The 57,671-nt window shown below is 50.7% G+C and carries 54 protein-coding genes, 2 tRNA genes and 1 pseudogene (1 of these 57 running past the window's edge); 33 read left to right on the forward strand and 24 right to left on the reverse strand.

The genetic code is table 11. From position 1 onward, the window contains the following. Positions 1–101: 101 nt before the first annotated feature. The 4 genes from ACFVYJ_RS07820 (at position 102) to ACFVYJ_RS07835 (ending at position 7,928) form a co-directional block, all read left to right on the forward strand. On the forward strand, positions 102–674 hold the full coding sequence (locus ACFVYJ_RS07820) for a YdeI/OmpD-associated family protein (RefSeq protein WP_419415880.1): 573 nt from the start codon (positions 102–104) through the stop codon (positions 672–674). 124 nt (positions 675–798) lie between these two features. Beyond that, positions 799–3,468 carry a type I restriction-modification system subunit M gene (locus ACFVYJ_RS07825; protein WP_419415879.1) on the forward strand — a complete coding sequence of 890 codons (2,670 nt, stop codon included), beginning with the start codon at positions 799–801 and terminating at the stop codon, positions 3,466–3,468. A gap of 5 nt (positions 3,469–3,473) precedes the next feature. Beyond that, a complete protein-coding gene (locus tag ACFVYJ_RS07830) occupies positions 3,474–4,766 on the forward strand; it encodes a restriction endonuclease subunit S (protein WP_419415884.1) in 1,293 nt (430 codons plus the stop codon). 27 nt (positions 4,767–4,793) lie between these two features. After that, on the forward strand, positions 4,794–7,928 hold the full coding sequence (locus tag ACFVYJ_RS07835; RefSeq protein WP_419415878.1) for a type I restriction endonuclease subunit R: 3,135 nt from the start codon (positions 4,794–4,796) through the stop codon (positions 7,926–7,928). A gap of 43 nt (positions 7,929–7,971) precedes the next feature. Here ACFVYJ_RS07835 and ACFVYJ_RS07840 read toward each other — a convergent pair. Beyond that, positions 7,972–8,556: pseudogene (locus tag ACFVYJ_RS07840) on the reverse strand (IS30 family transposase); the annotation flags it as partial. Between the two features lie 68 nt (positions 8,557–8,624). Here ACFVYJ_RS07840 and ACFVYJ_RS07845 point away from each other — a divergent pair. Next, positions 8,625–9,590, forward strand: coding sequence for an IS5 family transposase (locus tag ACFVYJ_RS07845; RefSeq protein WP_419415877.1), 966 nt, complete (start codon positions 8,625–8,627; stop codon positions 9,588–9,590). Positions 9,591–9,996: 406 nt separating this feature from the next. On the opposite strand, the gene ACFVYJ_RS07850 is transcribed toward ACFVYJ_RS07845, so the two are convergent. Beyond that, the gene (locus tag ACFVYJ_RS07850; protein WP_419415876.1) at positions 9,997–11,196 is read right to left on the reverse strand and encodes a YbfB/YjiJ family MFS transporter; all 1,200 of its coding nucleotides are present in this window, start codon (positions 11,194–11,196) and stop codon (positions 9,997–9,999) included. A gap of 134 nt (positions 11,197–11,330) precedes the next feature. Here ACFVYJ_RS07850 and ACFVYJ_RS07855 point away from each other — a divergent pair, with 134 nt between their 5' ends. Beyond that, positions 11,331–12,188 carry a LysR family transcriptional regulator gene (locus ACFVYJ_RS07855; RefSeq protein ID WP_419415883.1) on the forward strand — a complete coding sequence of 286 codons (858 nt, stop codon included), beginning with the start codon at positions 11,331–11,333 and terminating at the stop codon, positions 12,186–12,188. Positions 12,189–12,288: 100 nt separating this feature from the next. Further along, the gene (gene rimK, locus ACFVYJ_RS07860; RefSeq protein WP_463255121.1) at positions 12,289–13,671 is read left to right on the forward strand and encodes a 30S ribosomal protein S6--L-glutamate ligase; all 1,383 of its coding nucleotides are present in this window, start codon (positions 12,289–12,291) and stop codon (positions 13,669–13,671) included. A 268-nt stretch (positions 13,672–13,939) separates the two neighbouring features. Here the strand turns inward: rimK and ACFVYJ_RS07865 are convergent, their stop codons facing one another. Continuing rightward, entirely contained in the window at positions 13,940–15,238 is a 1,299-nt protein-coding gene (locus ACFVYJ_RS07865; protein WP_419415875.1) for a DUF6498-containing protein, read from the reverse strand. A gap of 807 nt (positions 15,239–16,045) precedes the next feature. On the opposite strand from ACFVYJ_RS07865, the gene ACFVYJ_RS07870 reads away from it, so the two are divergent. Then, positions 16,046–16,858 carry a hypothetical protein gene (locus tag ACFVYJ_RS07870; protein WP_419415874.1) on the forward strand — a complete coding sequence of 271 codons (813 nt, stop codon included), beginning with the start codon at positions 16,046–16,048 and terminating at the stop codon, positions 16,856–16,858. On the opposite strand, the gene ACFVYJ_RS07875 is transcribed toward ACFVYJ_RS07870, so the two are convergent. The 7 genes from ACFVYJ_RS07875 to arsC form a co-directional block, all read right to left on the reverse strand. After that, complete coding sequence (locus ACFVYJ_RS07875) at positions 16,818–17,714, reverse strand: LysR family transcriptional regulator (protein ID WP_419415873.1); 897 nt, start codon at positions 17,712–17,714, stop codon at positions 16,818–16,820. The genes ACFVYJ_RS07870 and ACFVYJ_RS07875 overlap by 41 nt on opposite strands. A 64-nt stretch (positions 17,715–17,778) precedes the next feature. Beyond that, positions 17,779–18,165, reverse strand: a complete 387-nt coding sequence (locus tag ACFVYJ_RS07880) for a hypothetical protein (RefSeq protein WP_419415872.1) — start codon at positions 18,163–18,165, stop codon at positions 17,779–17,781. Between the two features lie 119 nt (positions 18,166–18,284). Beyond that, complete coding sequence (locus tag ACFVYJ_RS07885) at positions 18,285–18,755, reverse strand: nucleoside triphosphate pyrophosphohydrolase family protein (RefSeq protein WP_419415871.1); 471 nt, start codon at positions 18,753–18,755, stop codon at positions 18,285–18,287. A 17-nt stretch (positions 18,756–18,772) separates the two neighbouring features. Further along, positions 18,773–20,440 (reverse strand): SufS family cysteine desulfurase, encoded by a 1,668-nt coding sequence (locus ACFVYJ_RS07890; protein ID WP_419415870.1) that lies wholly within the window; start codon positions 20,438–20,440, stop codon positions 18,773–18,775. Then, positions 20,424–20,870: a DUF2069 domain-containing protein gene (locus tag ACFVYJ_RS07895; protein ID WP_419415869.1), complete on the reverse strand. Its 447-nt coding sequence runs from the start codon at positions 20,868–20,870 to the stop codon at positions 20,424–20,426. Before ACFVYJ_RS07895 ends, ACFVYJ_RS07890 begins: the two co-directional genes overlap by 17 nt. Before the next feature lie 6 nt (positions 20,871–20,876). Then, complete coding sequence (wrbA, locus tag ACFVYJ_RS07900; RefSeq protein WP_419415868.1) at positions 20,877–21,479, reverse strand: NAD(P)H:quinone oxidoreductase; 603 nt, start codon at positions 21,477–21,479, stop codon at positions 20,877–20,879. 1 nt (position 21,480) lies between these two features. Then, positions 21,481–21,831, reverse strand: a complete 351-nt coding sequence (arsC, locus tag ACFVYJ_RS07905) for an arsenate reductase (glutaredoxin) (protein ID WP_419415867.1) — start codon at positions 21,829–21,831, stop codon at positions 21,481–21,483. A gap of 147 nt (positions 21,832–21,978) precedes the next feature. On the opposite strand from arsC, the gene ACFVYJ_RS07910 reads away from it, so the two are divergent. Then, positions 21,979–23,241: a YihY family inner membrane protein gene (locus ACFVYJ_RS07910; protein WP_419415866.1), complete on the forward strand. Its 1,263-nt coding sequence runs from the start codon at positions 21,979–21,981 to the stop codon at positions 23,239–23,241. Positions 23,242–23,243: 2 nt separating this feature from the next. After that, positions 23,244–23,525: an acylphosphatase gene (locus tag ACFVYJ_RS07915; protein WP_419415865.1), complete on the forward strand. Its 282-nt coding sequence runs from the start codon at positions 23,244–23,246 to the stop codon at positions 23,523–23,525. Here the strand turns inward: ACFVYJ_RS07915 and ACFVYJ_RS07920 are convergent. The 4 genes from ACFVYJ_RS07920 to ACFVYJ_RS07935 form a co-directional block, all read right to left on the reverse strand. Beyond that, entirely contained in the window at positions 23,522–24,064 is a 543-nt protein-coding gene (locus ACFVYJ_RS07920) for a lytic transglycosylase domain-containing protein (protein ID WP_419415864.1), read from the reverse strand. The two genes, ACFVYJ_RS07915 and ACFVYJ_RS07920, sit on opposite strands and share 4 nt — an antisense overlap. Before the next feature lie 171 nt (positions 24,065–24,235). Then, positions 24,236–25,960, reverse strand: a complete 1,725-nt coding sequence (locus ACFVYJ_RS07925) for a proline--tRNA ligase (protein WP_419415863.1) — start codon at positions 25,958–25,960, stop codon at positions 24,236–24,238. Positions 25,961–26,070: 110 nt separating this feature from the next. Continuing rightward, a complete protein-coding gene (locus tag ACFVYJ_RS07930; protein ID WP_419415862.1) occupies positions 26,071–26,541 on the reverse strand; it encodes a 2-thiouracil desulfurase family protein in 471 nt (156 codons plus the stop codon). Between the two features lie 147 nt (positions 26,542–26,688). Then, positions 26,689–27,120: a MaoC family dehydratase gene (locus ACFVYJ_RS07935; RefSeq protein WP_419415861.1), complete on the reverse strand. Its 432-nt coding sequence runs from the start codon at positions 27,118–27,120 to the stop codon at positions 26,689–26,691. 173 nt (positions 27,121–27,293) lie between these two features. On the opposite strand from ACFVYJ_RS07935, the gene fabV reads away from it, so the two are divergent. Both fabV and ACFVYJ_RS07945 read left to right on the forward strand, forming a co-directional pair. Further along, entirely contained in the window at positions 27,294–28,487 is a 1,194-nt protein-coding gene (fabV, locus tag ACFVYJ_RS07940; RefSeq protein WP_419415881.1) for an enoyl-ACP reductase FabV, read from the forward strand. Between the two features lie 175 nt (positions 28,488–28,662). Continuing rightward, positions 28,663–29,217 (forward strand): gamma-glutamylcyclotransferase family protein, encoded by a 555-nt coding sequence (locus ACFVYJ_RS07945; protein WP_419415860.1) that lies wholly within the window; start codon positions 28,663–28,665, stop codon positions 29,215–29,217. Here ACFVYJ_RS07945 and ACFVYJ_RS07950 read toward each other — a convergent pair. From ACFVYJ_RS07950 to ACFVYJ_RS07970, 5 genes are read right to left on the reverse strand one after another with little or no spacing between them, the layout of a single operon-like run. After that, positions 29,205–30,146, reverse strand: coding sequence for a hydroxymethylglutaryl-CoA lyase (locus tag ACFVYJ_RS07950; RefSeq protein WP_419415859.1), 942 nt, complete (start codon positions 30,144–30,146; stop codon positions 29,205–29,207). The genes ACFVYJ_RS07945 and ACFVYJ_RS07950 overlap by 13 nt on opposite strands. A gap of 16 nt (positions 30,147–30,162) precedes the next feature. Continuing rightward, on the reverse strand, positions 30,163–30,951 hold the full coding sequence (locus ACFVYJ_RS07955) for an enoyl-CoA hydratase-related protein (RefSeq protein WP_419415858.1): 789 nt from the start codon (positions 30,949–30,951) through the stop codon (positions 30,163–30,165). 9 nt (positions 30,952–30,960) lie between these two features. After that, a complete protein-coding gene (locus ACFVYJ_RS07960; RefSeq protein WP_419415857.1) occupies positions 30,961–32,559 on the reverse strand; it encodes a carboxyl transferase domain-containing protein in 1,599 nt (532 codons plus the stop codon). Positions 32,560–32,571: 12 nt separating this feature from the next. Continuing rightward, positions 32,572–33,732 carry an isovaleryl-CoA dehydrogenase gene (locus ACFVYJ_RS07965; protein ID WP_419415856.1) on the reverse strand — a complete coding sequence of 387 codons (1,161 nt, stop codon included), beginning with the start codon at positions 33,730–33,732 and terminating at the stop codon, positions 32,572–32,574. Between the two features lie 41 nt (positions 33,733–33,773). After that, complete coding sequence (locus tag ACFVYJ_RS07970; protein WP_419415855.1) at positions 33,774–34,157, reverse strand: MerR family transcriptional regulator; 384 nt, start codon at positions 34,155–34,157, stop codon at positions 33,774–33,776. Between the two features lie 312 nt (positions 34,158–34,469). On the opposite strand from ACFVYJ_RS07970, the gene ACFVYJ_RS07975 reads away from it, so the two are divergent. Next, a complete protein-coding gene (locus tag ACFVYJ_RS07975; RefSeq protein ID WP_419415854.1) occupies positions 34,470–34,655 on the forward strand; it encodes a hypothetical protein in 186 nt (61 codons plus the stop codon). Between the two features lie 72 nt (positions 34,656–34,727). Here the strand turns inward: ACFVYJ_RS07975 and ACFVYJ_RS07980 are convergent, their stop codons facing one another. Further along, complete coding sequence (locus ACFVYJ_RS07980; RefSeq protein ID WP_419415853.1) at positions 34,728–35,375, reverse strand: DUF5610 domain-containing protein; 648 nt, start codon at positions 35,373–35,375, stop codon at positions 34,728–34,730. Between the two features lie 186 nt (positions 35,376–35,561). Between ACFVYJ_RS07980 and ACFVYJ_RS07985 the strand changes: the two genes are divergently transcribed. The 11 genes from ACFVYJ_RS07985 (at position 35,562) to ACFVYJ_RS08035 (ending at position 45,020) form a co-directional block, all read left to right on the forward strand. After that, complete coding sequence (locus tag ACFVYJ_RS07985; protein WP_419415852.1) at positions 35,562–36,470, forward strand: hypothetical protein; 909 nt, start codon at positions 35,562–35,564, stop codon at positions 36,468–36,470. 74 nt (positions 36,471–36,544) lie between these two features. Next, entirely contained in the window at positions 36,545–37,930 is a 1,386-nt protein-coding gene (gene cysS, locus ACFVYJ_RS07990; RefSeq protein WP_419415851.1) for a cysteine--tRNA ligase, read from the forward strand. A 215-nt stretch (positions 37,931–38,145) separates the two neighbouring features. Further along, positions 38,146–38,721: an antibiotic biosynthesis monooxygenase gene (locus ACFVYJ_RS07995; protein WP_419415850.1), complete on the forward strand. Its 576-nt coding sequence runs from the start codon at positions 38,146–38,148 to the stop codon at positions 38,719–38,721. A 19-nt stretch (positions 38,722–38,740) separates the two neighbouring features. Next, positions 38,741–38,941: a CPXCG motif-containing cysteine-rich protein gene (locus ACFVYJ_RS08000; RefSeq protein WP_419415849.1), complete on the forward strand. Its 201-nt coding sequence runs from the start codon at positions 38,741–38,743 to the stop codon at positions 38,939–38,941. A gap of 133 nt (positions 38,942–39,074) precedes the next feature. Next, the gene (locus ACFVYJ_RS08005) at positions 39,075–39,653 is read left to right on the forward strand and encodes a cytochrome b (protein WP_419415848.1); all 579 of its coding nucleotides are present in this window, start codon (positions 39,075–39,077) and stop codon (positions 39,651–39,653) included. A gap of 212 nt (positions 39,654–39,865) precedes the next feature. After that, a complete protein-coding gene (locus tag ACFVYJ_RS08010; RefSeq protein ID WP_419415847.1) occupies positions 39,866–40,726 on the forward strand; it encodes an SDR family oxidoreductase in 861 nt (286 codons plus the stop codon). Between the two features lie 263 nt (positions 40,727–40,989). Beyond that, complete coding sequence (locus ACFVYJ_RS08015) at positions 40,990–41,877, forward strand: patatin-like phospholipase family protein (RefSeq protein ID WP_419415846.1); 888 nt, start codon at positions 40,990–40,992, stop codon at positions 41,875–41,877. Between the two features lie 131 nt (positions 41,878–42,008). Then, positions 42,009–42,548 carry a DUF2937 family protein gene (locus tag ACFVYJ_RS08020; RefSeq protein ID WP_419415845.1) on the forward strand — a complete coding sequence of 180 codons (540 nt, stop codon included), beginning with the start codon at positions 42,009–42,011 and terminating at the stop codon, positions 42,546–42,548. Between the two features lie 134 nt (positions 42,549–42,682). Then, positions 42,683–43,402, forward strand: a complete 720-nt coding sequence (locus ACFVYJ_RS08025; RefSeq protein WP_419415844.1) for a YebC/PmpR family DNA-binding transcriptional regulator — start codon at positions 42,683–42,685, stop codon at positions 43,400–43,402. 203 nt (positions 43,403–43,605) lie between these two features. After that, positions 43,606–44,496, forward strand: a complete 891-nt coding sequence (locus ACFVYJ_RS08030) for an alpha/beta fold hydrolase (RefSeq protein ID WP_463255135.1) — start codon at positions 43,606–43,608, stop codon at positions 44,494–44,496. 83 nt (positions 44,497–44,579) lie between these two features. Further along, a complete protein-coding gene (locus ACFVYJ_RS08035) occupies positions 44,580–45,020 on the forward strand; it encodes a YtoQ family protein (protein ID WP_419415194.1) in 441 nt (146 codons plus the stop codon). A gap of 82 nt (positions 45,021–45,102) precedes the next feature. Here ACFVYJ_RS08035 and folD read toward each other — a convergent pair whose 3' ends face one another. Then, on the reverse strand, positions 45,103–45,957 hold the full coding sequence (folD, locus tag ACFVYJ_RS08040; RefSeq protein ID WP_419415193.1) for a bifunctional methylenetetrahydrofolate dehydrogenase/methenyltetrahydrofolate cyclohydrolase FolD: 855 nt from the start codon (positions 45,955–45,957) through the stop codon (positions 45,103–45,105). A gap of 260 nt (positions 45,958–46,217) precedes the next feature. Between folD and ACFVYJ_RS08045 the strand changes: the two genes are divergently transcribed. The 5 genes from ACFVYJ_RS08045 to clpX all read left to right on the forward strand — a co-directional run bounded on the left by ACFVYJ_RS08045 (position 46,218) and on the right by clpX (position 50,152). After that, positions 46,218–46,294 (forward strand) — tRNA-Arg (locus ACFVYJ_RS08045). Between the two features lie 21 nt (positions 46,295–46,315). Further along, a tRNA-His gene (locus ACFVYJ_RS08050) sits at positions 46,316–46,391 on the forward strand. Positions 46,392–46,601: 210 nt separating this feature from the next. Further along, positions 46,602–47,945 carry a trigger factor gene (tig, locus tag ACFVYJ_RS08055; RefSeq protein ID WP_419415192.1) on the forward strand — a complete coding sequence of 448 codons (1,344 nt, stop codon included), beginning with the start codon at positions 46,602–46,604 and terminating at the stop codon, positions 47,943–47,945. A gap of 176 nt (positions 47,946–48,121) precedes the next feature. Then, entirely contained in the window at positions 48,122–48,733 is a 612-nt protein-coding gene (gene clpP / locus ACFVYJ_RS08060) for an ATP-dependent Clp endopeptidase proteolytic subunit ClpP (protein ID WP_419415191.1), read from the forward strand. 135 nt (positions 48,734–48,868) lie between these two features. Beyond that, positions 48,869–50,152, forward strand: coding sequence for an ATP-dependent Clp protease ATP-binding subunit ClpX (gene clpX, locus ACFVYJ_RS08065; RefSeq protein ID WP_419415190.1), 1,284 nt, complete (start codon positions 48,869–48,871; stop codon positions 50,150–50,152). Positions 50,153–50,265: 113 nt separating this feature from the next. Here the strand turns inward: clpX and ACFVYJ_RS08070 are convergent, their stop codons facing one another. Beyond that, on the reverse strand, positions 50,266–51,333 hold the full coding sequence (locus ACFVYJ_RS08070; protein WP_419415189.1) for a 3-deoxy-7-phosphoheptulonate synthase: 1,068 nt from the start codon (positions 51,331–51,333) through the stop codon (positions 50,266–50,268). 309 nt (positions 51,334–51,642) lie between these two features. Here ACFVYJ_RS08070 and dsbD point away from each other — a divergent pair, with 309 nt between their 5' ends. From dsbD to ACFVYJ_RS08090, 4 genes are all read left to right on the forward strand, one after another. After that, entirely contained in the window at positions 51,643–53,487 is a 1,845-nt protein-coding gene (dsbD, locus tag ACFVYJ_RS08075; RefSeq protein WP_419415188.1) for a protein-disulfide reductase DsbD, read from the forward strand. 23 nt (positions 53,488–53,510) lie between these two features. Continuing rightward, the gene (locus ACFVYJ_RS08080) at positions 53,511–53,843 is read left to right on the forward strand and encodes a cytochrome c family protein (RefSeq protein ID WP_419415187.1); all 333 of its coding nucleotides are present in this window, start codon (positions 53,511–53,513) and stop codon (positions 53,841–53,843) included. A gap of 23 nt (positions 53,844–53,866) precedes the next feature. Beyond that, entirely contained in the window at positions 53,867–54,376 is a 510-nt protein-coding gene (locus ACFVYJ_RS08085) for a paraquat-inducible protein A (protein WP_419415186.1), read from the forward strand. A gap of 74 nt (positions 54,377–54,450) precedes the next feature. Then, positions 54,451–54,816 (forward strand): hemerythrin family protein, encoded by a 366-nt coding sequence (locus tag ACFVYJ_RS08090; protein WP_419415185.1) that lies wholly within the window; start codon positions 54,451–54,453, stop codon positions 54,814–54,816. A 37-nt stretch (positions 54,817–54,853) separates the two neighbouring features. Here ACFVYJ_RS08090 and ACFVYJ_RS08095 read toward each other — a convergent pair whose 3' ends face one another. Together ACFVYJ_RS08095 and ACFVYJ_RS08100 are read right to left on the reverse strand one after the other, a co-directional pair. Beyond that, on the reverse strand, positions 54,854–56,152 hold the full coding sequence (locus tag ACFVYJ_RS08095; protein WP_419415184.1) for an NAD(P)/FAD-dependent oxidoreductase: 1,299 nt from the start codon (positions 56,150–56,152) through the stop codon (positions 54,854–54,856). Positions 56,153–56,356: 204 nt separating this feature from the next. Further along, positions 56,357–57,671, reverse strand: partial view of an ABC transporter ATP-binding protein gene (locus ACFVYJ_RS08100; RefSeq protein WP_419415183.1) — the 3' portion only. 284 nt of this gene lie beyond the right edge of the window; only the last 1,315 of its 1,599 coding nucleotides appear in the window; its start codon lies off the right edge, out of view — the gene reads right to left on this strand; the stop codon is at positions 56,357–56,359.

A 57,671-nucleotide genomic window follows, 5' to 3' on the forward strand; every position in this document is an offset into this window, starting at 1 on the left:
AGAATTAACTGGGTATTTATCAATCATATAACAAGAAAAGCCATCCGACGCATACTGCGCGGCTGCTTTGAGCGTTATGCCCTCTAAGAGAATTTAGCTTCATGCCTGAACCCGATCCAGCAAGAATAATGACTTTTGCAACACCGAAAGATCTTGGTCAGTGGCTCAAGGTGAATCACAAAACCGAAAGTGAGTTGTGGGTGAAGATCTTCAAGAAAAATGCAGACATTCCTAGCGTGACTTGGGATGACGTTGTGATTGAGGCACTGTGTTGGGGCTGGATAGACGGCGTTAAGAAATCATTCGATGATCAAGCTTATTTCCAGAGAATTACTCCCAGGAAAGCTAAAAGTAACTGGTCCAAAAGGAACAGAGAGCATGCGGAGCGGTTGATATACGAGGGTCGGATGACAGAGGCTGGGCTCGTTCATATTAGTGCTGCCAAAGCTGACGGCCGGTGGGAGAATGCCTATACGGCAAGTGAAATGGAAGTGCCTCCGGACTTCATGGCAGCGCTCGAGAGCAAACCGAAGGCGAAAGGATTTTTTGAAAAACTCAATAAATCGAGTCGTTATGCGATCGCGTACGGATTGATAGGTGCTAAGAAGCCCGAAACCAGACAGAGAAGATTTGAGAAGTTCATGGATATGCTTACTCGTGAAGAGAAGCCGTAGTTTGTCTGCAAAAAACGAGAAAGGCATAACAAAACCATCCAACAGACGCGCCAAAGGCGCGCGCCGCTGATGGCAAGCGTTATACACAAAATAAGTCCCTCGCTACAACGTATAGGATATAAATTTGAACAAGCAACAACTCGCCGCCAAAATTTGGGAATCCGCCAACCAGATGCGGTCAAAAATCGAAGCCAATGAATACAAAGACTATATTCTGGGGTTTATTTTCTACAAATACCTGTCCGATCAACTTGTGCAATATGCCAAAGCGCAAGGCATGTCCGATGCTGATATTGCCAACCTAAGCGAAGACGATACAGAAACCGCTGACTACATCCGCAAAGAGTTAGGTTACTTTATCGCTTACGATAACCTGTTTTCTACGTGGTTAGAGCAAGGCCGTGATTTTGACGTGGCCAACGTGCGTGATGCCTTATCCGCCTTTGAGCGCCTCATCCACAACAATCACAAAAAACTGTTTGATGGCATTTTTACCACCCTACAAACCGGCCTAAGCAAACTGGGTGAAAGCGCGGCCAAGCAAACCAAAGCCATTAGCGATTTACTGCAACTGATTAAAGCCATCCCGATGGATGGCAAGCAAGACTACGACGTATTGGGTTATATCTACGAATACCTGATCGAAAAATTTGCCGCCAATGCCGGTAAAAAAGCGGGGGAATTCTACACCCCACACGAGGTCTCGCTGCTGATGTCTGAAATCATCGCGCATCACGTAAAAGACCGAAAAAAAATCGAAATATACGACCCCACATCCGGCTCAGGCTCGTTACTAATCAACATCGGCAACAGCGTGGCCAAACATACCGACAGCCAAGATAACATTAGATACTTCGCCCAAGAACTAAAGGCCAACACCTACAACCTCACCCGTATGAATCTCATCATGCGCGGTATTAACCCCAACAATATCGTCACCCGTAACGGCGACACCCTGGAAGACGATTGGCCGTATTTTGATGAGAACGACCCCATGGGTTCCTACAATCCGCTGTATGTGGATGCCGTGGTCTCCAACCCTCCGTACTCGCAGCAGTGGGACCCAGACCACAAAGAAAACGACCCGCGCTATTCCCGCTTTGGCTTAGCGCCCAAAACCAAAGCCGACTACGCCTTTTTGCTGCACGATCTTTATCACTTAAAACCCGACGGCATGATGACCATCGTATTGCCCCACGGCGTGCTGTTCAGGGGCGGTGAAGAAGGCACCATTCGCAAGCAACTGATTGAACAAAACCACATCGACGCCGTTATCGGCCTGCCTGCCAACATCTTTTTTGGCACCGGCATACCCACGGTGATTCTGGTATTACGCCAAAAGCGCGGCAGTATTGAACACCCACAAACCGACGTTTTAGTGGTTGATGCCTCCAAGCACTTTTTAAAAGTCGGCAAAAACAACAAACTGCAAGCCTCCGACATTAAGCGCATCGCCGATGCGGTCATCAACAGAGACAACATTCCCAAGTTCTCCGCACGGGTGAGTAAACAAACCCTGCGCGACAACGACTACAACCTCAATATTCCGCGCTATGTTGATTCTGCCCCCGCTGCCGAAAGCTGGGATTTACACGCCACCATGCTGGGCGGCATACCAGAGAGCGAAATCAGCCAGCTAGACGCCTACTGGCAAGCCTTTCCCAACCTGCGCAATACCTTATTCACTAACAAAAATAGTCACTACGCCGATTTAGCCATTGCCACCGATGACGTCAAAAACAGCATTACCGAGCACTCAGAGGTCAAGCAATTCGCGCAGCGTTACACCAATGCCTTTGCCGATTTTAACGACTATTTAAATGAGCAATTAATCGCACCCCTTCAAACAGCTGCGCACAGCATTAATATCGCCCAACACGAAGGCGTATTAAGCCATGCGCTGTTTGCGCGGCTAGAAAATACAGTCATCAACGGCATTGCCTTAATCGACAAATACCACGCCTACCAACTGCTCAACAACCAATGGCAAACCATCGCCGCCGATGTGGAAATGCTGCAAACCGAAGGCTTTGCCACCAGCAAACGGGTAGACCCCAACATGGTCAACAAAAAGGTCAAAGGCAAAGACACCGAAGTGCAAGACGGCTGGAAAGGCCACATCATGCCCTTTGACTTGGTACAACAGACCTATCTGCATAACGAACTCAACGCCTTAACACAGCAAGAAAACCGCATTACTGAAATAGCCAGCGAGCTAGAAGCCTTGTTAGAGAGCTTTAGCGAAGAAGACAAAGCGCAAGACACAGTAAACGAGGCCGGCGACAAGTTTATCAATGCGGCGCTCAGCAAAGCCGCGAAAGCACTCAAGGCAGAATCCAAACAAGGCACTCGGTCCAGTTCCAGCCCGTTTGATGCCGCCAATTTGGATAACATGAGCTATGAAGCAAAAATCATGGCAGCCGACGCGCTAATCGATGAAGACAAAGCCCTGAAAAAAACCGTAAAGGCCGACGCAGAAGCGCTGCACCTGCTCACCAAAACCACCATCGAAGGCTTAAGCGACGAACAAGTGAATCACCTGCTGGAATGCAAATGGATAACGCCATTATTAGATGAACTCAGCCAATTACCCACCAACCTCATTCACGGCTTAACCAGCCAAGTGCAAAAGCTGGCAGTTAAATACGCCACTACCTATGCCGATGTCGACAAAGACATTCACAACACCGAGCAAGAATTGGCAGGCTTAATTGACGAACTCACCGGTAATGAATTTGATATGCAAGGCTTGGCGGAGTTGAAAAGCTTTCTCGGCAATGGAGAGCGCGAGTGAAAGCGATGAGGGAGCAAAACAATAATGTGCCTGCGATTCGGTTTGAGGGGTTTAGTGGGCAGTGGTTTACGCATGCTTTGCAATCTGTTGCCGATGTTTTAGATGGTGATCGTGGGGCTAACTATCCGAATGGTGATGACCTTCAAGTTAGTGGCCATACATTATTCTTAAGCGCTTCTAATATAACCTCGAAAGGATTTATGTTAGGTGTAAGTCAGTATATTAGTGAAGAAAAATCTAACAGCATGGGGAATGGTAAATTAGTTTTGGGCGATATTATATTAACGTCCAGAGGGTCAGTTGGGCACATCGGGTGGTACAGCGCGGAAATTAGTCAGCAAGTACCATTTGCCCGTATCAATTCTGGGATGTTGATCATACGCTCAAAAAAGCAAGTCGATCCTAGTGTGGTTGCTCAGTTTTTAAAGTCCCCAGCAGGTAAAAAGAAGATAGATTTAATAAGTTTTGGGAGCGCTCAACCACAACTAACTAAAATGAGTGTTTCAACGTATACCGTTAATTTGCCGAAAGAGAGAGATGAACAAACCAAAATCGGCCATTACTTCCAACAGCTCGACACCCTAATCGTCCAGCATCAAAAAAAGCACGATAAGCTGTTAAACATTAAAAAAGCCCTGCTCGAAAAACTATTCCCCAAACAAGGCGCCACCGAGCCAGAACTTCGTTTTAAAGGGTTTAGTGGGGCGTGGGAGGAGAGGAAATTGCTCTCAAATTTTGAACGAATAATCGATTTTAGAGGACGAACACCCAAAAAACTCGGTATGGATTGGAGCGAAGATGGTTACTTGGCACTTTCAGCCTTGAATGTGAAAAATGGCTTTATCGACTTTAATGCTGATGCAAATTTTGGAGATCAAGAGTTATATGACAAATGGATGTCTGGAAACGAACTTCATAAAAATCAAGTGCTTTTCACAACAGAAGCGCCAATGGGAAATGTGGCTCAGGTTCCAGACAATCAAAAATATATTCTTAGCCAGAGAACAATTGCTTTTGAAGTGAAAAAAAAGTTAATAGAAGATAATTTCTTAGCTGTAACATTAAGCTCTCCTTTAATGCAAAGGAAGCTAAGTTCATTGTCGAGTGGTGGGACTGCTCAAGGTGTAAGCCAAAAGTCACTAGCTTCAGTCAACGTTCTTGTTCCCAAGGATATTTTAGAACAAACCAAAATCGGCAACCTGTTCAAACAACTCGACACGCTAATCACCCAACACCAAACCCAGCTCAACAAACTGGGCAATATTAAACAGGCTTGCTTAGAAAAAATGTTCGTCTAGCATGAAAGTCAAAAGGAATAATACAGCATGACATTCACCAGCGAAGCGGCCTTTGAAGCCGCCTTAATCGACGAGTTAAAGCACAATAAAGGCTGGAAGAATGGCGTGTTGGTGAACGCCACCGAAGCGGATTTATTGCAAAACTGGGCAAAGATTTTATTTGAGAATAACCAGGGTATTGATCGCTTAAACGGTGTGCCGCTGACCGACACAGAAATGCAGCAAATTGTCGAGCAACTACGCGAGCTAAAAACCCCGCTCAAACTCAATGGCTTTATTAACGGCAAAACCGTATCGATTACCCGCGATAACCCCAACGACCCCTTACACCTGGGTAAAGAAGTCAGCTTAAAAATATACGACCGCCACGAAATATCCGGCGGCCAAAGCTATTACCAAATTGTGCAGCAACCGCGCTTTGCTAAAACCAACAAGATTTTAAATGACCGCCGTGGTGATGTATTGCTATTAATTAACGGCATGCCGTTGATTCATATCGAACTAAAACGCAGCGGTGTACCCGTCAGCCATGCCTATAACCAAATTGAAAAGTATTCCGCCGAGGGGGTGTTTACAGGCGTGTTTAGCCTGGTGCAGATTTTTGTTGCTATGACACCCACCGAGACCCGCTACTTTGCTAACCCGGGGCCAGACGGCCCGTTTAATCAGGATTATTATTTTCAGTGGGCCGATTTTAATAACGAGCCGATTAACGACTGGAAGGCCATCGCCGCCAGTTTACTGTCGATACCCATGGCGCACCAGTTGATTGGCTTTTATACCGTAGCCGATGGCTCCGATGGCGTACTTAAGGTGATGCGCAGTTATCAATACTATGCCGCCAATGCCATATCGGACAAGGTGGCCAAAACCCGTTGGGCTGCACCCAATCCTTTAGGTGGTTATGTGTGGCATACCACCGGCTCGGGTAAAACCCTCACCAGTTTTAAATCGGCGCAGTTGATTGCCCAATCCAAAGATGCGGATAAGGTGATATTTTTGATGGACCGCATCGAGCTGGGCGTACAATCACTGCGCGAATACCAAGGCTTTGCTGGGGATGATGAAGCCGTACAGGCCACCGAAAATACCAGCGTGCTGACCACCAAACTGAAAAGCAACGACCCCGCCAATACCTTGATTGTTAGCTCCATTCAAAAAATGAGCAATATCCAAGAGGCGGTAAATGACGAAGGCATCAGCCTGAACAGCGATGACATTGCCAGCATTAATGCCAAACGCTTGGTGTTTATTGTGGATGAGGCACACCGTTCGACCTTTGGCGACATGCTCATTACGATTAAACAGACTTTTCCCGGTGCCTTGTTTTTTGGCTTTACCGGCACGCCCATCCACGAAGAAAACCAAAAGAAAAAAAGCACCACCGCGATGGTGTTTGGTGATGAATTACACCGCTACAGCATTGCCGACGGCATCCGTGATAAAAACGTGCTGGGCTTTGACCCGTATAAAGTCACTACCTTTAAAGATGCCGATTTACGCCGAGAGGTGGGCTTAATAAAAGCCAAAGCCAACACAGAAGCCGAGGCGCTGAACGATCCGAAAAAATCGGCGATTTATTACCGTTACCTCAATGAGGTGCCCATGGCGGGTAAAACGGATGATGCAGGCAACTATGTAAAAGGCATTGAAGATGATGTTCCACAGTCACAATATGGTGAACAGCACCAAAAGCAGGTGGTAGCCGACATCCTCGATAAATGGCCGACCCTGAGCCGTAATAATAAATTCCACGCCTTGCTCGCCACCCACAGTATTAGCGATGCGATTAAGTACTACCGCCTGTTTAAGCAAGCCAATACAAGCTTAAACATTACGGCACTATTTGACCCGAATATTGCCGAGGGTGACGATTACCAAACCAGCGGTGCGTTTAAGCAAGCCGGTCTGGTTGAAATTCTGGAAGACTATAACCAGCGCTTTGGCCACGATTTCAGCTTGGCCAATCACGCTAAATTCAAGAAAGACGTGGCGGCACGCTTAGCCCATAAAAAGCCGTATTTACGCATTTATCAAACGCCCAACGAGCAAGTTCACTTGCTGATTGTGGTAGACCAAATGCTCACGGGGTTTGACTCAAAATGGTTGAATACCCTGTACTTGGATAAGGTGCTGACCTACGAGACGATCATTCAGGCCTTTTCCCGCACTAATCGCTTGTTTGGCCCAGACAAACCTTTTGGCACGATTCGCTATTACCGTTATCCGCACAGCATGGAGCGTAATATTAACGCCGCGGTGAAGTTGTATTCGGGCGATAAGCCGATTGGTCTATTTGCCGACCAGCTTGACACCAACCTGCGTAAAATGAATGAAGGTTTTGCCGATATTGAGGCATTGTTTTCACAAGCAGGCATCGCAAACTTTGAAAAACTGCCCGATGATAATGACGTGCGGGGGCAGTTTGCTAAACACTTCAGGCGCTTAAATGAGTTTTTGGAAGCGGCCAGAATTCAGCGTTTTAGTTGGGATTTTGATGCCCTAGCTGAGATTAGCAAGGTGACCCTAGACTTTGATGAGCAAACCTATTTGGTGCTGGCCTTGCGTTACAAAGAGTTGCCAAGCGGTGGCGGTGGCGGTGGTGGTGAAGACGAGGTGCCGTTTGATATTGCCAATCACTTAACCGAAATTGATACCGGTAAAATTGATGCGGATTATATGAATAGCCGTTTTCAAAAATACCTGAAAACCCTGCAAGCCGGTGGCGATAATGCCGACATTAACAACGCCGTCGCTGAACTGCATAAGTCGTTTTCCTCCTTGAGCCAGGACGAACAAAAGCAGGCCAATATCTTTTTAAACGACGTACAACGTGGCGATGTCACCCCAGAAGACGGCAAAAGCTTTAGGCAATACATCAGCGAATACCAATCCAGTGCCAAGCAAGAGCAAGTCAGCAAGCTTGTCAGCGCCATGGGTGTGGATGAAACCAAGCTAAAAGCCATGATGAATACCGGCATAGACGATGCCAATATCAATGAATTCGGCCGCTTTGATGCGTTAAAAGCCAGCGTCGATAAAGCTAAAGCCAAGGCGTATTTTGATGCATTGGAAAACACCAGCCTTTCGGTGTTTAAGGTGAATATTAAAGTGGATAAATTACTTCAGAATTTTGTCGTTAACGGTGGGTTTGATTTGTAAGGATAATGTGCTTAGTATCAAGTTTGAAGTGCGACAGGAATAATTAGATTCCATAGTACATCTCCTCTGGTGTCTTGTAGTTGAATCGTTTTCTTGGTCGTGAATTAAGCGCCAGTGCGATTCTGTCGCACTGCTGCTGCGTTACATCTTTCATGCTCTCTGTTTTAGGGAGATATTGCCGGATGAGGCCATTGATATTTTCATTACTACCGCGTTCCCAGGAATGGTACGGCGTAGCGAAATAGAATGTCGTATTGCAGCGACTTTCTATTTCTTTGTATTGATGAAACTCGGTGCCGTTATCTGATGTTATGGTTTTAAATACACTAGGATCTCTATTGATTAGCCTGATCGTTTTTTTATTCAGTGATCGGGTCGATTTGTTGTCGAGCTTTCCGATCATGACATAGCCAGTTTTACGTTCGAGTAAAGTCACTATGCAGTGATTGCTTCCGCGACCGTGAACAGTATCAATTTCCCAATGGCCCTTTGTTTTACGCATTTCAACAATTTTTGGTCGTTCGCTGATGTGACGCTTGTTGGCTAGGCGGCCACGGCTATCGTAGGCTTTATAGCGCTTACGACGCTGTTTTGAAGATTGACGCAAACATAGCCAGAGCTCACCTCCCTTAGGGAACCTGTGATCAAGTCCCCATCATGAGATAATTCTCAGACAAACAACCTGAGGAATGTTCGATGGATCACCAGCTCACCTTTTCCGATAGTGAATACCATAGCAAGCGCCGTCAAACTCGTAAGGAGATCTTTCTGGGGCGTATGGAATCGCTAATCCCTTGGCAGAGATTAGAGTCTGTGATCGAGCCCCATTGTCCCAAGGCCGGTAACGGCCGCCGCCCTTATCCGCTAGCAACGATGCTACGCATTCACTGCATGCAGCAGTGGTACAGCATGAGCGATCCCGCTATGGAAGATGCACTCTACGAGATTGCATCTATGCGAATTTTTGCAGGTCTATCATTGGACGCCCCCATTCCTGATCATTCGACGATTCTTAAATTCCGCCATTTGTTGGAGCGGCATGGCTTGGCACGCAAGATCTTTAAGGAGGTCAGCAACTGGCTGACCGAGGCTGGGGTGCTGGTAAAGGAAGGAACGTTAATGGATGCCACGATTATTGAAGCGCCCAGCTCAACCAAGAACAAAACGGGTGAGCGTGATCCTGAGATGCACCAGACCAAGAAGGGCAACCAATGGCACTTCGGTATGAAGGCCCATATCGGCGTTGATGCCAAAACCGGTTTGACGCACAGTTTTACCACCACTTCAGCCAGCGAGCACGATCTCAATCAGGCTGGGAACCTCCTTCATGGTGAGGAGGAGTTTATCTTCGCTGACAGCGGCTATCGCGGTGCAGAAAAGCGAGAAGAACTCGAAGATGTAGAGGCCGACTGGCATATTGCTGAGATACCTAGCAAGGTTAAAGAGCTGAAGAAGCACCCGCGAATCAACAAGGTTAAATTGAAGACCGAGTACCTGAAAGCCAGTATTCGAGCTAAGGTTGAACACCCGTTCCGGGTGATCAAATGTCAGTTCGGCTTTACCAAGGCACGCTATCGTGGTCTGGTGAAGAATGACGGCAAGCTGGCTATGTTATTTGCTCTAGCGAACATTGCTCGCGTGGATCAGATGTTGCGAGCGTAGGATAAGTCCGTCTGCATGCCGGGAAAATGGTGTGTAGACGTTCAATAATGGTTAATTACTGGCGACTATGCGGCTGAACAGTCTTGTTTCGCTGATGTTCTCAAAAGTAGGGACTTGATCACAGATTCCTTAGCTAAAGATGCGTAGGCTCTCACATAACAAAGCAATTAAAAAACGCCCACGAAAAGCTGTGGGCTGGACTCGCTAACGCTCGCCTTTTATTGCGGCGTTAATGTCCGCAATGTGCCGTTTGCTGTCCTCTTTGTCGCTATACGTCAATCGATCATCAGGGCTGCTAATCTACTCCGGACATTGGTGTTAACCGCCTTGGTTTAATAACCGACTGATCATTCCCGTCCGATAACTAGCGCTAGGCTATCGAGGTGTCAAATAGGGTGTTAACCACTTAATTGGGATAGCCTGCTTTTTTGCTGGTCAGGCGTAATAGCAGAATCAGCATACTGCCCAGTATGGTAAAACCCGCTGCTAGCCATAAACCCAGGTTATAACTGCCCAACTGCTCAGCCAGAATACCGGTCAAAAAAGGCCCCAGAATCTGTGCCACGCCATAGGACAGGGTCATTTTGCCCATTAATTTGGCGGGTTTGGTGGGATAGAAACGCCCGGCCATGGTCAGCACCAGGCTGACGATGCCGATAAAGGTGCCACCAAACAGGACAGCGCCAAACAGTGCAGCAGTCAGATTGTCATACATGGCCGGTAAAGCAATGCCGGCGAACTGCAACACATAGGCGATCAGCAGTGCGTTTAGCTCACCAATGCGCCGGGCAATATGATCCCAGAGAATGCAGGCGGGTGCCGCCGCCAGTCCCATGAGTAGAAATACCAGCTCGCCCTTGCCCTGCATCGTGGGTTGGCGTTCAACAATGGCGACAATAAATGTGGCGCTGATGACATAGCCATAACCGGCACAGAAGTAGGCCGCCAGCATGAGTCGCATAAAGCCGCGGGTTGGTGGGTTATCGACCATTGCCTGACCGCTACTGGTCATATGATGATTGGGTGGGCGTGGTAGCCAGCGCCAGGCGGGAATGGCAATTAATACGCCAATAGCGGTCAACATCCACCATTGTTCAGCCCAGTTGAAGTTGCTGGACATAACCAGCACCGCGACGGAAACAAAGGCGATACCTAAGCCGACACCGGCAAAATGCAGGCCGAGTTCACTGCGGTAGTGATGGCGCATTAGCCAGTTAAGCACCAGCCCGGAACCTATCAGCAGCCCGGCTGCACTGCTCAGCCCGGCAAAAAATCGCATCACTGACCAGAGAATAATGTTGTCAGCCAGTGCCATCCCAGCGGTTGTTATCAGCGCGACCACCAGACCGATGCGGTACAGGGTGTCTTTAAGCTGCAGGTTGCTGACACTGGCGGCAACCACAGCGCCGGTCATATAGCCCATATAGTTGATTGTGGCGAGCCAACCCCCCATCGCATCGCCCAGTCCGGTTTGCGTCATCATCACCGGTAACAGCGGCGTATAGGCAAAACGCGCAATCCCCAGCATCAGAATCAGGCTGAGTAAACCGGCGGTCAGAACCCGGGCCTTTTCCAGCCGGTCATGGGGTGTATGCATCTGTGACATGAATTTACTCGGTTTGAAATGGGAGCCTTAACCGATTATAAGGGTTAATCAGTTCTCTACAATTGATTATAAAAGAACAAAGTATCTCTAAAACAGAACAATTGTCAGTTACCGTCCGGGAGGTCGCCGTGGAAATGGTGAATTTAAAAACCTTTGTCGCCGTGGTGGAAAGTGGTGGTGTGCAGGCAGCCTCGAGGGTGCTGAATACCGTACAGTCTAACGTCACTGCTCGTATCAGACGCCTGGAAGAGGAGTTGCATGCGAGTCTGTTCTACCGCTCCGGTCGCAGCCTTAAACTGACCCCCGCCGGTAATCTGCTGCTGGATTATGCTGAAAAATTGTTGCATCTGGAGCAGCAGGCGGTTCAGGCGCTGCATCAAATGGGTTCAGCCAGTGGCGAACTGCGGATTGGTGCCATGGAGTCCTTTGCGGCGGGGCGTCTGCCGGGCTTGTTGCAAGCTCTGCGTCGTCGCCATCCCACACTGCAACCCCGTGTTAACAGTGCCAGCAGTGCCGAGTTGATTGATGCTGTGCTGGAACACCGGCTTGATTGTGCTTTTGTTGGCGGGCCGGTAGAGCATGAGTTGCTTGATGTGGCACCCGTGGTGACGGAAAAGCTGGTACTGGTGTCGGCGAAAGAAGGGGCTGTCGAGGACACTTTTATCATGTTCAGGCCGGGCTGTGCCTATCGACAACGCGCTGAAGCCTGGTTACAGGAGCGTGGCAAGGTGGCGACACAGGTGCTGGAAATGGGCACTCAGGAGGGCATTTTGGGCTGTGTTGCGGTTGGGTTGGGCATGACCATGCTGCCTCAGCATGTGGTAGAGCAATCCGCCTATTTTTCGGCTTTAAAACTCGAAACATTGCCGGCGCGCTATAGTGCGGTGCCTACGTTGTTGATTAGCCATCGGGATGCCATTTCGATGCTGGGAGTGGAAAGTATAAAAATGCTCATTGGCAGTGCGCTTCCAGTATGGGAGAGTGTGGCCTGATTGATATATAAATTTGATGCGCTACACCCTAAAAATCGCTTGTGGGTGGTGTGAAAAGTGTATTCAATTGCGCCAATTTTTTTCAGACTGAGGGTCACACATGAATGTGAATAAGATGCTGGTGGGAGCAGAGGAGTGGTGCCGTTTTCCTGATTTGGCAATCCCGGCGGTGAAAGCCCGGGTCGACTCAGGCGCGAAGACCTCTTCGTTGCATGCTATCAATATCGAGCCGTTCAAACGTGCTGGCGTGCCCTGGGTGCGGTTTGATGTTTGCCCGTTGCAGCATAATCGCAAAACCGTTCTGCATTGCGAAGCGCCTATCGTTGATCAACGCCGGGTGAAAAGCTCCAGTGCAACCACCGAAAAACGTTACGTGATTCGTACCACTCTGGGCGTGGAGGATTCCAGCTGGGAAGTGGAGCTGACCCTGACAGACCGCGATGCCATGGGTTATCGCATGCTGTTGGGGCGAGAAGCCATGGCCGGGCGGATTTTGGTGGACCCCAGTGCCAGCTTTTGTACCGGAAATATCACTGATGATGCCCTGAAAAGCATGTATCACGTGAAAAAACAGCCGCCCAGTGGTTTACGTATCGGCCTGTTGGCCAGTGATCCGAACCTGTACAGCAATCGGCGTTTGGTCGAGGCGGGCGAGCAACGTGGCCATGAGATGGTGTTTCTCAATATCAAGCACTGTTACATGAAAATGGATGCCGCGCAGCCCGAGGTTCACTACCGGGGCGGTAAGGTGCTGGATGTTCTGGATGCGGTGATCCCCCGCATTCGGCCTAGCATGACGTTTTATGGTTGTGCCCTGGTACGTCAGTTCGAATCCATGGGGGTTTATTGCTTGAATACGGCGGCGGCGGTTACCCAGTCCCGGGATAAGCTGCACTCCCTGCAACTGCTGCTGGAGAGTGGCATTCAGATCCCTATTACTGGCTTTGCAAACTCACCGTTAGAAACCGATGAGTTGATCAATATGGTGGGCGGCGCGCCGTTGATTGTAAAACTGCTGGAAGGTACCCAGGGTAAAGGGGTGGTGTTGGCAGAAACCAACAAGGCCGCAGAGAGCGTGGTTAATGCTTTTAAAAGCCTGAAAGCCAATATTCTGGTGCAGGAGTTCATCAAAGAGGCAGATGGTAAGGATATCCGCTGTTTTGTGGTGGGTAGTAAAGTTGTTTCTGCAATTCAGCGTGAAGCAGAACCGGGTGAGTTCCGAGCCAATATCCATCAGGGCGGCACCGCCAGTGTGATTAAACCCACTGTTGAAGAGAAACGGATTGCGGTACAGGCGGCCAAATGTATGGGGCTGAGTGTTGCCGGAGTGGATATTATCCGTTCCAGTAAAGGGCCGTTATTGCTGGAAGTGAACTCTTCCCCCGGTTTGGAAGGCATTGAAGGTGCCACGGGTAAGGATATTGCCGGCATGATGCTGGAGTCGATCGAACGTAAGTTACGCTGGAAGCGTGAGATCAGCTAAGACCAATAAAATGTTTTGCAAGGGGGCTATTCAGCCCCCTTGTTTTTTTGGGTATCCAAATTAAGTGCTTGGAACTCAAGCTTACAGGCAAGCCCTAATTATGTGGGTGGACAGAGTGATAGATTGTTTAGTTACTCGCATATAGAAATATGACCCAAATAAGCCAGTGCCTGACCGTTGAGAGGTCGGCTAACGACACAAAGCGGACATCGACATATTGTGATGTCAGCAATATGACAAACCTTGTCATACTGCCGATTGCGGGTAATCACTGTAATGTCGGTTTATAGTTAACGCGCTGCTTCAAGTGCGCCTTAATATCCAGAACAATCTTAAGCAGTATCACTAGCAAGATAACTGGTACAACATCCCCTAACATCATCGCTAAACCTCCTCCGAATATCAGAGTGACATGCATGAAAATAATGCGGCTGTATGGTTCAGTCACCTGTTGCTTTAATGTGCGGCCAATATATTCCTTTCGGCCAAGAAAATTGCGAAAAAATGAGTAACCATGACTAATGAGCAACCCGATAATTGCAGGCCAGAGGTACGACATCATTTCTGCTACTTCAGTTAATGAATCACCCGTTCCGTCAGGCTCAAATCCCTGAACAAACAACGAATATATGAAGAGGAAGTGAACGGCCATAAAACCAGAGTAATGCGCTATAAAGAAAACTCCCTGGAATACACCGCCTACCTTGTTGATAGTCGCCATCTTGCATACATTAAATATCCCGATCACTGCGCTTTCCGCCCAGTAAAGCACCATCACATCGGCTAATCGCCATTCCATAAACCACCAGCCAATAACAGGAATAAGGTTAGCGAGGATTAACAGAATTGATGAGCCAGAAACTACCGATATAGATTGGACAATGGCTTCGGTTTTTTCGTGTTTTTCCGATATTTGTTCTAAGGGGTCACTGGTTTTAGGAAAGGATTTGGGCTGACTATCAGTGACAGTTACCACATCATCGGTGATGATATTATCAGGGAAAGTGATACCCGTAGCTGCTTGTAATTTATACTTGATCTCCTCCATTCGGGTTTGATCAATAGCAGAGCCAAAATCGATCTGGGTGGCCCCTTCATTGAGTGCTATATGCGTCCCGCGCCACGATGTGCCTGACTTCTTGTCTGGTGTTTCTAATCGAACATTGCTGACACGCTTAGGATCTACTGGAACAAGGAACAACAACCCAGGTACTCCAAGTCCGATCTCAATACGGTCCGGGCTGGCTATTAGCACCTCTCTACCGAATAACACAACGAACAAAACCAGCGAAAGCCCGATAGGTACGAGTGACCATCCAAGCAGCCATGCGCTCAAAAAGATAGCCATGACAAGGTCCATCAGAGACTCTAATTTTATCCAGCTAGAACTTGCCATATCAAAAGCAAATATCGCCGGAATAGAAAAGGCTGTGAGCATTGCCGCTACGATAACAATCAGCATCCATGAGCGTTGAAAAGGTAAGACCTCTCTAAGCACACTGCCGCCTATTAACGGATGATCTAAAGCGAATCGAAAATTGGGTGGAAGTCGTTTAGGACGTTTCATTATGTATAACTCAAGGCAAATCGGATTGACTAGGAGCCTGTGAACAAGTCCAGGATTTTCTCTGCGGGCGAGAAATCAGCCTTATCCGCGAAAGGCAGCGCAGTGGAACGACAAGTCCTTTCAAAGCTGCCCGACAAAGCAGATGGCTGTTTTAGGGGCCGCGCCATGAGACTTTCAGAGTAACCGGTCTCTGCGTTACCGATTTTCGACAGGCAACCTGCATGCCTGTCATCGCTGTCTTGCTTTCAAATTGCTCTGAAAGCCGAGGCGCTTTGGACTTATTCGTAGCTTCTCTAATATTGTCTGCTCTACGTTTAGTTTTCCACGAAATTCACAGGTGAATCGCTGCCATTTTGTAGATTCCTCTCATCCATAAAATGCAATGTCTAATGTTGGCACATTGCGGAAGTTCTATCAGTATTGGCGTGAGATACCTAACCTACTATTTACTGCATCATGGACTCCAACCACTTAATTTAGGCACACATTAATTCAACGCGCCTCAATTCCGAAGTAACAGGATACCTTCAATCTTGATGAGATTCTCTAAGGTTATGGCTCCTCTGGTAACGCCTGCTACAGAGAAAATCTATTACGGCGCACATATCCCCTGTTTTTAGATCTGCATTGTTTTTCGAGGTTGTTTCTATCTGCACCTATATGCGTTTTTCTCTCTGACCGTGGTGGATAGACGGTTTGTTGCTGGCAATTTTTTGTCTATACATTGCCTATACTTTATCTCAGGCTTTAACGCATGCCAGAACGGCACGCCCATCCGGTGGTGGTTGTTTCAGGTGGAGATTGGTTATGACAATACGCTGCTTGGCGCGGTTAGCAGTATTGCTGGTTATGCCGCCGTATTCAGTGGCAGTGGGGGCTGAGTTGTTGGTGGGCAAGGTCTGTCCGGTGCAGTTTCAACAGCAAAGCCTGGGGATTCTGGTTTTCTCTCAACCCTGGTATCACAGTAGTCGGCAGGGGGCGGCGTATATTGCCAGTGATAATGCTACCGGAGTCGGGTTAGAGATTCATTTGTTTGCGAGTGCGCAGGGCACTGTGGTGGGGCGTAACCTGGCGGTATGTGACCGTTATCGCCTGTTACAGGTGCGCAATACTAATACCACGGCGCGATTGTTTCCTGGCGAGCGGGCGTTACAGGTAGATGTTCCGCCCGGTGCCGACAATCCGTTTTATGATACCGCGCCTCTGGAACATGGTTATGGCATGCACCTGACCCCAGAGGATGATGCGGATAAGCCCTGGCAAGGCAGGCAGCAGAGGGCATCTACAGTGGCCATCTATGACACGCCATATATCTCTGATAGCTACGGCGTAGAAGGTAAGGACATTCAGGCAACGTTTGAAACCTGTGCAGTCTGCCAGCGACAAGATGACTTCGATTTGGTGCTGGCCTGTGGTGAATGGGGGTACATGCGCGAGTATATGGGGGGAATGACCGGTTGGGCAGAGCCTGAATTTATCGGTGTCAGTTGCAGGAGTCAGCCGTCGAAAAGCTTTCGGCAAGCACTGGATTCTTCCCACCTTATCGAATACAGCTTTTGGGAGGACTGGCGTCCGGTCTTTAGTTGGCAGTCAGCCAGGGATGGTCATGCACGCTATTGAGCATATGATCAATAAACAGGCGTACCCTTGGGTTGAGGTGCCGTCGACTCGGATATAGGGCATGGATCTGTACCGGTTGCAGCTGATAGGCGTCGAGCACCTGAACCAGGTCACCGGATTTCACCAGTGCGGCACAGAATGCTTTTGGCATCCGGCCGATACCAATATTCTGCAACACCATCTCACGGCAGAAACTCAGGCTATTGGCGCGCATGCGGAAATCAATTTGTATCGGTTTATCATCATTCCAGTTACAGAATGACCAATCAGAATGGCTTAGCAGCCCTGCAATACAGCGGTGTTGTGGCAGGTCTCCCGGTGTTTCAGGGGTACCATGGCGTTGCAGATATGCTGGGCTGGCATAAAGGGCAAGCTCTGATTCGGCAATTTTGCGACCGATAAGGCTGGAATCTGCCAGCTCTCCCACCCGTAATGCCAGATCAATGCCTTCCTCAACCAGATCTACCAGGCGAGCACTGAGCTCCACATCCAGCTGAATGCCCGGGTGCATCTCCATAAATGAACCGATCACATCATTCATGATAAAGATGCCCATCTCTGGTGGCATGGTGATACGCAGCCGACCTTTGGGCTCATGGCGTCTAGCCGCGATTTGGTCGGCAATATGCGACAGCTCATTGAACAGCGGCAGGCAACGATGATAGAGATCTTGACCCTCTTCAGTCAGATTGAGCTTGCGAGTTGTACGCTGCAGCAGGCGCACGCCAAGTTCATCTTCAAGTTGGGCAATACGGCGGCTGATCGTGGATTTCTGCAGGTTGAGCTGATCGGCGGCGGCGGTGAAGCTGTTTTGCTCTATGACGTGGATAAAGAGGCGGATATCGTTAAGGTTCATCGGGTGGTTGTCAGCATCCGGCTAGATAGGGCAGGGCGTTATAAGCCCGTGCCCAGATATCTTATTATTGGCACTGCCCCTGGGTGGTCAGGGTCACTGACGGGGTGGTGGTTTTACGGCTTTCAAAAGTCATATCGGATTTATTGATGGTCAGCACTGTTGTATCCATGCCGCCCATGACCGGATCTTTGGCGGTGCGCTTCAGGGTCAGGTCCTGGTCGGTGGTGCTGACGGAAAAGCCGCTGACACCATTAACGCTTCCGCTCATGCCGTCAATCATCACCTGGTAGGTACATTTGCCTTCAGGGCATTGACGAATCGACGGAGCTGTATGAAATGGTGCGGTATAACTTGCTTCAGTATAACTGCAGCTATAGTTGAGCATTTCGGCCGTAACCGACAGGGGCAGGGTTAGTCCCAAGCTCAGAGCCAACAGGGTGGAGTTACGCATCGTTATATTCCTTTTCCTTTGCAGCCTGTCTGCAGTCTAAGGCAATTTTGTCCCGAGGCAAAGCCACAAGCGGGATTCTGGTCGTTATCCCTATAGCGTCGGCTCAGGCAGGCCGGGCTTTAGCGGAATTTTGGTTCGTGCCAGTTAATTGATTTCAGAAACTTGTGGGCCGGGTAAAATTTACCGTCTGATCCGGTCTGATCGCAGGACGATTTTATGTAGGCTTCGGGTAGTTCACCACCAGTATAAACCTGCAAGCCTTTTTCCTGTTGGTAGAAAGCCATAGTCTGAGTGACTTCAGACTCGGTTTTACACAGTTTAGAGAGGTTGCTGGCCTGCACAGCGGCCATATCTTCATCCGCATCAATGCCCATTATATGCGCCATACCATAGGTGGTCACCAAGACATCGGCGATTGCATCACGGACTTCCTGTATATCACTGTTTTCTATGCCTTCTACCAGTTCAGCCAGTTCTTCCTGAATCAGGTGCAGCTGTTTCTGGGCTTTCTGCCAGTCAGGCGTATCCTGCTGTCCACGGGCGTTGCCAAATACTGAGTTAAGGTAGGATACGTCGGTGAAATTGCTCATATTGTCTCCGAAAAAGGTTAATCCTGCGGCAAACTGGCCACAGCCAATGCAGTGATCTGTTGCACCAGAGCACGCAGACCATTGCCTCTGGACGGGCTTAGGTGCTGCGCTAAACCCAGTGATGTGAACAGATTATCAATATCTGTATCGAGAATCGATTGCGCCGACTGACCATTAAACAGTTCCTGCAGTAAGGCGATCAGGCCGCGGATAATTTTGGCCTCCGAGTCGGCCTGAAAACAGATGCGGTTAGCCGATTGTTCACGACACACCAGCCAGGTATTGCTTTCGCAACCCTGTACCCGGTGGGTTTCTGTTTTGTCAGCATCGGGCAGAGGAGTGAGGTGTTTACCCGCCAGTAGCAGGCTGCGGTAACGGTTATTCCAGTCCCGCTGCTTTTTAAGTTCTGCCAGCAGTGAAGAGGGGGCAGCAATGGGCTGGGATGGCGCACTTTGCTCGGCACGGTGCAGTTGGTCCAGTGCTGTCAGCAGGCTGTCCACTTCAGCTTCAGTGTTATAAAACGCAAATGATGCCCGGGTAGTGCCCGGCAGCCCGAGTGACTGCATTAGTGGCATGGCGCAATGGTGGCCGCTGCGAACCGCAATGCCCTGCTGATCCAGCAGTACGCCAATATCCTGCTGGTGCTGACCGGACAGGGTGAAGGACACCAGGCTGACACTCTGTTGTGGCTGGCCAATACGCTGTAAGCCGGGAATCTGGCTTAAACCATCCACCGCTCTGTGCAGCAGGTCTTGTTCATGCTGATGCAACAAGGCATAGGGTTGCTGGCCAAGCCAATTCAATGCGGTCGCCAAGCCGAGTGCTCCGGCGATATTGGGCGTACCTGCTTCAAACCGGAAGGGAGCAGATTGAAATTGACTGTCAGTAAAGCTGACCCGGGTAATCATCTCGCCGCCCCCTTGCCAGGGTGGCATCGACGCCAACAGACTGGCTTTGCCCCAGAGCACACCGATACCCGTGGGCGCAAACACTTTATGGCCAGAAAACAGGTAAAAATCGGCATCCAGTGCCTGCAGGTCAACTTTAAGGTGAGGCAGCGCCTGGGCACCATCCACCAACACCAGTGCACCGGCCTGATGTGCCAGAGCGATGATCTCTGTCAGTGGGTTGATCGTACCCAGGGCATTCGAGGCATGGGCTATCGCGACCAACTGGGTCCGCTCGTTAAGCAGTTTGCGGTATGCCGCCAGATCCAGATCACCAGTCGCCAACAGCGGTATCACTCTGATGACAGCGCCGGTTCTCTGAGCCAACATTTGCCAGGGCACTATATTGGCGTGATGCTCAAGGGTACTGATCAGGATCTCATCACCTGGACTGAGGCGTTGCCCCCAGCTGTTGGCGATCAGGTTAATGCCTTCTGTGGTGCCGCGGGTCCAGATAATTTCCTGGGCGCTGGCGGCATTCAGATAGCGGGCGACATCCTCCCGCGCCTGCTCAAAACGTTGCGTGGCAACGGCACTAAGGCGGTGGCTGGCGCGGTGTACATTGGCATTGAAACCGCAGTAATAATCTTGCTGGTTTTGTATCACCACCGCCGGTTTTTGCGTGGTGGCGGCATTGTCCAGGTAGGTCAGGGGCTGCGCATCAGTGGCTTGCTGCAGCAGCGGAAATTCGCTGCGTAATTGCGCCAGGTATGTTCGCTTGTCAGTGCTGGCTGCCATCTTCATCCGCCGCGGTGTCAGCTACCAGTCCTGCCCGGTGTGCCAGTTGTTTTAGATAGCGGCTCTGCCAGCGGGCATACATCATGGCACTGCTGAACAACACGCTAATCAGCAGCGCATAGCCAAGACCATAGCTGGCGGTATTCGGGTTACTGGCGTTGAGTACCGCCTGAATAAAGAATAACAGCAGAAAGAAACAGAACCAGGCATGTCCCCGCGGGTTGCCTGAGATAATGGTCGGAGCAAAAAGCAGGAACGGCACCATATGAATCAGCCAGATAACCCAGGGATTAGCAGTGGGCACGGGGCTCAGGTAAAGGTGCCAGAGGGTAAACCAGAACAGCAGTAACAGATAGGATGTGACGACGACCACCCGGCCAAGTCTGGCTTTGCTCTGGTAGTCATGATCATCAGGAATATATGGTTTCACAGCGTATTATCCGTGTTGGGTTTGTAGTGCCAGTGCTAGTTGAGCCAGCCTTTTGCCCTGGGCACGGCACAGTGTCAGTTCGGTCTCATCCGGCGGGCGACGCTCATCACCGGCAACATGGCTGGCACCATAGGGGGTGCCGCCGCTGGTGGTCGTATGTAAGCCGGCTTCACTGTACGGCAGGCCAGCCAGTACCATGCCGTGATGGAGCAACGGCAGCATCATGCTGAGCAGGGTGGTTTCCTGTCCACCATGCAGGCTGGTGCTACTGGTAAATACACACGCGGGTTTATTGATCAGGGCCCCCGAAACCCACAAGCTGCTGGTACCGTCGAGAAAATATTTCAGCGGCGCTGCCATATTCCCGAAGCGGGTGGGGCTGCCCAGTGCCAGCCCTGCACAGTTGGCCAGTTCAGCGTCGCTGCAATAGAGCGCGCCGGTTTCAGGGATCGCCGGTTCGGTGGCTTCGCAGGTGGTTGAGATGGCAGGCACTGTTCTCAGTCGCGCTTCCATACCTGCTTGTTCAACCCCTCGGGCAATATGCTGGGCCAGGGTGCGGGTACTGCCATATCGGCTGTAATACAGCACCAGTATATAGGGGCTACTCACGTTAGATGATTTCCAGTACGGTTTCCGGTGGACGACCAATACGCGCCTGAGTACCTTTTATCAGAATTGGCCGTTCAATCAGTTTCGGGCACTCCACCATCGCCTGGATGATCTGCGCATCGCTGAGGTCCGGGTTTTTCAGGCCCATCTCAGCATATTCGCTCTCTTTTTTGCGCAGCAGGTCACGTGGGGTGATGCCCAGATAACCCAGCACGGTTTTGAGTTCCTCAGCACTGGGGCTATCTTCCAGGTACTTGCGAATTGTTGGCTTGATGCCATGTTCTTCCAGCAGCGCCAGGGTCTGGAGGGATTTTGAACAGCGCGGGTTATGATAGAGGGTAATGTCACTCATCGGTTTTTCACTTATGCTAATGGAGGCAGCCGATCGGTTTAAGGTAGACCCATGTTGGGTTATTGGAGCAGGCTGCAGATTGTGGTTATTGTATACGTCCCGGACCTGCGGAGGAACCGCGACCGGGTTGGTAGCTAAGGAAGACGGATGACGAAAGTGCTAGATAACCGAGCACTGCTATTTTTGCAGTATCTCTTTAAGCAGTTTATTGCCAATCGCGGCATACTGAATGCCGCGGCATTGACCTATACCACCCTGTTTGCGGTAGTGCCGTTGATGACTGTTTCCTATGCCATGTTGGCGGCGATTCCTTCGTTTCAGGATGTGGGCCAACAGCTACAAGGCTGGATATTTCAGAACTTTGTGCCTTCCACCGGGCAGGTGGTGCACGACTACCTGGCAGATTTTTCCAGTCAGGCGCGTAAACTCACCGGCATTGGCGTGGCGGTTCTGGCCGTGACTTCCATCATGATGATGAAAAACATCGAAGCCGCGTTTAACCGGGTTTGGCGGGTCAGTGAGCCACGCAAAGGCCTGTCCAGCTTCCTGTTGTATTGGGCAATTTTAAGCCTGGGACCAATCCTGATCGGTCTGGGTTTACTGCTGACCTCTTATATTGCTTCACTCTCTATCATTACCAGTGCTACCGAACTGGTGGGCCGCGCCCGGTTACTGGCGCTGTTGCCTATGGTGATGTCGGCGGCGGCTTTCACGCTCCTGTATGCCGCAGTGCCTAACTGCCGGGTGCCGATTAAAAGCGCGCTGGTGGGCGGTATTGTGGTAGCACTGTTGTTTGAGACGGCGAAGCGGGGTTTTGCTGCTTTTGTGACCCAGTTCCCATCATATGAACTGATTTATGGTGCTTTTGCTGCGGTTCCACTGTTTCTGATGTGGATTTTTATCAGTTGGGTCATCATTCTTATGGGTTGTGAGTTGACTCGGGCACTGGCCATTTACCGGCTGGATGAAGAGACGGGTAAAGCATCCCATCTGGTGATTATCCTCGCTGTGTTGCACCGGTTATGGAGTGCTCAGGCTAAAGGCCAATCGGTTAAAGACCGCTCATTGCTGAAACAGGTAGATGGTCTGGACCAAGGGCGTTGGGACACCTATCAGGTATTGTTGCAACAAGCCGGGGTGATTACCCGCAGTGACAAGGGGGAATACCTGTTATGCCGTGACCTGAGCCGGCTCAGTCTGGCGCAATTGAACCAGGCTTTACCCTGGCCGATTCCGGAGCAGATGCATGTTGCCAGTCTGCAGCCTTGGCAGCGGGAGCTGAGCCGACGTTTAAGCAGCATTGCAGCAGCAGAGGCAGACGCATTTTCTTTGTCGCTGGAGCAGCTGTTTGACGCAGGCGATAGTGACCAGCCTGCAGAGACGTTGAACGATAGGGCAGAAGGTAAATAGTCATGGTGGAACTCTGTCTGCATGTTTGGGTTACTGGTCGAGTCCAGGGTGTCTGGTTTCGGCAGAGTACCTGTGACCAGGCGCAGCAACTTAACCTTAAGGGTTGGGTGCGTAATCTGGATGATGGTCGGGTTGAAGCGCTGATCTGTGGTGAGGAAAAAGCCGTTCGGCATCTGGAAGCATGGCTATGGCAAGGGCCGGAACTGGCGGCGGTGGCGCATGTGGCCAGTGAAGAAGAACAGGACTGTTCTGATTGTCCGTTACCGTTTGAGGTACGCCGTTAGTTGCTGTAACGCCGCTGGTTACGATACACCTTTTCCGGATACCAAGTTTTACCATAGGAGCCATTATAACGGGCCAGTGCTTCGGTCAGATTGCCCCGGGCGCGTTTCAGGTAGTGATTGAGAATCGTGCAGCCGTAGCTCAGGTTGGTCTCGATGTTCATCAGATTGTCATCGGGGCGGCCAATCTCGTTTTTCCAGAACGGCATCACCTGCATCAGACCCTGAGCTCCTACCGATGAGATAGCAAAGCGATCAAACAGGCTCTCGGTATGGATGACCCCTAATACCAGGTCTACTGGCAACGCTTGTTGGTTGGCTTCAGCATGAATCTTCTTCAGCAGTTCAATCCGTTTCAGGTCATCTTTTACATAGCGTTGAATGCGCCCTGAGATATCCGTCAGCCAGACTTCAGCGGCAAAGCGGTCGGCAAAGCTGTCAGCGGTGGCGAAACGGGTCTTGAGGGCCGCCAGTATGTCTGGGTCGGGCTGTTCCTGAATGGCAGCTGCTGCCAACACCGAAGTGCTGGTTGTGGAGAGCATCAGCAAGCTGCTGGAAAGTAAAAAGTGCCTTCGATTCATGGTTCTAGATCTGAAACGGTTCAGCCTCAGTATTCATGCTTGAGCGAATAGGTGCAAATAAAAAAGCGACCACAATCACTGCTGGTCGCTTTTTTTGAGCCGCATATGGCTTAGATGTGGTTTCGATGTGGCTTAGCGTTTTACTTTCTCCGCCACTACAGCCATCAGGTCAGCGATGGCAATATCCTGCTTGTCAGCATCACGACGACCTTTGTATTCCAGTGTGCCGGCTTCAATGCCACGGGGTGAGATCACTACCCGATGGGGGATTCCCATCAGATCCATATCAGCAAATTTTACTCCTGGGCTGGTCTTCTTATCCCGGTCATCCATGATCACGTCATAGCCGGCGGCGCACAACTCGGTGTAAAACTGATCTGCCAGCTCCCGCACTGCATCTGATTTATCGTAATTCAGTGGAATCAGGGCGATATGGAACGGCGCAATAGATTCTGGCCAGATGATGCCACCGTCGTCATGGTTTTGCTCAATGGCAGCGGCGATGACGCGGGTCACACCAATACCGTAACAGCCCATATCCATGACTACAGACTTACCATTCTGGTCCAGCACCTGAGCATCGAGTGCGGCTGAGTACTTCTGGCCCAACTGGAAGATATGTCCGACTTCGATACCGCGTTTGATTTCCAGGGTTCCCTGACCATCGGGGCTTGGGTCACCGGCAACTACGTTGCGCAGGTCAGCCACTTCTGGCCGTTCAACATCACGGCCCCAGTTGATACCGAACAGGTGCTTGCCATCGACATTGGCACCGGCGCTGAAATCAGCTGTTTTTGCCACGGTTCGGTCTGCGATGCAGGGCATTGGCAGGCCAACAGGTCCCAGTGAGCCCGGGCCAGCGCCTACCAGTGCGCGAATTTGTTCTTCGCTGGCAAACTGTAACGGTTCCGCGACCTGAGGCAGTTTTTCTGCCTTGATCTCATTTAACTCGTGATCACCGCGTACCAGTAGCGCGACATATTCAGCTTCGCACTCTTCAGAGGCCAGTACGATCAAGGTTTTAACGGTTTTTTCAATCGGCTGGTTATAGCCTTGAACCAGCTGATCAATGGTTTTGGCATCCGGTGTATCAACCGTCGTCATTTCCATGCCTGGTGCCGGCACGTCACCCTCGGGTGCCAGGGCTTCTGCCAGCTCAACATTGGCGGCATAGTCGCTGCTGTTAGAGAAAGCGATATCATCTTCACCAGAGGCCGCCAGTACATGGAATTCATGAGACGTCGCACCACCGATAGAGCCGGTATCGGCGAGTACCGGGCGGAAATCTAAACCCAGACGCGTGAATATATTGCTGTAGGTCTGGTGCATTACATCATAGGTTTGCTGCAGGCTTTCCTGCCCTACGTGGAATGAATATGCATCTTTCATGATGAACTCGCGGGAACGCATCACACCAAAACGGGGGCGAATTTCATCACGGAATTTGGTTTGAATCTGATAGAAGTTAGCGGGCAGTTGTTTGTAGCTTTTGATCTCACGACGGATCAGGTCAGTGATAACCTCTTCGTGGGTCGGGCCAACGCAGAATTCACGGTCATGACGGTCTTTTACCCGCAGCAATTCCGGACCGTACTGTTCCCAGCGACCGGATTCCTGCCATAACTCTGATGGCTGGATGGCGGGCATCAGCACTTCCATCGCGCCTGACTTATCCATCTCTTCACGGACGATGCGTTCAACTTTACGCAGTGTGCGCAGGCCCAGTGGCAGCCAGTTATAGAGGCCCGAGGCAACTTTTCGAATCAAGCCAGCTCGCAGCATCAGCTGGTGGCTGACAACTTCGGCATCGGAGGGGGTTTCTTTGACGGTGGAGATCAGAAACTGACTGGCACGCATATATGTTAACTCTGAGATCGGAAATTAAGGCGGAAAACCGCCACATTGTAGGGGGCAGTCAATGTGCTGCCAAGTGATGGCCGGAATTTTATAGCATACCGGCGGAGGACTCAGTGGTCGTAATTCTCAACAAAGTCGAATAGCTGTTCCAGTTGATTCTCATTAAATACGGGATAGCCATGCCGCATTAGTTCTGCGGCCGCGATGCCCTGACCAGAGGTTAGGTGTCCGTTAAAACTGCCATCATATATTTGCTGGTTGCCGCAGGATGGGCTTTTGGCCTTCATCAGTGCGCAGCAGACATGCTCTTTTTGCGCCAGCTCTAGGGTTTTTTCTGCCCCGGTGAGAAATTCCGGTGTGACATCTTCACCTTCGCTGTTGACCACCAGAATCGGGTGCTTGCACTGCGCTTCGGCGGGTAGGCGAGGTACGCCAAGGCCACCGGACACTTCAGGGCAGACAGAAACCAGACGTCCCTGAGCGTGCCACAGTTGTAATATCGGATGCTCCAGCAGCTGGTGTCTACCGTCATAACGGACGTTTTCACCCAGCATGCAGGAGCTGATAAGAATCTTTTTCATGAGCAGGAACAGTTGTTTTTATTTTTTGCGGCATTGTACCGATCTGATAGGGGATGGCAAATCGGCGATGGTCTTACAGCCAAATGTCTAGTTGCAGAGCGTCAAGGAGGGGAAAAGAGCAGGTCGCTGATGGACCTGCTCTGGTGATCAAGCTTCGCGTTTATCCACCATAAAGGTAGCTTCGCCGGTAGCTACCAGCTTCTCACCGACATGCACATCGGTACGGCATTTGATCCGGCGCCGACGTGCATCAATATCAGTGACCGTGACGGACGCAGTGGCGGTATCGCCGATAAACACCGGGGCGCGGAATTTGAGCTGCTGATCCACGTAAATAGCGCCTGGCCCAGGTAATTTGGTACCCGCAACCGTAGAGATCAGCGCGGCGCTGAACATGCCATGCACAATACGCTGCCCGAACTGGGTGGTGGCAGCGTACTCCTGATTGATGTGGATCGGATTCGTATCGCCTGAGATTCCGGCAAACAGGCAGACATCGGCATCGGTGATGGTTTTGGCAAAGCTGTCGCTCATGCCCACTTCCAGATCTTCCAGGTAATAACCGTGTATCGCTTGCATAAAAAATATGTCCTCGTCGTAATCTGTTTGGGATGATTCCAGTGCCGTCTGACAGGCAAAAGACCTTAAAACACAGTGTGCTGTCAAGTCTCATTGCTTGTGTCTGTCAACTTGTCTGCAATTCCTGTATCTTACGGGGCGATTTGACTACTGGAATTGAGACCTTCCTTGCCATGATTATCAAGCCAAAAATCCGCGGTTTTATTTGTACTACTACTCATCCTACTGGCTGCGAAGCTAACGTTCGCGAGCAGATTGAATATACCCGTCAGCAGGGCGCTATTGCTGACGGTCCAAAACGTGTCCTGGTGATCGGCTCTTCCAGTGGTTATGGTTTGTCTTCGCGGATTGCGGCGGCCTTTGGTAGTGGTGCTGCCACTATTGGAGTGTTCTTTGAAAAAGCCGCTACGGAGCGTAAAACCGGCACAGCAGGTTGGTATAACGCTGCGGCATTTGACAAGGCTGCCCACGAAGCGGGGCTGTATGCCAAGAGTCTGAATGGTGATGCGTTCTCTCATGAAGCAAAGCAGAAAGTGGTTGATCTGATTCGTGAGGACCTGGGTCAGATCGACCTGGTGGTTTATTCGTTGGCGTCACCGGTGCGTAAATTGCCGGATACCGGCGAACTGGTGCGTTCCTGCCTGAAACCGATTGGTGAACCTTATCGGTCGACAGCGATTGATACCAATAAAGATGTGATCATTGACGCTGAAATTGAACCGGCTACCCAGGAAGAGATCGACGCGACCGTTACCGTGATGGGTGGTGAAGACTGGGAGCTATGGATCAAGGCACTGGAAGATGCAGGTGTGTTGGCAGAGGGCTGCAAATCTGTGGCGTACTCTTATATCGGTTCTGATATCACCTGGCCAATCTACTGGGATGGTGCGCTGGGTAAGGCGAAACAGGACTTGGATCGTGCCGCAGCAGAGATCAATGCCACGCTGGCAGCCAAGGGTGGTCAGGCCAATATTGGTGTACTGAAATCTGTCGTCACTCAGGCCAGTTCGGCTATTCCTGTGATGCCGCTGTACTTGGCAATGTGCTTTAAAGTGATGCGGGAAAAAGGGGTGCATGAAGGCTGTATGGAGCAGGTATACCGCCTGTTTAGCACCGGTTTGTATGGCGCTGCTGCTGAAATTGATGATAAGAACCGTTTCCGTATGGATGATTGGGAACTGCGCGAAGATGTGCAGAATGCCTGTCGCGAAATCTGGCCTCAGGTCACTTCAGAAAACCTGTTTGATCTAACTGATTACCAGCTTTATAAAGACGAGTTTTTGAAATTGTTCGGCTTTGGTATCGATGCTATTGATTATGAAGCTGATGTGAGTCCTGAAGTTGCCTTTGAAGTTATTGATATCTAATGCGTCTGCATTAATAAGAAAAAGCGGAGCCTGGCTCCGCTTTTTTTATGCCTGTTAATATTATGTTCAGATTGTGTTTTTTTATAACTAATCAGAATAAAAATAGGCCTCCTCTGCTACCAGCACCATCTATACTTTTTTGACCCTTTATAAAAATAACCTTAGCGAGGCTGATATGCTGTATTTTGCTTATGGCTCAAATATGAGCCTGCCGCGATTGCTGGCACGTCTGCCAGAAGTGAATTTTCTGGGCTCGGCAGTGCTGGAGCAATACCAACTGCGCTTTCACAAGAAAGGCACCGACGGTTCTGCCAAAGGTAATGCCCTGTACACTGGTCATGATACTGATTACATGTATGGTGTGCTGTACGAGTTGGCTCCTCACCTTAAACATCGCTTAGATGCGATTGAGGATGCGGGTGTTGGTTACGAAACTGTGCCGGTGACAGTTCGGGATCAGTTCGGCCGTAAGCGCCGTGCCTGCACCTACGTTGCACTGCAAATTGATTGCAGTCTGCAACCGTTTGATTGGTATCTCACTCATGTGCTCTATGGTGCTCAGGCCGCCGGGTTGCCACAGGAGTACATTGAGCAGATTCGTGCCTATCCGACAGTTTCAGATGCCAATGACCTGCGAAGAGCACGTGAACAGCGACTTTACAGGCAGTCAGATCTGGATCATCTGTTACATTTCAAATCAATGCCAGTGGTGCAACATCACTGCCTTTGAGCACCGCGTTTGACCCCCGATAACGGCTCCAGAGCCTGACTGACTCTGGAGCCGTTCTCTTTGTGCAGCCGGTTGCAGATCCAATGGCTGGTTGCCACCAGTTGTTCAAGTGAGACGCCGGTTTCGATACCCATGCCCTGCAGCATATACAGCACATCTTCGGTGGCCACGTTACCGCTTGCGCCGGGCGCATAGGGGCAGCCGCCTAGTCCGGCAATCGATGTATCGACCGTGGCAATGCCATACTCCAGTGCGACCAGGATGTTGGCCAACGCCTGACCATAGGTGTCATGAAAGTGAACGGCTAACTGGTCAACGGATACCTGTGTGGTGACGGCGTCCAGCATGAGGGCGGTTTGTCGTGGTGTTCCTACGCCAATGGTGTCGCCTAATGAGATCTCATAGCAGCCCATGGCTATCAGTTTTGCCGCCAGGTCTGCGACCTGCTGCGGGGTGACTTCGCCACCATAGGGGCAGCCCATTACCGTGGAGATATACGCGCGTACAGGCAGGTTATGTTGTTTTGCCAGTGCGATGGCTGGGGTAAAACGCTCTAAGCTTTGTGCGGTAGTGCAGTGGATATTATGCAGGTTAAAGCTATCTGATACCGCAGTGAATACGGCAATTTCGCTGGCCTGAGCTGCAGTAGCATGTTCTACCGCTGTTAGATTGGGTGTCAGGGCGGCATAGCGTACGCCGGGTTTACGCATGAGTTGATTAAATACAGCCTGGCTATCGGCCATCTGGGGCACCTTGGCAGGGGAAACAAAGCTACCGCACTCGATATGACTCAGGCCGCAACCGGCCAGCCGCTGGATTAGCTCAATCTTTAGCTCAGTACTCAGTTGTAGGCTGGGTTCGTTTTGCAGGCCGTCTCTTGGCCCCACTTCCACCAACCTGACCGCTGAGGCCAGGGTGTTGTTTTGCATCAATGTCTCCACTGGATTAATCAGTATTGCACCAGTTTGGCGGCCGTTTTGCCAGAAATGCGCTGACTCCTTCTCGCGCAGGCGGGCTGTTGCGTATATTCGCCAGCAGTGCCGCTGTGGTTTCAGTCAGGTTGTCAGGCAGCGGATGATACTGATGCATGAGTTGTTTGCAGCATACCAGCGCGTTGGGTTCAGCCAGCAGTAATTGCTCGATTCGTTGTGCCGCCTGTTGCTGTAAAGCGTCATTACTGTCACATAGCTCGGTGACCAACCCTGACTCATATGCCTGGTTGGCAGAGAGAGTCTCAGCCGTCAGCATGCTAACCAATGCCCGGCGAGCGCCAAGGCTGCTGATCAGGTAAGGACTGATGACTGCCGGTACTAGACCCAGTTGTACCTCGCTGCAGCTAAAACGGCTATTGCGGGTCGCCAGTAGTAGATCACAACAGGCGGCTAGACCCAGGCCGCCACCAATCGCGCCACCCTGTACTTTGCAGAGAGTTGGGTGGGGAAAGTGCCAGAGCCGATCCAGTAACAGGGCTAAGTGTTTGGCATCTGCCAGATTGTGTTCAGCGTCAGCCTGTGCCATCTTCAGCATCCACTTTAGATCAACGCCACTGCAAAACCAGTCACCAGATCCTTCCAGTTGCAAGATCCTGACGGTTGGATCGGTTGCCAACTGTTCTATCCAGCACAGAAGTTGCCGGATCATGCTGCCAGTGAGGGCGTTGCGTTTGCCCGGACGGTTGAGACGCAGGATGGCGAGTCCGTTGTGGTGTTGGGTGCATTCGACCAAATGATTCATGCGCTGCTCCTAGATACGGAACACGCCAAAGCGGCTGTCCGGGCGGGGTGTTTGGTTACAGATCTGCAGGCAGTGGCCAAGGATAAACCGGCTGTCAGCCGGATCTATTATGCCGTCATCCCAGAGGCGGGCACTGCCGTAGTAGGGATTACTCTGTTCATCGAACCGGGTTGCGATCTGTTGTCGGTAGGTTGCGGCCTCATCGGCAGTCCATGACAAACCCTGTTGCCTGAGGTGTTCGCTGTGTACCTCAGCCATGACAGCGGCGGCTTGTTGGCCACCCATGACGGCTACTCGTGCTGATGGCCAGGTAAAGAGAAAGTCCGGATCATAGGCGCGGCCGCACATGGCGTAGTTGCCAGCACCAAAACTGCCGCCGACGATCAGGGTTAGTTTTGGCACTTCGGCGCAGGCTACGGCTGTCACCATTTTCGCACCGTGCTTGGCGATGCCCTCCTGCTCATATTTACGACCCACCATAAAACCGGTGATGTGCTGTAGAAACAGTAGTGGTATATGCCGCTGACAACAGAGCTGGACAAACTGGCAGCCTTTCTGGGCGCTTTCACTGAATAGGATGCCGTTATTAGCGACAATACCTACATACTGGCCGTAGATCCGGGCAAAGCCGGTGATCAGGCTACTGCCAAAAAGGCGTTTGAATTCATCAAATTCAGAGTGATCCACTAAGCGGGCAATCAGTGCCCGCATATTGATCGGTTGTTTTGGGTCCCGTGGCATCAGGCCATAGAGTTCATGGGCGGGAAACATAGGGGGAGCATCATCCACCAAACTGGGCAGAGCGGTCATTAACGGTTGCAGGCAGTCTCTGGCCTGTTGCAGGGCACTGATATCGTCCTCGGCCAGATAGTCTGCCACACCTGAATGCTGGCAGTGAAGTTCAGCGCCGCCCAGTCGTTCAGCACTCACGGTTTCGCCGGTGGCGGCTTTTACCAGCGGCGGTCCACCCAGGTAAATGGTGCCCTGGTTGCGCACCATGATTGTCTGGTCAGCCATGGCGGGAATATAGGCTCCGCCTGCTGTACAGGGGCCCATTACTACAGCAATTTGGGGGATGCCTTCGGCGGACATCCGGGCCTGATTATAAAAGATGCGGCCAAAATGCTGTTGGTCGGGAAACACCTCTGCCTGGTGGGGCAGATTGGCGCCGCCGGAATCTACCAGATAGACGCAGGGAAGGTGGTTGCTGCGGGCAATGTGCTGCGCGCGCAGATGTTTTTTGACGGTTAACGGGTAGTAGCTGCCACCTTTTACCGTGGCATCGTTGGCGATCACCATGCAGGGGGCGTCGTGAATCAGCCCTATACCGGCAATGAGTCCGGCGGCGGCCACGGGTTCGTCATACACCTGATAAGCGCAAAGGGGCGCAAGTTCTATAAAAGGACTGTCTGTATCCAGCAGGGTACGAATGCGGTCTCGGGGCAATAATCGACCTCGCTGGCAATGGCGTTTCTGGTAAGCATCACCGCCACCGGCTTCCAGCTGCTGCAGGGTGTCATGCAGGGCTTGCGTTAGCCCCTGTAGCCAGGCAGCGTTATCTTGAAAACTGGCGGCTGAAAAATCCAGTGGTGTATTCAGTATCTGCATCCAAACCTCCTGCTAATGCTGTTGCATCAGTTCACGACCAATCAGCATGCGGCGGATTTCAGAGGTGCCGGCACCAATCTCATACAGTTTGGCGTCACGTAATAAGCGGCCACAGGGGTATTCGTTCATATAACCGTTCGCTCCCAGCAATTGAATTGCTTCCAGGGCAATCTGGGTTGCCAGTTCGGCGCAATAGAGAATCACACCGGCGGCATCTTTGCGCTGCAATTGGCCAGCATCAGCGGCTTTGGCCAGGGTGTAGAGATAGGCTCGGGCGGCGCTGAGTCTGCTGTAGATATCGGCTAACTTGCCTTGCACCAGCTCAAAGTCACCAATGGGTCGACCAAATTGGTGCCGTTCTCGGCAATAGGGCAGGCAAGTATCAAGCGCCGCCTGCATTAAACCCACGGGCCCGGCGGCGAGCACAAGCCGTTCGTAATCCAGACCACTCATTAGCACGGCGCTGCCCTGGTGGAGTTCGCCTAGTACCGCTTGGGGCGGGATAAAGCAGTCATCAAAGCAGAGTTCGCAGGTATTGGAGCCGCGCATACCAAGCTTATCCAGTTTGGGCATACGGGTCAGGCCTGGGTTATTGCCTTCTACTAGAAATGCGGTAATGGCGGGTGTTTGGTTGTTCTCAAGGCTACGGGCGTAAACAATCAGCAGGTCGGCATCTGGCCCGTTGGTAATCCACATTTTGTGGCCATTAAGGCGGAAACCATGGTTATCTCGTGTCGCTTTTAACTGCATGGACATGACATCAGAACCTGCATTGGGCTCGGACATGGCCAGTGCGCCGATGGCTTGGCCACGGATTAAGTCCGGCAGGTATTGCTGTTTCTGGTTGACCGAACCGTTACGTACCAGCTGGTTGACGCATAAGTTGGCATGCGCGCCATAGGACAGGGCAACAGAACCGCTGGCACGGCTCAGTTCTTCCATAATCAATACTTGGGCCAGGTAGCCCATGCCTGCCCCGCCATACTCAGGTTCAGCAGTCACACCCAGCAGTCCCAATTGGCCCATTGCCGGCCAAAGGTGGTGTGGGAAAAGGTTGTTACGATCAATTTCGGTGGCGAGAGGTGCGACTTCTTGAGCCGCAAAATGCTGTATCTGCTGCTGTAGCAGACGGTGGCTTTCATCAAGGCCGAAATCCATCTCGGTGTAAGTCATAGCTGCTCCCTCCAAGTTGCCGGATGCACTCCGGTGAGGAATCAACGTGGTAGCAGTGCCTCCCGGCAACGGGTTTCAGCCTGCTCCAATTCCAGTTGCAGAATAGCGATATCGCGTAGTTGCTGATCCAGTACGCGGCGTTTGTCTGAGATCTTATGAATGGTTTCTTCCAGTTGTATTCGGCTACCTGTGGGGGTGTCATCCCAGAGCGATAACAGTTCGCGTATCTCGGCGATAGAAAAGCCTAGCCGTTTACCCCGCAGTATCAGAATCAGGCGCACCCGGTCCTGCCGACTGAATAAACGGTGCTGTCCATCCCGGTCGGGAAATAGCAGTCCCTGATCCTCGTAGAACCGGATACTTCGACTGGTAACGGCAAATTCTTTGCAAAGTTCCCGGGTGGTGTAAGTGATCTCTGACATCATTTGAAATATTTACGTTTAGGTAAACTAAATATAGAAAAAAATCTTGATTTAGCCAGTTTTTAGCCAATAAAGCTTACTTTTAAGTAAGCTTTATTGGTGGTTGGGTAATGTCGGTATGTGATGCTGAAAGCGATTTGCCAACAATAGTTTTAGCGTGAAATTTTTTACTGGCACTCACGTCTCGCATTGCTATGATGGTGCAGACAGGTGGTTGTATTGAGCCTGGCGAATGAACCTCTGCTGCAAAAGCTGTCTGATCAGTGAGGCCAGTGGTTTGATATGAAGGGCAGTAACAACCGAGGAGGGCAAGCAATGTCTCAGAATGAAAAAATCCATCCTAAATTCCTCGAAGCAATGGAAAAGCTGTCGGCAATGACAGAGGAGGAGCGTTTGTCAGAAGCTAACAAGGATTTGTTCGACCAGGCAATGAACTATGCTCCGCTGGACATTCAGCCCAAGCTGGCGGCTATTCGTCGCAAATATGATGATCTGCACTAAACCGGGTAAAAAATTGGAAAACGCCGCATCTGCGGCGTTTTTTATTGTTTGATAAGTGGGGTGACCTCGGTTTCAATAGTCAGCCATTATCTCATCCAGCGATAGCGTGCCTTCGAATTCCTCAGCATCGCCAAGGTCATTGAATAAGGCGTCTTCAGGCGCCATGGTGTCGAAACTGAATCCTTCCCGGAAATGTTCCAATGCCTCCATAATCAGATCAAAGGTATGATCAATCTGGTTCTCAATTTCATCTTCCAGACTGTTTACGCCATCTAGGATTTCACGGGTTTCAGCGACACCCTGAACGACCCCTTCGCAGGCTTGATGCATAAAACGCTCAAGTACAACATCTTCGTTTAGCTCGGGGTGAGCCGCCAGATAAAGGGAGTAAAGCTCCGTCGTCATATTAACCAGACGCTCAGCAACCATCTCTGGAGTTGGCTCCCAGCCAGCATCCAGGGTACTGTCCAACAGACGTTCATCCAGCTCTTGTCTGAGTATTTCGTTTAATTCATCCAGCGTGGTTTTATAGACCAGTACTAATGCCTGGCTGATATGGTTGGGCGTGTTTTGACAGACTTGCTGAAACAGGTCGAATTCGTGAGATACCTTACGTTGAAAGAGTAAACTGCTCACGGCAATACTCTGTGCCGCGGCATCTTTTGCTAGATCATGCTGTGCCAAAGCAGGGAGACTCTGGCCTGGACGGGTAACTTCCATTGATGCCTCCACGGGGTGTTAATGTATTGTCCTCCCTACAGTATTGTTGATGCCTGCTGCTGTGAGTTGATAATTATTCACCTTTGGCGGAGATAGGTCGTGTTTTATTCAATATCCATACAAAGTCCCCGTATTAAAGCCTGAATTTCCGGGGTCAAAAGTTGTAAATAGAAGGGATTTCCAGTGATGAATAATGTGCATGTTGGTCGATGTCGCGTGTTGTTTGTGTTTTTGCTGCTGGTTCTGGCGGGTTGTAGCAATCTGCAGGTGACGACATCAACACCAGCCTTGCAGGGAGATATTGAAATACTTCCCTGGCCGGATTCGGTTCAGGAAACCTCTGGCCTGGCAAGCCGTAATGGGCTGCACTGGACGGTGAATGATAGTGGTAACAGTCCGCAGATGTTTGCGCTGAATGCTGCCGGTGAGGTGGTGAAACACGTTCAGGTGGCGGGTGCCAAGAATATTGACTGGGAATCTCTGGCGCATGATAGCAACTCGGTGTATATCGCCGACTGTGGTAATAACCTGGGGCAGCGTAATGCATTTCAGATCTATAAAGTGGCCTGGAACGCACTGGATCATGCTGGGGTAGCGGCAACGGTAGCTGCCACGGAAATGAATATTCAGCTGGCCGATTATCAGCCGCCGCAGAGTCGTCAGCATAACTTTGATTGTGAAGCGATCACTGTGGTGGACGAGGAGCTGTGGTTGTTTACCAAAAACCGGGGTGACGGCCAGACTCGATTGTACCGGCTGGATAAACACCGGCTTCAGCAAACCGTGACGGTGGCCGCCGAGTATCCGGTGGGTGGTCTGATTACCGGGGCCGATTATGACCCCGTAACAGGACAACTGGCACTGCTGGGGTATTCCAGGCAGCGTTTACTGGGCTACTCGTTTCTATGGCTGGTTCCTGTCACTGGCCTGCCTGACTGGCAACAGGCGCAGCGGCTGGTTCTGCAGGTCTACGCGCAATGGGAAGCGGTGCAGTGGTTAGAGGATGGCCGGTTATTGCTCAGTTGTGAAAAAAGTCTGTTGTCAGGCGTGAGTCGTGGGCTGATGACGCCACGCTTGCCTGATAGTGGTATCTGATTCACTGCCGACAGTCAGGGGGAATTCCTCTATAATGTCGCCTTTGTTTTCGCGAGCCAGTTTACAGACCTATTATGCTGCAGATTTATAACACCCTGACTAAGACCAAAGCTCCTTTCAAACCGCTACAAGACGGCAAGATTAAAATGTACGTCTGTGGTGTCACCGTGTATGACTTTTGTCATATCGGGCATGCACGGGTGATGGTGGCCTTTGATGTGATTACCCGCTATCTGAGGGTGCGCGGCTGGGATGTGAACTATGTGCGTAACATTACCGATGTCGATGACAAAATCATCCGCCGTGCGGCAGAGAATGATGAATCACCCGCGCAATTGACGGAGCGCATGATTGCAGCGATGCATGAAGATGAAGCTGCATTAAATGTGCTGCGTCCAGATCAGGAACCACGCGCTACCGGCCATATGCAGGATATTATTGCGCTGGTGGAAACGCTGATTACCAAGGGTTATGCCTATCCGGCGAGTAATGGTGACGTCTATTACCGGGTGGAAAAATTCGCTGAGTACGGTCGTCTGACTAACAAAAATGTGGATGAACTGCGCTCGGGAGCCCGTGTTGAGGTGGACGAAGCCAAAGAAAGTCCACTGGACTTCGTGCTATGGAAAGCCGCCAAGGCTGATGAAGTCAGCTGGGACTCGCCCTGGGGGCCGGGTCGACCTGGCTGGCACATAGAGTGTTCTGCCATGTCAAAATGTTGTTTGGGCGACACTTTTGATATTCATGGTGGTGGTCCTGATCTGCCTTTCCCGCATCATGAAAATGAAATTGCTCAATCCGAAGCCGCTAACGGTGTGAAGTACGTCAACACCTGGATGCATGCTGGCCCGGTACGGGTGAATTCGGAAAAAATGTCCAAGTCGCTGGGTAACTTTTTCACCATCCGTGATGTGCTGGACAAGTACGATGCAGAAGTTGTGCGGTTCTTCCTGGCACGGGTGCACTATCGCACGTATATCGATTACAGCGAGGACAGTCTGCGTGAAGCTCGGACTATGCTGGAGCGTTTTTATCAGGCGCTGGAAGGTGTGCAGGCGGCTGATAGCGTAGCTGAAGATGATATCGATAAACGTTTTTATGCGGCTATGGATGACGACTTTAATACGCCTAAAGCGGTGGCGGTATTATTTGATCTAGTGAATGAGCTTAACCGGGCCAAGCGCGACAAGGCGCCCGAGGCAGCAACGCTGGCACTAAAATTGACTCAGTTGGGCGGGGTTCTGGGCTTGTTGCAACAGGACCCAGCAGCCTTCTTGCAGGGCGAAGCTAAAGAGGGCGAGCTTAGCCCTGAGCAGATCGAAGGTTTGATTGCTGATCGTGCTGCTGCCAAAGCGAATAAAGACTACGCTGAAGCCGACCGTATCCGCCAGTCTCTGACCGAGCAGGGTGTCGTGCTGAAAGATAGCCGTGAAGGCACCACCTGGTACCGCGAAGTCTAAGCCTATCGATGCAAAAAAAGCCGCCACTGTAGAACATACGGTGGCGGCTTTTTTTGTTTGTTTATGTGGCGGTTAATCTCAGGGGTGGGCAACAGCCATTGCGCAACAACGTGTTGCATGAGTAATTGCCGCTAACGGGTCTACCCATGCTATACATTACTGTAACGGACGGCTGAAAGCTGAGTAACCAGACCGACAGTAAAGGGCAAGCACGCATGAATCAGAGCAACGCCACCGGTATAGAGGAAAGCGGTGCCACGGTAGTGATCACTCACCGGGTGCGTGAAGATAAACATGCCGAGTATGATGCCTGGCTGCAGCAGGTTGCGCCGCTATGCAGAGCTGCACAGGGTCATCTGGATGCGCACATTATCCGCCCCGTCACTGGTGTCACACATACCTACACTGTCATTATTCGCTTTGATTCGCGGGAAAATCTGCAAGCCTGGATGGCATCGGATACCCGGACTCAACTGATTGATAAGGTACGACCACTGCTCGTGACGGAGGACGATTTCTTTATCAGCAGTGGACTGGACTTTTGGTTTGCACCGAAGAGTGCTAAGGCGAAAATTCCCATTCGCTGGAAACAGTTTTTGGTGACTTGGTCAGCAATCTATCCCATGGTGTTGACCGTGCCCCTGTTGTTGATACCTTTACTGCGCAGCCTGGGTGTGCCGCAAAATCACCTCATGGATATGTTGCTGGTCACTGGGGTGGTGGTATTTCTCATGGTGTATCTGGTGATGCCACGTTACACCCGACTTATTCAGCGCTGGTTGTTTAAGTAATCTGGTTGGAAGGGATGTAATGATGCAGGAACTCAATGAGGTGGAGATTGGTTGTCCCTATTGTGGTGAGTTGATCACTGTGCTGATCGAAGTGCTGGCAGACAGTCAGGAGTATATTGAAGATTGTCAGGTGTGTTGTCGTCCCATTGTGTTTCATATCTCGACCACGGTGACGGGAGAAGTGCAGATCACTGTGCATGCAGAAAACGATACCTTCTAGGCTGCAAGTGCCAGGCAGCGGGGAGCAATTGATATCAAAAAAGCAACACAGCGTTTACCCTCATTAAAGTACTCAGGAAATTTTGCAGGCTGTGGTTAGATGGCAATCAGCCCATGTATTGAAAGGAGTCTTTATGAGTTTGCGCAATTCGCCCGAGAGCTATGGCAGCATCGCTAAGTGGCTGCACTGGTCAACGGCACTGTTGTTTTTAGGGTCATATGTCAGTGTGTATTATCGTGAGTGGTTCACCGAACCTAAAACACCAGAAAACATTACGGCTATCCAGCTGCATCTGTCGATTGGTGTCACCATTGCCGTGATTGTGCTGCTGCGGATTATCTGGAAGCTAAGTAACCAGTCACCTAAGCCTGAAGGCACTCCGTTACAGAAAATGGCTGCAAAAGCAGGCCATGGTGTGCTCTATCTTATGATGATTGTCATGCCCATCACCGGCTACCTGGGCACTGGCGCGCCTGTTGATTTCTTCTTCATGTTTGAGATTCCAAGCTTCAAGGATACGGCACTGTTTGCTGAACAGTTCGCCCCAACCATGACGTTTAAAGAGTTTGAGAAACCCTTTGACCTGATCCACAAGGCGATTCTGGGTGAATTGCTGCTTTGGATACTGATTCTGGGTCATGCGGGTGCGGCACTTTACCACCATTTCGTTCAGGGCGATCGGACCCTGAAGAGAATGACCTCGGACACCTAAGGAACCTACGAGTAAGTCAAAGCGCCTCTGAAAGCGCCATGGGGCTGGCTCTAAAACACCTTCTGCTTTGTCAGACAGCTTGGAAAGGACGTGTCATTCCACTGCACTGCCTTTCGTTATCGCCCGCAGAGAAAGTCTTGGGTTTGTTCGCAGGTTCCCTAAGCTGTATTACAGGCAGTGTTTTTCGGCACTGCCTGTTATGATTCTAAGCCATGAAGACCCGTCTGTTACCTCCCAGTACCATTCTTATTACCGGATGCTCAACCGGTATCGGTTATTATTGCGCCCATGCTCTGCATAAGGTCGGCTATCAGGTAATCGCTTCCGCGCGTCAGCTAGCGGATGTCGCACGGCTACAGGCTGAAGGGCTAACCGCTATTCATTTGGATCTGGCAGACAGTGTGTCGATTGCCGCAGCGGTAGAACACACCCTGACATTGACCGGTGGCAGATTGGATGCCTTATTTAATAATGGCGCCTTTGGCCTGCCGGGTGCGGTGGAGGATCTGAGTCGTGATGCAATGCGTCAGCAGTTTGAAACCAATGTCTTTGGTACACAGGAACTGACAAACCTTGTGGTGCCGGTGATGCGGCAGCAAGGCTATGGCCGAATTATCTATAACAGTTCAATCCTGGGTTTTGCCGCGATGCAGTATCGTGGTGCCTACAATGCCAGCAAGTTTGCTCTGGAAGGTTTTGCCGATACGCTGCGACTGGAGTTGATGCATGACAATATTCAGGTCAGCTTGATTGAACCCGGGCCGATCCTGTCAGAGTTTCGTCAGAATGCCTTTGTGCAATTTCAGCATTGGATTACAGTAGATAACAGTGCTCATCAGACACAGTATCGGGCCATGATTGCCCGGTTAGAAACCTCGGGGCCGGCGGCACCGTTTACCCTGGGCCCCGAAGCGGTACAGTCGGCATTGCTACATGCTTTGCAAAGTAAACGTGCCCGATTGCGTTATCGGGTGACAGTGCCCACCAAATTATTTGCCGTATTAAAACGTTTTTTACCGGGGCGCTGGCTGGATTACCTGCTGCTAAAAGCCGGTGGCGACGGCAAGCGTTAAGTTTGCTTGCTGAGTATTCATCTGCAGCCACCTCAAGTGCTTAGCCTGGATCAGCAAGCTTAGTGTTACATCCCTCAGAACCTTATGCTTAGCCGTTTTATGGCATAAACCGGTGTTACGGCTAGCAAAGGTCGTTGCGTGATATACAGGGTGTGTTGATTAAAAACGTGGCGCGATAGTGTTAACTTTACACTTGGTTACGTTCGATATTGGTTGGCCTTTCGGCGATAAGTTAATGACCACACAATAGGTAGCACAACATTATGCCGCACAATACTAAGCAAACGGTTTCTCTGGTTTTGGGCAGCGGCGGTGCCCGGGGGTTAGCTCATATCGGTGTGATTCGTTGGCTTGAAGAGCATGATTTCAAAATCGAGTCTATTTCGGGCTGCTCTATGGGGGCGCTGGTCGGTGGGGTTTATGCAGCTGGGAAACTTGATGATTTTGAAACCTGGGTCAGAGCCATAACTAAGGTAGAAATTGTCAGGTTGCTGGACTTGTCATGGAAGATGAGTGGCCTAGTTAAGGGTGACAAGCTGTTTAACCGCCTGACCGATATTGTTGGTGATGTTGCCATTGAACAATTGCCGATCAGGTACACAGCGGTTGCCTCTGATATTGCGATTGAAAAAGAGGTATGGATCAACTCCGGTCAGCTTTTTGATGCCATCAGGGCGTCTATATCCCTACCACTGTTTTTTACCCCAGTTCGATATAGGGGGAGCGACTTGATTGATGGGGGGGTGTTAAATCCTGTGCCCATTGCACCTACCTTTAACGATAATACCGATCTGACCATTGCGGTTAATCTTGGCGGTAAAGTCAGCGCGAGCCATGATGATGTTCCGGATAGTGAAGCAAAAGGCGAGAGTGGACGATCAATCGTTGCGAAAGTCAGTGATTTTGTCGATAACATTACTACGCCTAAACAGGGTGATACCGGCCCGGAATGGGCTGCTTATGATATAGCTAACCAGGCATTCGATGCGATGCAAAGTACGATTGCCCGACAGAAGTTGGCGGCGTATCCGGCAGATCATCTGATAGAAATTGCCCGCAACGCCTGTGGTACTCTGGATTTTGATTGTGCAGCTGAGATGATCGAGCTGGGTTACACCAAGGCTCAGGAACAATTGGGTGATGTAACCTGATCAGTGCGTAGGTTGGGGTGTTTGGCTACGCCATAACCTCCCGTCCTGGTGTTGTTCCGGGGGTATTTCTCAGCCCAAATACACTTCTTGCTTGTGCTGCAGCAGGGCACCCATCTGCACCGAGAGGGCTTATGCGAAAAGTATTTGAATACCTAAAACTCATTGTGTTTGTTGCAGGTGTTCTTGCTGGCGTGCAGGTGCCGGGTTTTGTTGATCAGTATGGTAAACACCTCAACTCCCGCTTAGCTGAGTCGTCGAGAAGTGTGGCGGCGTTTCAGCAAGACGCTGACACATACTTCGGTGGCGATATCGCACAATTGATTGTGCATTATAAAAACACCGCCGATCCGGCCATTGTTTCTGGTGCCAATCATATCGATGAACTATTTAGTAGAAACCAGGTTCTGCTAAATGCACAGGAGACGTTTAACCGGTCATTGCTCAGTGCCTACACGCAGGTACTGTTCACCCCGGTGCCGGAAGTTAGAGTGGATACCTGGCAGCAATATGCTTTTGTTGTGTTGCTAGACAGGTCTGCATTGGTCGTTGGTGTGCTGGCCGGTGTCTTGGTTTTACTCGGTTTAGAGTTGTCTGTTGTACTGCTGAATAGGGCGATTAGACGAAGCAATCGGTCAAGACACCGGACGTCGGATCTGCATGTAGACTCCTGAGACGGACAGTCAGATGCGGCCTTCCCGGCTCGGATTAAGTGACGGAGTGCTTTTTGGTGCTGTTCGAAACGGGTTCTAGCCAGTAGAATCGCCTTTTCCGAATTTTTACCTGTTTATAGGGGAGTATTCGCCGCATGGGCAGAGCGTACCAGAACCGTAAAGAGTCGATGGCCAAAACCTCCGATATGAAGGCCAAGATCTACAGCCGCTATGGCCGTGAGATCTATGTGACCGCTAAATCAGGTGGTACCGACCCCACTGGTAACCTGACGTTGCGTAGCCTGATTGATCGAGCGAAAAAGGATCAGGTTCCGGCACATGTTATTGATAAAGCCCTGGATAAAGCCAAAGGTGGTGGCGGCGAAGATTATTCCCCTGCGCGCTACGAGGGTTATGGCCCGGGTGGCAGTATGGCGATCATCGAATGTCTGACTGACAACCCAAACCGGACTTTTGGTGATGTGCGTATCGCCTTTACTAAAACCAAATGTAAAATTGGTAACCAGGGCAGTGTTGCGCATATGTTTGATCACTGCGCGATCTTCGTATTTGATTACGATGATGAAGATGCAGTGCTTGAAACCCTGATGGAGGCTGATGTTGATGTGAGCGATATTGAGAACGAAGCGGGTAAGTTAACTGTCTTCGCTCCCAATACCGATTATTTCAAAGCTAAGCAGGCGTTGCTGGACCTATGCGGCGAGATTGAGTTTGACGTGGATGAGATTCAATTTGTCCCGCAGACCTACACCACCGTGACCGGTGACGATGTTGAACTGTTCGAGAAGTTTTTGGATATTCTCAACGACCTGGACGATGTGCAGCAGGTCTACCATAACGTCGAAATGCCCTGATTTGGCTGTAGGGCCATACTCGATTGAGCCGGCGTTCTGCCGGCTCTGTTGTGTCTCAGCAACAGCAAACCTCATCCGCCGTCAATCATCTATTGCCGTATTCAGACGACGAGGAAGTCAGGCTACTGGGTAGGGCAAGACGCATCCAGCCGCTATACATTCTTCTACGCTTAGCTGTATGCATAAGTGTTGAGTGATTAGCCATGTTATTTCCTGACAACTTCCGCAACACCCGCATTGCCTGCAGTGATGTCGAGATTAACCTGCTGCAGGGTGGTGAAGGGCCGCCACTACTGTTATTGCATGGCTACCCACACACCCATGTCATGTGGCACCTGGTGGCTCCTTTATTGGCACCACATTTTCATGTGATCTGTCCTGATTTACGTGGCTACGGAGATAGCTGTAAACCCGTTGGTTTACCTGGTCACGCTAACTACGCCAAACGCGTGATGGCCGAGGATATGGTGGCGGTGATGCAGGCGCTGGGTTATCAGCGTTTTTTTGTTGCCGGGCATGATCGCGGCGCACGGGTGACTCACCGTCTGGCACTGGATTATCCCAATCGGGTGATAAAAGCCTGTGTAATGGATATTGCGCCGACCTACCATATGTTCACTCATACTGATCAGGCATTTGCTACGGGCTATTACCATTGGTTTTTTCTGATTCAACCCGATGGCCTACCGGAAAAAATGATTGCTGCCGATCCGGCATATTATCTGACCGAAAGACTCAGGCGTTGGGCTGCTCCCAGTGCAGAATTTTCGGCTGCGGCTGCGGCTGCGGCTGTGGCAGAATATGTGCGTTGTTTCAGTCAGTCTGGTGCGATACATGCGTCATGTGAAGACTACCGAGCGGCGGCTGGCATTGATATGCAGCACGATGCCGCTAGCCGCAGTCAGCGGATAACGTGTCCGCTGTTGGTGTTATGGGGCGCCAAGGGCTTTATTCAGCGCAGCTATGATGCGCTGGCTGTCTGGTCGGATTATGCCAACCAGGTGGAGGGCAGGGCGCTGGACTGCGGGCATTTTCTACCGGAAGAACAGCCGCAAGCTGTGTATGAGGCCCTGCTGGCTTTTTTCAGTCGGTAATGGTGCCGGCACATTTCGCAGGTACTGGCGGAACTGGTAGAGTGTGCGTTTTTTGCAAATCAAGTGTTTTAAGGTGATGACTTATGCAGTGGAATGTTTATCTTTCCGGTGAGATTCATACCGACTGGCGTGAAAAAATTATTCAGGGTTGCCAACAGCATGACCTGAATATCAGCTTCACTTCAGCGGTGACAGACCATGATGCCAGCGATGCTGCCGGTGATCTATTGGGGGCTGAGGAACAGCAGTTCTGGCGTGATCACAAGTCAGCCAAAGTGAATGCAATACGTATCAAGAACCAGATTGCAAGCTGCCATGTGGCAGTTATTCGTTTTGGGGATAAATACAAACAGTGGAACGCAGCTTTTGATGCCGGTTATTGTGCGGCGCTGGGCAAGCCATACATTACTTTGCATGACGAAGCGCTGATCCATCCTCTGAAAGAGGTGGATGCGCAGGCGCAGGCCTGGGCTACCACTCCGGAGCAGGTGGTGGAGATACTGGTGTATACCCTAACCCAATAACCCCTGGTTTCTGTGCGTTGGAACCTATGCTGAAAAATAAAAAAAAGGAGCCAGTGGCTCCTTTTTTATCTCTTTGCCGGGCCTAAACGCTCTGCATTTCGGCGGCTTCCAGGGTGTTTTCCATGAGGGTAGCCACCGTCATTGGGCCAACACCGCCCGGCACCGGAGTTATCCAGCCAGCACGCTCTGCTGCAGGTGAGTATTCGACATCACCGACCAACCGTCCATCCTCAAGCCGGTTGATGCCAACATCAATTACGATAGCACCGGGTTTGATCCACTCGCCTTTCACCAGTCCGGGAATACCGACGCCCACCACAACAATATCTGCCCGCGCGACATGTCCAGCCAGGTCCTTGGTAAAGCGGTGGGTGGTGGTGACAGTGCATCCGGCCAAGAGCAGTTCCAGTGACATTGGTCGGCCGACAATATTCGAAGCACCCACCACCACAGCTTCCATGCCTTGCAGGCGCTGATTGGTGCTTTGTAGCAGGGTCATAACGCCCTTGGGTGTGCAGGGGCGAAGCACTGGCATACGTTGCGCCAGTCGGCCAAGATTGAATGGGTGAAAGCCATCGACATCTTTCTCCGGGCGGATTCGCTCCAGAATCTCATCACTGTTGAGTGCTTCTGGCAGTGGTAGTTGTAGCAGGATGCCGTTGACGCCGTCGTCCATATTCAGTTCATCCACCAGAGAAAGCAGGGCATCCTGGGAGGTTTCGGCAGGTAGATCATAGGCACGTGACTCAAAACCGACTTCTTCACAGGCGTTCTTCTTGTGACGAACATACACCTGAGACGCCGGATCTTGTCCAACCAGGATAACGGCGAGGCAGGGGGCGGATTTACCCGCGTTAACACGTGCTTTTACACCCTCTGCCACCTGACGCCGGACATCTGCGGCGATCTGTTTGCCGTCGATAATTGTTGCGCTCATAGTGGGCTGCGATCCTTTTTAATTTGAATTGCTGCGAATTCTCTCATGCTTGCTTAAAACGGCCAAGTAGGATGCGGTTGCAGATCAGTCTGGATGGTCGAAAAGACGGCGATTAAGCTGTTTATTTTCTTCAATAAAAAGGTATTGACCCTCCCAATACTCCTGTATATCATGCGCACCTCCTTGATATGAGGTACTTGCAGGAAACGCACATGCGTTTATCCTGTCTGTTATTCTATCGAGACCAGACAGTATGTCGGGCGCCCATAGCTCAATTGGATAGAGCAACGCCCTTCTAAGGCGTAGGTTCCAGGTTCGAACCCTGGTGGGCGCGCCAACTGTCTGGCAAGAGATTATGGTGGGCATAGCTCAGTTGGTAGAGCTCCGGATTGTGATTCCGGCGGTCGTGGGTTCGAGCCCCATTGTCCACCCCATACTCTTCCTCCTTCTCCTTAGTAAACCTGCAGATTTTTCATCCTTCCGGTGAAATTGTGTTTTCTTCCTTGACTAATCTACTGGCTTACCGGAAAATTTTGCGCTTTCATTTTGCGACCGTTTTTTCGGTCTACTGTGCAGATCTCGCAACCCATCAAGCATTGCCGGTCTGTTTAAGATTATAGAAAACAAGATTTGTGAGGCATTACATGCAAGTTTCCGTTGAAACGACTTCCGGCCTGGAACGCCTGATGACGGTATCTGTTCCTGCAGAACGCATCGATCAGGATGTTAACAAACGCATCCAGCAAACTGCGCGTACTGTTCGACTTGATGGTTTCCGTCCTGGCAAAGTGCCGGTGAAAGTTGTCAAGCAGCGCTATGGTAAAGGCATCCGGGAAGAAGTGCTGGGCCAGGTGGTGCAGGAGACTTTCTACGCCGCTGTACAGCAGGAAAAGCTGAACCCGGCTGGCGGTCCTTCCATTGACGTGAAAAAAGAAGTGGAAGGTGAAGATTTTGAATACACCGCAACTTTCGAAGTGTACCCAGAAATCGCGCTGTCTGATTTCTCTGCGGTAAGCATTGAAAAGAAAACTGCTGAAATCGTTGATGCTGATCTGGACAAGATGATCGATACCCTGCGTAAGCAGCAGGCTTCCTGGGCTGAAGTAGAGCGTGCTGCTGCTTCTGGTGACCGTGTGAAGATGGACTTTGAAGGTTTTGTCGATGGCGAAGCGTTTGAAGGCGGTAAGGCAGAAGACTTCGATCTGGTGCTGGGTTCCGGTCAGATGATCCCCGGTTTTGAAGATGCACTGGAAGGTGTAACTGCTGGAACTGAGACTGAGATCAATGTCACTTTCCCTGAGCAGTATCAGTCTGAACAACTGCAGGGCAAACCTGCGACGTTCAAAATTGTCGTTAAATCTGTTTCTGAACAGCAGTTGCCTGAACTGAATGATGAGTTCTTTGGTAAGTTTGGCTTGGACGAGCTGACTGAAGAAGCGTTCCGCGCTGAAGTACGCAATAACATGGAACGCGAGCTGAAACAGGCGCTGAAAATGAAGTTGAAAGATCAGGTATTCTCCAAACTGATCGAAGCGAATAGCATTGACGTACCGGCATCCCTGATTGATGGTGAAATCGATGTTCAGCGCCGTCAGGCAGTTGAGCAGTTTGGTGGTAAAGACAGCCAGATGGATCCAAACAGTCTGCCGAAAGAGCTGTTCACTGCCCAGGCAGAGCGCCGTGTAAGTATCGGTCTGCTGTTACAGGAAGTGATCAAGGCGAACAGCCTGGAAGCTGAAGACAGCCGTGTGCGTGAAACGCTGGAAGAGATGGCTGAGACCTATCAGGATCCTCAGCAGGTGATCGACTGGTACATGAGCAACGAACAGATGCTGAACCAGATCAAGGGTCTGGTACTGGAAGATCAGGTGGTTGATTTGCTGCTGGGGCAGGCACAGGTTACTGATGTGACTGTGAGCTACGAAGACGCTATCAAGCCAGAGCAGCCAGCGGCACCGGCCCAAGAAGAGACTGAAGCGGCCGAATAATTTCGCTCAGTTCTGGGGTAATACAACAACGGCAGTCAGTCATCTGACTGTCGTTTTTATTTTCAGACGGTTGAAAAATGCCTTAATCAATCCCATCCATAACAACTGGGGTTTGTGCATAGGTTGCAACGTAGTATTATCAAGCCTAAATAAGAATACCGAATAAGGAGCGTCGAATGACGGATCTGAGTCCTCTCTCCAGCCTGGTGCCAATGGTCGTGGAGCAGAGTGCCCGTGGTGAACGAGCATATGATATTTATTCCCGTCTGCTTAAAGAACGAGTTATCTTTTTGATTGGCCCTGTCGAAGACCATATGGCTAATCTGGTCGTTGCGCAGCTCCTGTTCCTGGAAGCGGAAAACCCGGACAAGGATATTCATCTGTACATCAATTCCCCGGGTGGTTCTGTCACAGCAGGCCTGTCAATCTATGACACCATGCAGTTTATCAAACCTGATGTTTCTACCATGTGCCTCGGACAAGCGGCAAGTATGGGGGCATTTCTATTGGCCGGTGGTGCCAAGGGTAAACGTTTTGCTCTGCCTAACTCCCGCGTCATGATTCATCAGCCACTGGGTGGTTATCAGGGACAAGCTACCGATATTGAGATTCATACCAAGGAAATTCTCAGCATTCGTAATAAACTGAATACATTGCTGTCTGAGCATACAGGCCAGGATCTGGAAACTATTTCACGTGATACTGACCGTGATAACTTCATGGATCCATATGCTGCGAAAGAGTATGGTTTGATAGACGAAGTATTGGATAAGCGCAACGTAGATTAATACGTTCGCAAACATCGTACAGCGCAAACAGCTATACTCTGTAGATGCCAAATGTAAGAAATCTGTCGTGGCTGGGTATTCACAGTGCTGCAAAAAGCACATGTATGTGACCGGCCATAAGTGTAAGGGGGTCGAATGACCGACGAAATCAAAGGTAAAGGTGACAGTGGCAAACTGCTGTACTGTTCCTTCTGCGGCAAGAGTCAGGATGAAGTTCGTAAACTGATTGCCGGACCTTCTGTATTTATTTGTGACGAATGTGTCGATCTATGTAACGACATTATTCGTGAAGAGATTCAGGACGCTGAACCCAAAGAGCAGGGCGCGAAGCTGCCAACCCCGTCCGAGCTGAGTGCAGCACTGGAAGAATATGTTATCGGTCAGGATCGCGCGAAGAAAGTTCTGGCGGTAGCGGTATACAATCACTACAAGCGTTTACGTTTTCAGGAAGGCAGTAAAACTGAAGTAGAGCTGGGTAAAAGTAATATTCTGCTGATTGGCCCAACCGGTAGTGGTAAAACCCTATTGGCGCAGACCCTAGCCAGATTGCTGAATGTACCGTTTACTATTGCGGATGCTACCACCCTTACCGAAGCCGGCTATGTGGGTGAAGATGTAGAAAACATCATTCAGAAGTTACTACAGAAGTGCGACTACGATGTAGAGAAAGCGCAGCTGGGCATTGTCTACATTGATGAGATCGACAAGATCTCCCGTAAGTCGGACAACCCGTCGATTACCCGTGACGTATCTGGCGAAGGTGTTCAGCAAGCATTGCTGAAACTGATTGAAGGGACCGTGGCTTCTGTACCGCCGCAGGGTGGCCGCAAGCACCCTCAGCAGGAGTTCCTGCAGGTAGACACTAGCAATATTCTGTTTATCTGTGGTGGTGCGTTTGCTGGCCTTGAGCAGATCATCCGTGACCGTAATGAGAAGAGCTCTATCGGTTTTAGCGCGGTAGTGAAAAGTAAGGATGAACAGAAAAACATTTCTGACATCTTGCAGGACCTGGAAGCTGAGGACTTGGTCAAGTATGGCCTGATTCCGGAGTTTGTTGGTCGTCTGCCGATGATCGCGACGCTGTCTGAGCTGGATGAAGACGCGCTGGTTACTATTCTGACCGAACCGAAAAACAGTCTGACTAAGCAGTATGAAGCACTGTTTGATATGGAAGGCGTAGAAGTTAACTTTCGTGATGAAGCACTACGTGCGGTTGCCAAGCATGCGCTGGAGCGCAAAACGGGTGCCCGTGGCCTGCGTTCCATTATGGAAGCTACTTTGCTGGACATCATGTACGAGCTGCCATCGATGACCAATGTCAGTAAGGTTGTGGTTGATGAAGGTGTGGTCAACGGTGATAACGAACCGATTCTGATCTACGAAAATGCCGAGCAGCCGAAGGCCGCCGGTAAAGAGTAGATAAATCGCCAGTGAAAAAGGGCAGTCAAATGACTGCCCTTTTTTTGTTCCGCAGAAACTGGCCGGGATTAAAAAAGGCAGCCGTAGCTGCCTTTTTCGCGTAAGCGGTTGGCTTAGCGTTTCGCTAGCACCGGTTTCAGCTTCTGATCCATTTCGGTCAGGCATTGTTCGGTTGCTGCCCAATCGATGCAGGCATCGGTGACGGATACGCCATACTGGAGATCTGACAGGTTATCTGGGATCGACTGGTTGCCCCAGCCAAGGTTACTTTCAATCATCAGGCCAACAATAGACTTGTTACCTTCCAGAATTTGGTTGGCCACATTATCAGCAACCAGTGGCTGCAGGCCTGGATCTTTGTTTGAGTTAGCGTGGCTGCAGTCCACCATGATATTCGGAGCAAGACCTGCTTTGTCCAAAGCTTGCTCACACAGTGCGACATTGACCGAATCGTAGTTAGGCTTGCCGCCACCACCACGCAGGACAACGTGACCATAGCTATTGCCACGAGTGTGTACGATAGCGACCTGGCCTTCTGCATTAATACCCAGGAAACGGTGTGGAGCGCTGACCGATTTTAGCGCGTTTACAGCGACATCCAGGCTGCCGTCAGTGCCGTTTTTGAAACCGACAGCACAGGATAGGCCGGAGGACATTTCACGGTGGGTCTGGGACTCAGTGGTACGGGCGCCAATGGCTGACCAGGCTATCAGGTCTTGAATGTACTGCGGTGAGATCGGGTCCAGTGCTTCGGTTGCCAGTGGCAGGCCAAGTTCGGACAGGTCGATCAGCAGTTTGCGGGCAATATGTAGCCCTTCTTCAATCTCGAAGGAGTCATTCAGATGCGGATCGTTAATCAGACCTTTCCAGCCCACGGTGGTGCGGGGCTTTTCAAAATAGACACGCATTACCAGATACAGAGTATCTTTTACTTGCTCCTGAAGTGCCGCCAGCTTTTTGCCGTAGGCGATGGCTGCTTCTGTGTCATGGATAGAGCATGGACCCACCACAACGAGCAGGCGTGGATCTTTACGATCCAGAATGTCACGTACGACATCTCGGCCATTCATGACAGCCGAAGCTGCTGCTTCGCTAAGAGGCAATTCTGCTTTCAGGGTGTCCGGTGACATCAGGACAGTGGTGGATTCTATATTCAGGTCTTCAATGCGCGTATCGGTCATTATCTTGTCAATCCTGCTGTTAACACGTCCCTAGTATCAGGGAGACGCCTTTTGTACCACAATCATGCCGTGGTTATAAGCCTCAATCCTTAATCTGAGGTGAAACGGTTACATTGTCTGATCCGAGTCAGCTCCAGCACGTATCAAAAGTAGAGTATTTGCGGAATTACATAGCAATATTCAGGGAACTCGTCGCACCTGTCGGCGTGCTGAAGCGGGGAAACTGCTTTATGATTACGCCACAGGATGGCGAACTTGCGCCATAGTATCGGGTCAATCAACTATCCCGACCGGCAATAAGGAATCTTTGTGCATAAACGTTATTTTCAAGCGGGCTGGCAGCGTTACCTTGTTATCTTTCTGCTGGCATTATCTTTACCGGCGATGGCTGGTTTGTTCGATAATGGTGGTCTTGGTAATGATGGGCCGCTGCCGGTAGATAAGGCATATACCCTCAATTATGAACAGCAGGGCGATAAGTTGCTGCTGTATTGGGATATGCCGCAGGAGTATTACCTGTATCGCGATCGCATGGAATTTAACGGATTGCAGAACAGCGAAATTGTTTCTCGCACTAATGCCCCTGCAGAACTAAAAGAAGACCCCCTGTTTGGTCAAGTCTGGGTCTACCATAATCACGCTCAAGTCGAGTTACAGCTGCAAAGCACCACAGGCACACCCGCTGATGATGTCATTCAGGTGACCTATCAGGGGTGCTGGGAAGGCGGGATCTGCTATCCACCGGTAACGCGGGAAATAGTGCTCACGCAAATCCCGGTTGAGACTGCGCCAGTGGCCTCCGCCTCGCCTGAAAGCCTGACACCGCAAACGCCGGTGCCATCGGTTCCGGTAACGGTCAGCGAGCAGGATCAGTTTGCCGACATGCTGCGTAATGGCAACCTGTTGTTTACCCTCGGGGCGTTTTTTGTTGCTGGCCTGGCACTGTCTTTCACGCCTTGTGTCTTCCCGATGATCCCGATTTTGTCGAGCATTATTATTGGCCAGGGTAAACAGATTACCGGCCGCTGGGGCTTGGTACTGTCTCTGGTGTATGTGCTGGCTGTTGCTCTGACTTACACTCTGGCCGGTATTTTTGCCGGTATGTTTGGTGAGAATATCCAGGCATTATTTCAGAACCCCTGGATTATCAGTCTGTTCAGCCTGGTGTTTGTATTGCTGTCGCTGTCGATGTTCGGTTTCTATGATTTGCAACTACCGGCATCCTGGCAAACCCGTCTGAGTCGCCTGAGCAGTAGTCAGCAGGGTGGTACGCTAACCGGTGTGTTTGTCATGGGGCTATTGTCGGCATTGATTGTCGGGCCTTGTGTGGCGGCGCCGCTGGCAGGGGCATTGATCTACATTGGCCAAACCGCTGATCCGGTTTTAGGCGGAGCGGCCTTGTTTAGCATGAGCATGGGAATGGGGGCGCCTTTATTACTGATCGGTGCATCTGCTGGAAAATTGTTGCCCCATGCCGGACTGTGGATGGAAAAAGTTAAAGCCGGGTTTGGTGTTGCTCTGCTGGTACTGGCGATTTGGATGCTGGATCGGATCGTGCCCACGGCAGTCACCATGTGGCTGCTGGCGATTGTGTTGATTGTGACCTCAGTCTTTATGGGTTCTTTCCATCGGCTGGATAAACATGATCACAGCTTGCAGCATATTGCTAAGGGCGTGGGGCTGGTTATTTTTGTATACGGTGTGGCATTGATGTTGGGAGCATTATCTGGCGGCCGAAACCTGTTATACCCGTTGCAGGGAATTGCCAGTGTATCGGCACAGAGTACCTCTCAGCTTGCCATGCAAAAACTTTATACCCAGGCAGAACTTGATCAGGCTCTGGTGGCGGCCAAACAGGCGGGCCAGCCGGTGATGTTGGATTTTTATGCTGACTGGTGTGTTGCCTGCGTAGAACTGGATACTTTTACCTTTTCTGATCCCACAGTACAGCAGGCATTATCCGCTTATAAGCTGATCAAAGTGGATGTCACGGCGAATGATGCTGAAGCTAAAGCTCTGAGCAAAGCCTATCAAGTGATCGGTCCACCGGCACTGATCTTCTATGATGGTACTGGTAGCTTGCGGCCTGAACTGACAGTCGTCGGAGTGATGTCGCCGCAGGAGTTTACTCAACATATTGCCGTGCTGCGCTAACCAAGTTAGCCGGGAGGATCGTGATGAAACCCTTTACCAAGCTATTGTCCACTGGCGTCACTTTACTGGTGGTTATGGCACCGATGCCTACGCTGGCGGCGGATGCAGATAACGGGGCAGCGTTATATGAGTCGGTGGCAGTCGCCGCCACGATCAATGGTATTGCTTATACTGATGCCAACTGTGAAACCTGTCATTCTGCTGCGGTGTATCAGCGGGAGAATCGTTTAATAAAAAGCCTGCCATCATTAGTGGCGATGGTGGAACGCTGTAATAGCAATCTTGATGTTGGCTGGTTTCCAGATGAAGTGTCCGATGTGGCTGCTTATTTGAACCGTCAGTACTATCACTTTTAACCCTGATTGGCTGACACTTTATTGTGAGTTTGTACCGCTGGCACCGCTATGCCTCGCACCGTGGTGTATTGAACCTGCTGCTGTGCCTGACTTTAGTATTGTTACTGGCTGGTCTGTGGTTGCCCATGGTGACCATGACGCAGCTGGTCATTTTTGAAAATACCTTTTCAGTCATCTCTGGCATTACTGGCCTGTTGCAGCGGGGTAATGCTTTGCTGGGCCTGTTGTTGTTGCTGTTCAGTGTGTGTATACCCCTGATGAAAATGGGCCTGCTGTTTTGGCTGGTCAACAATCGCCGCATGGGGAGTGCACGACGTATGCGTTTGCTGCAGCTAATGCATGAGTACGGACGCTGGGCAATGCTCGATGTGATGGTAGTGGCAGTGCTGGTGGTGATGGTGAAGCTGGGCGCTTTTGCCAGTATTCAGGTACATCCGGGGTTGTACCTGTTTGCTGCTGCCGTGTTGCTGATAATGTTGCTTACGGGTTGGGTGGTTAAGTTGACCGAGCACATTAATGGGGCTGAAACTTGATCTGCGACAATGCGATGGTCAGGTCTGTCTGTCATGCTGTTCACTGAGGCAATATAACTATTTCGGAGTGCCTAGTGAGTAAGACCAGTGAGCTGATTTGGCAGGATCAGCAACACCAGCGCCTATTTCGCTTGATTGATGATATTAAAGCCGCCCATGTTGATAGCAGTGTATTCAACCGGTTGTATGATTATGCAGAGCATCACTTCTCTCTAGAAGAGGAGTATATGCGTCAGTTGGGTTACCCGGAATGTGATCAGCATACCGCCGCGCATAATAAATTTCGCGAAGAATTGATGAAGATGCAGCGCGAACATCACACTTACAATGAAGAGCTGTGCAAGCTGTTATCTGATTTTTTAACCGAGTGGCTGACGCGCCATATTTTTCGTATCGATAAAAAACTGGAGCAGTTTATTCTGTCGTCATCAGTAAAGTAGGACGGTGCAGCCTGGTTGGCTGCACCACTGACGCCGACTAGTGCAGCTTCATCTTGGGTCGTACGACCTTGCCAACTTTTTCAGCCAGAATCACCATTAATGCTTTTGCCCAGCCATGAATGGCGAGCTGATGCATGCGATACAGTGACAGGTAGACAAAACGGGCAATTCGTCCCTCAATAAACATACTGTTGCGGCTTAAATTGCCCATCAGGCTGCCCACAGTACTGTAGCGGCTCAGGTTGACCAATGAGCCATGGTCCTTGTACAGATACTCTTTTAACGGTTTGTTTTCAAAACCACGGCGGATATTGTCGAGTACCAGTGATGCCATTTGGTGCGCAGACTGTGCCCGTGGCGGCACCCAGGTTCCATCTGGCTGCAGGCAGGCACAGCAGTCGCCGATGACAAAGATGTTGTCATGCAGTGTGCTTTGCAGGCTCGATTTCACCATGATCTGGTTGACCCTGTTCAGCTCGAATTTGTACAGGTCTGCCAGAAAAGTCGGGGCTTTAACACCGGCGGCCCAGATCTGCATTTTGGCCGGAATCAGCTCATCATCAGCGGTAATAAAACCTTCCTTGCAGGAAGATTTGATCATGGTATTGGCACGCACCGTGACGCCAAGCTCTGCCAGCTCTTTTACCGCAGAACAGGAGATATTGTCCGGTAATGCCGGGAGGATGCGTGGGCCTGCCTCAATCAGTGTGATGCGTAATTGCGCCATGGTCATGCGCTTCATGCCATAGGCCTTTAGCATGTCTGTAACGTTATACAGTTCAGCGGACAGCTCTACGCCAGTTGCGCCACCACCAACAATGGCAATATCCAATACGCCGTTTTCCTGCTGGTTGACCCGCATAAAGTTATTAAACAGGGCCTCGCGGAAACGTTCTGCTTCGTTGGCGGTATCAAGGAAATAGCAGTTTTCCTGTACGCCGGGCGTGTTGAAGTCATTGCTAACACTGCCAATGGCCATGACCAAAGTGTCATAGGGCAATTTCCGCTCGGGCAATACCGGCTCACCACTGTCATCAAAGGTTTCTGCCAGGGTGATAGTCTGGTTATCGGTATCTAGGTCACAAAAGCAGCCTAATTGAAATTCGTAGTGATGTTTGGCCGCATGGGCGTTGTACACCACACCATCAATATTGGTGTCCAGAGAACCTGTTGCTACTTCATGCAGCAGAGGTTTCCAAATATGGAAGCGGCTTTTATCAACCAGAGTGATCGTGATCTGATCATCTTTGCGGTAACGGTGACCCAGTTGGGTGGCTAGTTCCAGGCCACCTGCGCCGCCGCCGACCACAACGATATGATGTGGTGTATTGTCCATGTGATTACCTCGTAGAATTATGGGACTGGCCACCCGTTAGGTGTTAGAAGGAAGGCAGTCCGATAATTCTGGGATCATATTTGGCAGGGTAAGACTATGGTTTCATTGTACCGTAAATAAAACCATAGTTAGACAGTTTTGCTCTAAAGAATGACGAATAAGGGCTATTTGTCGCACAGCCTAAAGTGGGTGCAGTATTACGATTTACTGGCTGAAAGCAGCACTTAGCAGCTTTTGTGTATAGGGCTGTTGTGGCGCATTGAATATCTGGTTTACGTCACCCTGCTCAACAACATCGCCCTGGTGCATCACCAGCACCCGATGGCTTAGGGCTTTCACCACGGCCAGGTCATGGCTGATAAATAGATAACTCAACTGATGGGTTTGTTGCAGGCGGCGTAGCAGCTCAATGATCTGTTTCTGTACAGTACGGTCAAGGGCCGAGGTGGGCTCATCCAGAACGATCAGTTCAGGTTGCAGTACCAGGGCTCGGGCAATGGCGATGCGCTGGCGTTGACCGCCGGAGAACTCATGGGGGTAACGGTTACGGCTCGTTGGATCGATACCGACTTCCGATAGGACATCGCAGATCATGCGGTCATGGTCTTGCTGCTGGGCGGGGTAGTGTATTTCCAAGCCTTCGGCGATGATCTCAGCGATCGACATGCGCGGGCTCAGGCTACCATAGGGGTCCTGAAACACAATCTGTATCTGTTTGCGCAGAGGTTTTACTTCGCGCTGGCTCAGGGCCGAGATGTCAGTGTTATCCAGCATAATGCGACCTTCACTGCGAATCAGCTTGAGGATCGCCAAAGCCAGCGTCGTTTTACCTGAGCCGGATTCGCCAACGATACCCAGAGTCTCGCCCTTGTGAAGATTGAGGTCGGCTTTATTCACAGCACGGACGTGATCAACAGTGCGTTGTAACAGGCCTTTTTTAATTGGGAACCAGATTTTTAAGGCTTCAGTTTGCAGAATCGGAGCGCCGTTTTCAGGCAATGGCGGTGCATGTCCGGTGGGTTCTGCATCCAGCAACTTCTGGGTGTAGGGGTGCTGTGGCGCAGCAAACAGTTGCTTGGTGGTTGCCGATTCTACTTGCTCACCCTGATACATCACGCAGACCTGATGCGCATAACGGCGCACAATATTCAGATCATGGGTAATGAGTAGAATTGCCATGCCCAGCTTCGATTGTAGATCCTGCAGCAACTGGAGTATCTGCTCTTGAATCGTGACATCCAGCGCGGTGGTGGGCTCGTCAGCAATCAGCAGCTCAGGGTCATTGGATAGTGCCATGGCGATCATAACGCGTTGACGCTGGCCGCCGGATAGCTCATGAGGGTAGCTACCTAAACGGCTAACCGGGTCAGTAATGCCCACCAGATCCAACAGTTCGATAATACGTTCCCGGGCGGCTTTGGCTTTCAGTCCCTGATGCAGAAACAGTACCTCGCCGACCTGTTTTTCCAGTGTATGTAATGGGTTAAGGGAGGTCATCGGCTCCTGAAAAATTACACTG

This window comes from Pontibacter sp. JAM-7 (assembly GCF_048548695.2).
GTDB lineage: Bacteria > Pseudomonadota > Gammaproteobacteria > Pseudomonadales > Balneatricaceae > Neptuniibacter.

Coding starts and splice junctions, on each gene's coding strand:
- ACFVYJ_RS07965 (WP_419415856.1), bottom strand. CDS start 33,732: ATGACTTACACCGAGATGGATTTCGGCCTTGATGAAAGCCACCGTCTG.
- ACFVYJ_RS07950 (WP_419415859.1), bottom strand. CDS start 30,146: ATGCAAAACAACACCCTGGCCTCAGCGGTCAGGTTGGTGGAAGTGGGG.
- ACFVYJ_RS07935 (WP_419415861.1), bottom strand. CDS start 27,120: ATGCAAGCGATACACGGTTATTACCTGGAAGATCTGGAAGTGGGCATG.
- ACFVYJ_RS08010 (WP_419415847.1), top strand. CDS start 39,866: ATGAAGACCCGTCTGTTACCTCCCAGTACCATTCTTATTACCGGATGC.
- ACFVYJ_RS07925 (WP_419415863.1), bottom strand. CDS start 25,960: ATGCGTGCCAGTCAGTTTCTGATCTCCACCGTCAAAGAAACCCCCTCC.
- ACFVYJ_RS08070 (WP_419415189.1), bottom strand. CDS start 51,333: ATGACCGATACGCGCATTGAAGACCTGAATATAGAATCCACCACTGTC.
- ACFVYJ_RS07920 (WP_419415864.1), bottom strand. CDS start 24,064: ATGCTCTCCACAACCAGCACTTCGGTGTTGGCAGCAGCTGCCATTCAG.
- ACFVYJ_RS08025 (WP_419415844.1), top strand. CDS start 42,683: ATGGGCAGAGCGTACCAGAACCGTAAAGAGTCGATGGCCAAAACCTCC.
- ACFVYJ_RS07830 (WP_419415884.1), top strand. CDS start 3,474: ATGAGGGAGCAAAACAATAATGTGCCTGCGATTCGGTTTGAGGGGTTT.
- clpP (WP_419415191.1), top strand. CDS start 48,122: ATGACGGATCTGAGTCCTCTCTCCAGCCTGGTGCCAATGGTCGTGGAG.
- ACFVYJ_RS07930 (WP_419415862.1), bottom strand. CDS start 26,541: ATGAAAAAGATTCTTATCAGCTCCTGCATGCTGGGTGAAAACGTCCGT.
- ACFVYJ_RS07995 (WP_419415850.1), top strand. CDS start 38,146: ATGAATCAGAGCAACGCCACCGGTATAGAGGAAAGCGGTGCCACGGTA.
- ACFVYJ_RS07890 (WP_419415870.1), bottom strand. CDS start 20,440: ATGGCAGCCAGCACTGACAAGCGAACATACCTGGCGCAATTACGCAGC.
- ACFVYJ_RS07945 (WP_419415860.1), top strand. CDS start 28,663: ATGCTGTATTTTGCTTATGGCTCAAATATGAGCCTGCCGCGATTGCTG.
- ACFVYJ_RS07975 (WP_419415854.1), top strand. CDS start 34,470: ATGTCTCAGAATGAAAAAATCCATCCTAAATTCCTCGAAGCAATGGAA.
- ACFVYJ_RS07885 (WP_419415871.1), bottom strand. CDS start 18,755: ATGAGCAATTTCACCGACGTATCCTACCTTAACTCAGTATTTGGCAAC.
- ACFVYJ_RS07870 (WP_419415874.1), top strand. CDS start 16,046: ATGACAATACGCTGCTTGGCGCGGTTAGCAGTATTGCTGGTTATGCCG.
- clpX (WP_419415190.1), top strand. CDS start 48,869: ATGACCGACGAAATCAAAGGTAAAGGTGACAGTGGCAAACTGCTGTAC.
- ACFVYJ_RS08015 (WP_419415846.1), top strand. CDS start 40,990: ATGCCGCACAATACTAAGCAAACGGTTTCTCTGGTTTTGGGCAGCGGC.
- ACFVYJ_RS07960 (WP_419415857.1), bottom strand. CDS start 32,559: ATGCAGATACTGAATACACCACTGGATTTTTCAGCCGCCAGTTTTCAA.
- ACFVYJ_RS07910 (WP_419415866.1), top strand. CDS start 21,979: ATGACGAAAGTGCTAGATAACCGAGCACTGCTATTTTTGCAGTATCTC.
- ACFVYJ_RS07820 (WP_419415880.1), top strand. CDS start 102: ATGCCTGAACCCGATCCAGCAAGAATAATGACTTTTGCAACACCGAAA.
- cysS (WP_419415851.1), top strand. CDS start 36,545: ATGCTGCAGATTTATAACACCCTGACTAAGACCAAAGCTCCTTTCAAA.
- ACFVYJ_RS08005 (WP_419415848.1), top strand. CDS start 39,075: ATGAGTTTGCGCAATTCGCCCGAGAGCTATGGCAGCATCGCTAAGTGG.
- ACFVYJ_RS08000 (WP_419415849.1), top strand. CDS start 38,741: ATGATGCAGGAACTCAATGAGGTGGAGATTGGTTGTCCCTATTGTGGT.
- ACFVYJ_RS07855 (WP_419415883.1), top strand. CDS start 11,331: ATGGTGAATTTAAAAACCTTTGTCGCCGTGGTGGAAAGTGGTGGTGTG.
- ACFVYJ_RS07865 (WP_419415875.1), bottom strand. CDS start 15,238: ATGAAACGTCCTAAACGACTTCCACCCAATTTTCGATTCGCTTTAGAT.
- ACFVYJ_RS07880 (WP_419415872.1), bottom strand. CDS start 18,165: ATGCGTAACTCCACCCTGTTGGCTCTGAGCTTGGGACTAACCCTGCCC.
- ACFVYJ_RS07845 (WP_419415877.1), top strand. CDS start 8,625: ATGGATCACCAGCTCACCTTTTCCGATAGTGAATACCATAGCAAGCGC.
- ACFVYJ_RS07915 (WP_419415865.1), top strand. CDS start 23,244: ATGGTGGAACTCTGTCTGCATGTTTGGGTTACTGGTCGAGTCCAGGGT.
- ACFVYJ_RS08080 (WP_419415187.1), top strand. CDS start 53,511: ATGAAACCCTTTACCAAGCTATTGTCCACTGGCGTCACTTTACTGGTG.
- ACFVYJ_RS08030 (WP_463255135.1), top strand. CDS start 43,606: ATGTTATTTCCTGACAACTTCCGCAACACCCGCATTGCCTGCAGTGAT.
- tig (WP_419415192.1), top strand. CDS start 46,602: ATGCAAGTTTCCGTTGAAACGACTTCCGGCCTGGAACGCCTGATGACG.
- ACFVYJ_RS07835 (WP_419415878.1), top strand. CDS start 4,794: ATGACATTCACCAGCGAAGCGGCCTTTGAAGCCGCCTTAATCGACGAG.
- rimK (WP_463255121.1), top strand. CDS start 12,289: ATGAATGTGAATAAGATGCTGGTGGGAGCAGAGGAGTGGTGCCGTTTT.
- ACFVYJ_RS08035 (WP_419415194.1), top strand. CDS start 44,580: ATGCAGTGGAATGTTTATCTTTCCGGTGAGATTCATACCGACTGGCGT.
- arsC (WP_419415867.1), bottom strand. CDS start 21,831: ATGAGTGACATTACCCTCTATCATAACCCGCGCTGTTCAAAATCCCTC.
- ACFVYJ_RS07875 (WP_419415873.1), bottom strand. CDS start 17,714: ATGAACCTTAACGATATCCGCCTCTTTATCCACGTCATAGAGCAAAAC.
- ACFVYJ_RS07970 (WP_419415855.1), bottom strand. CDS start 34,157: ATGATGTCAGAGATCACTTACACCACCCGGGAACTTTGCAAAGAATTT.
- ACFVYJ_RS07955 (WP_419415858.1), bottom strand. CDS start 30,951: ATGAATCATTTGGTCGAATGCACCCAACACCACAACGGACTCGCCATC.
- ACFVYJ_RS08020 (WP_419415845.1), top strand. CDS start 42,009: ATGCGAAAAGTATTTGAATACCTAAAACTCATTGTGTTTGTTGCAGGT.
- ACFVYJ_RS07980 (WP_419415853.1), bottom strand. CDS start 35,375: ATGGAAGTTACCCGTCCAGGCCAGAGTCTCCCTGCTTTGGCACAGCAT.
- fabV (WP_419415881.1), top strand. CDS start 27,294: ATGATTATCAAGCCAAAAATCCGCGGTTTTATTTGTACTACTACTCAT.
- ACFVYJ_RS07850 (WP_419415876.1), bottom strand. CDS start 11,196: ATGTCACAGATGCATACACCCCATGACCGGCTGGAAAAGGCCCGGGTT.
- folD (WP_419415193.1), bottom strand. CDS start 45,957: ATGAGCGCAACAATTATCGACGGCAAACAGATCGCCGCAGATGTCCGG.
- ACFVYJ_RS08095 (WP_419415184.1), bottom strand. CDS start 56,152: ATGGACAATACACCACATCATATCGTTGTGGTCGGCGGCGGCGCAGGT.
- ACFVYJ_RS07985 (WP_419415852.1), top strand. CDS start 35,562: ATGAATAATGTGCATGTTGGTCGATGTCGCGTGTTGTTTGTGTTTTTG.